Source organism: Faecalibacterium prausnitzii (assembly GCF_003287405.1).
Lineage (GTDB): Bacteria > Bacillota > Clostridia > Oscillospirales > Ruminococcaceae > Faecalibacterium > Faecalibacterium intestinale.
This window is the reverse complement of sequence record NZ_PRLD01000014.1, coordinates 1-56,876: the sequence shown is the minus strand read 5'-3', so window position 1 is coordinate 56,876 and position 56,876 is coordinate 1. Positions and strand designations below refer to the sequence as shown.

General features: G+C 58.2%; 51 protein-coding genes (1 of these 51 running past the window's edge). 27 read left to right on the top strand and 24 right to left on the bottom strand.

The features are described from left to right. Together C4N24_RS12510 and C4N24_RS12505 are read left to right on the top strand one after the other, a co-directional pair. Positions 1-2,806: the 3' portion of a type I restriction endonuclease subunit R gene (locus C4N24_RS12510; RefSeq protein WP_112091686.1), read on the top strand. The gene continues 302 nt to the left of window position 1, outside the view; only the last 2,806 of its 3,108 coding nucleotides appear in the window; the start codon falls outside the window, past its left edge; its stop codon occupies positions 2,804-2,806. Continuing rightward, positions 2,803-3,564: a M48 family metallopeptidase gene (locus C4N24_RS12505; RefSeq protein WP_112091685.1), complete on the top strand. Its 762-nt coding sequence runs from the start codon at positions 2,803-2,805 to the stop codon at positions 3,562-3,564. Before C4N24_RS12510 ends, C4N24_RS12505 begins: the two co-directional genes overlap by 4 nt. Before the next feature lie 368 nt (positions 3,565-3,932). On the opposite strand, the gene C4N24_RS12500 is transcribed toward C4N24_RS12505, so the two are convergent. Beyond that, positions 3,933-4,739, bottom strand: coding sequence for a hypothetical protein (locus tag C4N24_RS12500; RefSeq protein ID WP_112091684.1), 807 nt, complete (start codon positions 4,737-4,739; stop codon positions 3,933-3,935). 156 nt (positions 4,740-4,895) lie between these two features. On the opposite strand from C4N24_RS12500, the gene C4N24_RS12495 reads away from it, so the two are divergent. Both C4N24_RS12495 and C4N24_RS12490 read left to right on the top strand, forming a co-directional pair. Beyond that, positions 4,896-5,231 (top strand): hypothetical protein, encoded by a 336-nt coding sequence (locus C4N24_RS12495; protein WP_112091683.1) that lies wholly within the window; start codon positions 4,896-4,898, stop codon positions 5,229-5,231. Between the two features lie 150 nt (positions 5,232-5,381). Continuing rightward, positions 5,382-6,809, top strand: coding sequence for an ATP-binding protein (locus tag C4N24_RS12490; protein WP_112091682.1), 1,428 nt, complete (start codon positions 5,382-5,384; stop codon positions 6,807-6,809). A gap of 708 nt (positions 6,810-7,517) precedes the next feature. Here C4N24_RS12490 and C4N24_RS12485 read toward each other — a convergent pair. Then, positions 7,518-7,766 (bottom strand): DUF6061 family protein, encoded by a 249-nt coding sequence (locus C4N24_RS12485; RefSeq protein ID WP_112091681.1) that lies wholly within the window; start codon positions 7,764-7,766, stop codon positions 7,518-7,520. Between the two features lie 228 nt (positions 7,767-7,994). Between C4N24_RS12485 and C4N24_RS12480 the strand changes: the two genes are divergently transcribed. After that, entirely contained in the window at positions 7,995-8,675 is a 681-nt protein-coding gene (locus C4N24_RS12480; protein WP_112091680.1) for a TetR/AcrR family transcriptional regulator, read from the top strand. A gap of 28 nt (positions 8,676-8,703) precedes the next feature. Then, positions 8,704-10,152: a hypothetical protein gene (locus C4N24_RS12475; protein ID WP_112091679.1), complete on the top strand. Its 1,449-nt coding sequence runs from the start codon at positions 8,704-8,706 to the stop codon at positions 10,150-10,152. Between the two features lie 105 nt (positions 10,153-10,257). On the opposite strand, the gene C4N24_RS12470 is transcribed toward C4N24_RS12475, so the two are convergent. From C4N24_RS12470 to C4N24_RS12460, 3 genes are all read right to left on the bottom strand, one after another. Continuing rightward, entirely contained in the window at positions 10,258-10,860 is a 603-nt protein-coding gene (locus C4N24_RS12470; protein WP_112091678.1) for a GNAT family N-acetyltransferase, read from the bottom strand. Further along, on the bottom strand, positions 10,857-11,984 hold the full coding sequence (nagA, locus tag C4N24_RS12465) for an N-acetylglucosamine-6-phosphate deacetylase (RefSeq protein ID WP_112091677.1): 1,128 nt from the start codon (positions 11,982-11,984) through the stop codon (positions 10,857-10,859). The genes C4N24_RS12470 and nagA overlap by 4 nt, the downstream gene beginning before the upstream one ends. Before the next feature lie 253 nt (positions 11,985-12,237). Continuing rightward, on the bottom strand, positions 12,238-13,704 hold the full coding sequence (locus C4N24_RS12460) for a PTS transporter subunit EIIC (protein WP_112091676.1): 1,467 nt from the start codon (positions 13,702-13,704) through the stop codon (positions 12,238-12,240). A 348-nt stretch (positions 13,705-14,052) separates the two neighbouring features. On the opposite strand from C4N24_RS12460, the gene prmA reads away from it, so the two are divergent. Together prmA and C4N24_RS12450 are read left to right on the top strand one after the other, a co-directional pair. After that, positions 14,053-14,967, top strand: a complete 915-nt coding sequence (gene prmA, locus C4N24_RS12455) for a 50S ribosomal protein L11 methyltransferase (protein ID WP_112091675.1) — start codon at positions 14,053-14,055, stop codon at positions 14,965-14,967. Positions 14,968-14,998: 31 nt separating this feature from the next. Further along, entirely contained in the window at positions 14,999-15,742 is a 744-nt protein-coding gene (locus tag C4N24_RS12450) for an RsmE family RNA methyltransferase (RefSeq protein ID WP_055186282.1), read from the top strand. A gap of 253 nt (positions 15,743-15,995) precedes the next feature. On the opposite strand, the gene C4N24_RS12440 is transcribed toward C4N24_RS12450, so the two are convergent. Beyond that, positions 15,996-17,627, bottom strand: a complete 1,632-nt coding sequence (locus C4N24_RS12440; protein ID WP_112091674.1) for a phosphoenolpyruvate--protein phosphotransferase — start codon at positions 17,625-17,627, stop codon at positions 15,996-15,998. Continuing rightward, complete coding sequence (locus C4N24_RS12435) at positions 17,614-18,795, bottom strand: patatin-like phospholipase family protein (protein WP_112091673.1); 1,182 nt, start codon at positions 18,793-18,795, stop codon at positions 17,614-17,616. Before C4N24_RS12435 ends, C4N24_RS12440 begins: the two co-directional genes overlap by 14 nt. A gap of 180 nt (positions 18,796-18,975) precedes the next feature. On the opposite strand from C4N24_RS12435, the gene C4N24_RS12430 reads away from it, so the two are divergent. Together C4N24_RS12430 and C4N24_RS12425 are read left to right on the top strand one after the other, a co-directional pair. Then, on the top strand, positions 18,976-19,626 hold the full coding sequence (locus C4N24_RS12430) for an HAD family hydrolase (RefSeq protein ID WP_112091672.1): 651 nt from the start codon (positions 18,976-18,978) through the stop codon (positions 19,624-19,626). Positions 19,627-19,718: 92 nt separating this feature from the next. After that, entirely contained in the window at positions 19,719-20,741 is a 1,023-nt protein-coding gene (locus tag C4N24_RS12425) for a glycosyltransferase (RefSeq protein WP_112091671.1), read from the top strand. Positions 20,742-20,868: 127 nt separating this feature from the next. On the opposite strand, the gene C4N24_RS12420 is transcribed toward C4N24_RS12425, so the two are convergent. From C4N24_RS12420 to C4N24_RS12405, 4 genes are all read right to left on the bottom strand, one after another. After that, a complete protein-coding gene (locus tag C4N24_RS12420; protein WP_112091670.1) occupies positions 20,869-21,588 on the bottom strand; it encodes a LytR/AlgR family response regulator transcription factor in 720 nt (239 codons plus the stop codon). Between the two features lie 81 nt (positions 21,589-21,669). Then, positions 21,670-21,960 carry a helix-turn-helix domain-containing protein gene (locus C4N24_RS12415; RefSeq protein ID WP_112091669.1) on the bottom strand — a complete coding sequence of 97 codons (291 nt, stop codon included), beginning with the start codon at positions 21,958-21,960 and terminating at the stop codon, positions 21,670-21,672. Continuing rightward, on the bottom strand, positions 21,957-22,316 hold the full coding sequence (locus C4N24_RS12410; RefSeq protein ID WP_112091668.1) for a type II toxin-antitoxin system RelE/ParE family toxin: 360 nt from the start codon (positions 22,314-22,316) through the stop codon (positions 21,957-21,959). The genes C4N24_RS12415 and C4N24_RS12410 overlap by 4 nt, the downstream gene beginning before the upstream one ends. A gap of 185 nt (positions 22,317-22,501) precedes the next feature. Further along, complete coding sequence (locus C4N24_RS12405) at positions 22,502-24,301, bottom strand: aminopeptidase P family N-terminal domain-containing protein (RefSeq protein WP_112091667.1); 1,800 nt, start codon at positions 24,299-24,301, stop codon at positions 22,502-22,504. Between the two features lie 661 nt (positions 24,302-24,962). Here C4N24_RS12405 and C4N24_RS12400 point away from each other — a divergent pair. The 3 genes from C4N24_RS12400 to C4N24_RS12390 all read left to right on the top strand — a co-directional run bounded on the left by C4N24_RS12400 (position 24,963) and on the right by C4N24_RS12390 (position 27,708). After that, complete coding sequence (locus tag C4N24_RS12400) at positions 24,963-26,177, top strand: GTP-binding protein (protein ID WP_112091666.1); 1,215 nt, start codon at positions 24,963-24,965, stop codon at positions 26,175-26,177. 81 nt (positions 26,178-26,258) lie between these two features. Next, positions 26,259-27,221, top strand: coding sequence for a TIGR03943 family putative permease subunit (locus tag C4N24_RS12395; RefSeq protein ID WP_005921643.1), 963 nt, complete (start codon positions 26,259-26,261; stop codon positions 27,219-27,221). A gap of 28 nt (positions 27,222-27,249) precedes the next feature. After that, a complete protein-coding gene (locus C4N24_RS12390; RefSeq protein WP_112091665.1) occupies positions 27,250-27,708 on the top strand; it encodes a hypothetical protein in 459 nt (152 codons plus the stop codon). Between the two features lie 73 nt (positions 27,709-27,781). Here C4N24_RS12390 and C4N24_RS12385 read toward each other — a convergent pair whose 3' ends face one another. The 6 genes from C4N24_RS12385 to C4N24_RS12360 all read right to left on the bottom strand — a co-directional run bounded on the left by C4N24_RS12385 (position 27,782) and on the right by C4N24_RS12360 (position 33,602). Beyond that, positions 27,782-28,756, bottom strand: a complete 975-nt coding sequence (locus C4N24_RS12385) for a calcium/sodium antiporter (RefSeq protein WP_112091664.1) — start codon at positions 28,754-28,756, stop codon at positions 27,782-27,784. A 95-nt stretch (positions 28,757-28,851) separates the two neighbouring features. Next, positions 28,852-29,199: a 2-dehydro-3-deoxyphosphogluconate aldolase gene (locus C4N24_RS12380; RefSeq protein WP_112091663.1), complete on the bottom strand. Its 348-nt coding sequence runs from the start codon at positions 29,197-29,199 to the stop codon at positions 28,852-28,854. Between the two features lie 15 nt (positions 29,200-29,214). Then, the gene (locus C4N24_RS12375) at positions 29,215-30,495 is read right to left on the bottom strand and encodes an SLC13 family permease (protein WP_112091662.1); all 1,281 of its coding nucleotides are present in this window, start codon (positions 30,493-30,495) and stop codon (positions 29,215-29,217) included. Between the two features lie 366 nt (positions 30,496-30,861). Then, on the bottom strand, positions 30,862-32,745 hold the full coding sequence (locus tag C4N24_RS12370) for a heavy metal translocating P-type ATPase (RefSeq protein WP_112091661.1): 1,884 nt from the start codon (positions 32,743-32,745) through the stop codon (positions 30,862-30,864). A gap of 258 nt (positions 32,746-33,003) precedes the next feature. Further along, the gene (locus C4N24_RS12365; RefSeq protein ID WP_015537588.1) at positions 33,004-33,225 is read right to left on the bottom strand and encodes a cation transporter; all 222 of its coding nucleotides are present in this window, start codon (positions 33,223-33,225) and stop codon (positions 33,004-33,006) included. 41 nt (positions 33,226-33,266) lie between these two features. Then, a complete protein-coding gene (locus C4N24_RS12360; RefSeq protein WP_112091660.1) occupies positions 33,267-33,602 on the bottom strand; it encodes an ArsR/SmtB family transcription factor in 336 nt (111 codons plus the stop codon). A 482-nt stretch (positions 33,603-34,084) separates the two neighbouring features. Between C4N24_RS12360 and C4N24_RS12355 the strand changes: the two genes are divergently transcribed. Next, a complete protein-coding gene (locus C4N24_RS12355) occupies positions 34,085-34,474 on the top strand; it encodes a thioesterase family protein (RefSeq protein ID WP_005922594.1) in 390 nt (129 codons plus the stop codon). Here C4N24_RS12355 and C4N24_RS15405 read toward each other — a convergent pair. After that, the gene (locus C4N24_RS15405; RefSeq protein WP_154252423.1) at positions 34,471-34,626 is read right to left on the bottom strand and encodes a hypothetical protein; all 156 of its coding nucleotides are present in this window, start codon (positions 34,624-34,626) and stop codon (positions 34,471-34,473) included. The two genes, C4N24_RS12355 and C4N24_RS15405, sit on opposite strands and share 4 nt — an antisense overlap. A gap of 107 nt (positions 34,627-34,733) precedes the next feature. On the opposite strand from C4N24_RS15405, the gene C4N24_RS12350 reads away from it, so the two are divergent. Next, entirely contained in the window at positions 34,734-36,407 is a 1,674-nt protein-coding gene (locus tag C4N24_RS12350; protein ID WP_112091659.1) for a Na+/H+ antiporter NhaC family protein, read from the top strand. Between the two features lie 81 nt (positions 36,408-36,488). Further along, on the top strand, positions 36,489-36,944 hold the full coding sequence (locus C4N24_RS12345; protein ID WP_112091658.1) for a MarR family winged helix-turn-helix transcriptional regulator: 456 nt from the start codon (positions 36,489-36,491) through the stop codon (positions 36,942-36,944). 55 nt (positions 36,945-36,999) lie between these two features. Here C4N24_RS12345 and C4N24_RS12340 read toward each other — a convergent pair whose 3' ends face one another. From C4N24_RS12340 to C4N24_RS12325, 4 genes are all read right to left on the bottom strand, one after another. Beyond that, a complete protein-coding gene (locus tag C4N24_RS12340; protein ID WP_112091657.1) occupies positions 37,000-37,413 on the bottom strand; it encodes an EamA family transporter in 414 nt (137 codons plus the stop codon). 161 nt (positions 37,414-37,574) lie between these two features. Beyond that, positions 37,575-38,258, bottom strand: a complete 684-nt coding sequence (locus C4N24_RS12335; RefSeq protein WP_112091656.1) for a 5'-methylthioadenosine/adenosylhomocysteine nucleosidase — start codon at positions 38,256-38,258, stop codon at positions 37,575-37,577. Positions 38,259-38,526: 268 nt separating this feature from the next. Continuing rightward, the gene (gene ychF / locus C4N24_RS12330; protein ID WP_055186598.1) at positions 38,527-39,660 is read right to left on the bottom strand and encodes a redox-regulated ATPase YchF; all 1,134 of its coding nucleotides are present in this window, start codon (positions 39,658-39,660) and stop codon (positions 38,527-38,529) included. A gap of 48 nt (positions 39,661-39,708) precedes the next feature. Next, positions 39,709-40,644: a Fic family protein gene (locus C4N24_RS12325; protein WP_112091655.1), complete on the bottom strand. Its 936-nt coding sequence runs from the start codon at positions 40,642-40,644 to the stop codon at positions 39,709-39,711. 253 nt (positions 40,645-40,897) lie between these two features. On the opposite strand from C4N24_RS12325, the gene C4N24_RS12320 reads away from it, so the two are divergent. From C4N24_RS12320 to C4N24_RS12270, 11 genes are all read left to right on the top strand, one after another. Beyond that, a complete protein-coding gene (locus tag C4N24_RS12320; RefSeq protein ID WP_005921458.1) occupies positions 40,898-41,596 on the top strand; it encodes a response regulator transcription factor in 699 nt (232 codons plus the stop codon). Continuing rightward, complete coding sequence (locus tag C4N24_RS12315; RefSeq protein WP_112091654.1) at positions 41,596-43,125, top strand: sensor histidine kinase; 1,530 nt, start codon at positions 41,596-41,598, stop codon at positions 43,123-43,125. The genes C4N24_RS12320 and C4N24_RS12315 overlap by 1 nt, the downstream gene beginning before the upstream one ends. A gap of 484 nt (positions 43,126-43,609) precedes the next feature. Next, on the top strand, positions 43,610-44,260 hold the full coding sequence (rpe, locus tag C4N24_RS12310) for a ribulose-phosphate 3-epimerase (RefSeq protein WP_112091653.1): 651 nt from the start codon (positions 43,610-43,612) through the stop codon (positions 44,258-44,260). Between the two features lie 12 nt (positions 44,261-44,272). Further along, positions 44,273-45,292: an RnfABCDGE type electron transport complex subunit D gene (locus tag C4N24_RS12305; RefSeq protein WP_112091652.1), complete on the top strand. Its 1,020-nt coding sequence runs from the start codon at positions 44,273-44,275 to the stop codon at positions 45,290-45,292. Further along, positions 45,289-46,014, top strand: coding sequence for an Rnf-Nqr domain containing protein (locus C4N24_RS12300; protein WP_097783287.1), 726 nt, complete (start codon positions 45,289-45,291; stop codon positions 46,012-46,014). The genes C4N24_RS12305 and C4N24_RS12300 overlap by 4 nt, the downstream gene beginning before the upstream one ends. After that, complete coding sequence (locus C4N24_RS12295; protein ID WP_112091651.1) at positions 46,011-46,622, top strand: Rnf-Nqr domain containing protein; 612 nt, start codon at positions 46,011-46,013, stop codon at positions 46,620-46,622. Before C4N24_RS12300 ends, C4N24_RS12295 begins: the two co-directional genes overlap by 4 nt. Before the next feature lie 24 nt (positions 46,623-46,646). Beyond that, on the top strand, positions 46,647-47,753 hold the full coding sequence (locus C4N24_RS12290) for a putative glycoside hydrolase (protein WP_112091650.1): 1,107 nt from the start codon (positions 46,647-46,649) through the stop codon (positions 47,751-47,753). A 127-nt stretch (positions 47,754-47,880) separates the two neighbouring features. Beyond that, the gene (locus C4N24_RS12285; RefSeq protein WP_097783289.1) at positions 47,881-49,173 is read left to right on the top strand and encodes a DUF1015 domain-containing protein; all 1,293 of its coding nucleotides are present in this window, start codon (positions 47,881-47,883) and stop codon (positions 49,171-49,173) included. A 12-nt stretch (positions 49,174-49,185) separates the two neighbouring features. Then, a complete protein-coding gene (locus C4N24_RS12280) occupies positions 49,186-51,093 on the top strand; it encodes a DEAD/DEAH box helicase (protein ID WP_112091649.1) in 1,908 nt (635 codons plus the stop codon). Next, on the top strand, positions 51,090-51,938 hold the full coding sequence (locus tag C4N24_RS12275; RefSeq protein ID WP_112091648.1) for a putative RNA methyltransferase: 849 nt from the start codon (positions 51,090-51,092) through the stop codon (positions 51,936-51,938). Before C4N24_RS12280 ends, C4N24_RS12275 begins: the two co-directional genes overlap by 4 nt. 282 nt (positions 51,939-52,220) lie before the next feature. Then, on the top strand, positions 52,221-53,408 hold the full coding sequence (locus C4N24_RS12270; RefSeq protein ID WP_242983270.1) for a twin-arginine translocation signal domain-containing protein: 1,188 nt from the start codon (positions 52,221-52,223) through the stop codon (positions 53,406-53,408). 81 nt (positions 53,409-53,489) lie between these two features. Here the strand turns inward: C4N24_RS12270 and C4N24_RS12265 are convergent, their stop codons facing one another. After that, positions 53,490-54,845: an MATE family efflux transporter gene (locus C4N24_RS12265; protein ID WP_112091646.1), complete on the bottom strand. Its 1,356-nt coding sequence runs from the start codon at positions 54,843-54,845 to the stop codon at positions 53,490-53,492. A gap of 388 nt (positions 54,846-55,233) precedes the next feature. Continuing rightward, a complete protein-coding gene (locus tag C4N24_RS12255) occupies positions 55,234-56,673 on the bottom strand; it encodes an alanine/glycine:cation symporter family protein (protein WP_112091644.1) in 1,440 nt (479 codons plus the stop codon). Between the last annotated feature and the right edge of the window lie 203 nt (positions 56,674-56,876).

Sequence of the window (56,876 nt, the reverse complement as noted above, 5' to 3'; positions counted from 1 at the left end):
TATGCTGGGCACAAGCTATCCCGAAACTGTAGGCGAAGGAAGGCTGCTGAACTTCAACTTGAAGTACATTGACTGGGAGGACCCGACGCAGAACCTTTACCATGTCACGGAAGAATTTGCGGTGGAAAGCGCCGATGGACAGCATGATGCCCGCCCGGACATCGTGCTGTTTGTCAATGGAATTCCGTTTGCGGTGATTGAATGCAAGGCTCCGGATATCCCGGTGGAACAGGCCATTGAGCAAACCTGCCGTAACCAGCAGCCTCACTATATCCCCCAGCTTTTTGCGTTTGCGCAGATCGTAATGGCGACCAATAAAAACGAGGTGCGCTATGCGACAACGGGAACGCCGAAAAAATTTTGGAGCATCTGGAAAGAGCAGGATGCAGATTTCCTGAACCGGAAAATGGCTCAGCTGATCCCGGATCGGACACCAACGGTGCAGGATAAAGATATTGTTTCTCTGTTTACACCGGTCCGTTTGTTGGAACTGACAAAGTATTTCGTGCTGTTTGACTACAATGTGAAAAAGATCTGCCGATATCAGCAATATTTTGCGGTGAAGGAAATTCTGCATACAGTCAAACAGCGTGATGAAAAAGGAAACCGGTGCGGCGGTGTGATCTGGCATACACAGGGCAGCGGAAAAAGTCTGACCATGGTGATGGTGGCGAAATATTTGCTGCTGGAGCTGCAGGCAGACCATCCACGTGTAGTGATCGTCACCGACCGAAAAGAGCTGGATAAGCAAATCACAGCGACATTCGCGCACACGCGGCTTCGCCCTGCGCGTGCTACCAACGGGCGGCATCTGCTGGGATTGGTTACGGATGAGCGGGTGGACATCGTCACCAGCATCATCAACAAATTCAGCACTGCCGAACGGCTGGACGGTTGCAACAAATCTCGGGACATCTTTGTTCTTGTGGACGAAAGCCACCGCTCCAATTACGGCAAAATGTCACGTAAAATGCGGACGGTTTTTCCAAACGCCTGCTATATCGGTTTTACAGGAACGCCCTTGATGAAGAGCGAGAAGAACACCTTGAAAAAGTTTGGCGGACTGATTCACAAGTATACGATTCAGGACGGTGTGGCCGATGGTGCAATTGTTCCACTGATCTATGAAGGCCGCTTTGTGGAACAGAAAGTTGACGAAAAGAACATCGACCTATGGTTTCAGCAAACAACAAAACGTCTGACGGAATCACAGAGGGATGATCTCGCCCGGAAATGGAGCAGCATCCGACGACTGACCTCTACGGATGCACGCATCAAACGGATCGCTTTGGACATCAACGAGGACTTTTGCCGAACCTATAAAAATACAGGCTTCAAGGGAATGGTCGCCACCAATTACAAGCGGGATGCCGTTCGGTATCTGGAATGCTTTGAGCAATTTGGCGATCTGAACTGCGCTGTCGTGATCTCGGCTCCGGATCTGCGCGAAAGTGTGGATGATGCAGATGAAGGAGCAGACGACAAGGTAGTTGCCTACTGGAATCGGATGATGCAGCGCTATGGCAGTGCCGATGATTATGAAGAAGCAATCAAGGCACAGTATCATGCCGGAGAACTGGATCTTGTGATCGTGTGCAGCAAATGGCTTACCGGCTTTGATGAGCCGCTCTGCCAAGTGCTTTACTTGGACAAAGAACTTAAGGAGCACGGTTTGCTTCAGGCCATTGCCCGCACAAACCGCCTGTGCGAGGGAAAAAGCTATGGAATGATCGTGGATTACCGGGGCCTGATCAAAAAATTGGATGAGGCAATGGAGCTTTACAGTGGTGCTGGGCTGGAAAACTTTGATGGGCATGATCTGAAAGGCGTTGTGGTGGACGTGCTCTCTGCGATTGGAACGGTACGCAGCGATTATTCTGCACTGATGGAGTTGCTTTCGGCTGTTCCCGGTCTGACACTTGCCGGAACCGATGCAGAGGCGGTAGAGGTTTTCTTAGCGGATAGTTCGAAGCGGGAAGAGTTTTACAAACGGCTGTGTAACTTTGGTCGCTCCTTGAATCTTGTTCTGAATTCCGAAAAAACCTATGAGGCACTGGCAGTGGAAGAGCGGGAAAAATATATCAAAGCATTTGGCTTTTTCTCTGCGGTACGGCGCAGTGTGAAACCTCGTTATGGGGATTCAATCGACAATCGGGAATACGAACCTCTGATGCAAAACCTGCTGGACGTACACCTTTCAGTAGAGGGTCTGAAGCGAATCACCGAGCCGGTAGACATTCTGGACAGAGATGCGTTTGAAAAGGAATTAAACGAGTTGGGCTCACTGCGTGCCAAAGCTGATGCGATTCGCACACGGCTCGCCAAGAGTATCAATACGAAGTATCAGGAGAACCCAGCATACTATGAAAATTTTTCCAAGCGCATCAAGGAAGCGCTTGAGCTGTATAAAGCCCGGACGATAACGGAGGCAGAATATCTGGCCAAGATGCGGGATATTCTGGAGGATTACCGCACGGGAAAAAGCGCTATCGCATACCCGGATCGTATCCGAGCCAATGTCCATGCACAGGCGTTCTATGGTGTACTGACCGCGATTTTCTCCAATGAAAAATTGTCAGTGGAGCCTGATTTTGCCGCCGAGATGGCACTGGATATCACGACAATCATCGAAAAACATAGCCAGGTAGACTGGACCCACAATCTGACGATCCATGATCGAATCTCGCAGGATATTGATGATCTGTTTTACCGCTACCAAAAAGAAATGGGCCTGGTACTTTCTTTTGATGTGATTGACATGATTATTGAAAATGTTAAAACAGTTGCGTTGCGGAGGTTTGCATGATACAGATTTGTGCGGTTGAGACGGAGCATGGTTGTATCTGCTATCAGCTGGAACGAAAAAATGTACGCAATATCAACCTTCGGATTCGGACAGATGCCTCTGTTTATATTTCTGCTCCGAAAGATGTTCCGGAAAGCGTTGTTACGCAATTCGTGAAACGACACAGCCGTTACATTGCAGAGGCACAGCAGCATTTTCGGGAATTCCAACAGTATGCACCGCAGCCTCGACATTACATCAGTGGGGAAAGCTTTTCCGTTTTGGGGCGCAGTCTGCGTCTGCGGGTAGAGCAAGGAAAAAAAGACGATATACGTTCCGATGGCGTTTATCTCTATCTTACCGTAAAAGACACAGAAGATCAGGAACAAAAAAAGCGTCTTGTTGACCGTTATCTGAATAAGATGTGTCGCGAAATATTTCAGCAGACGGTGGATCAGCTTTATCCGATATTTCGGAAATATGATGTGCCATTTCCACGAATCCATATTCGATCGATGGATACTCGCTGGGGATCTTGTCTTCCACAGAAAGCTATCATTACATTGAACCGGCACTTGCTCGAAATGCCCGTCAGTTGCATTGAATATGTAGTATTGCACGAGTTTTGTCATTTTCTGTACCCAAACCACTCGAAGGATTTTTATGCTATACTGTCGACACTTATGCCAGATTGGCAGCAACGCAAAAAGCTGTTAGACAAAAATGCACAGTTTGAATGGAGTCAAAAATATGAAACGTTTTGTGGTGGTGAGAGCTGAAGGGTATATGACCAGCAGACCCGCAAGCAGTGTCTTCGTATATACAAAGACCATTTTGCGTTGCAAAATACTTGTTGGGAAATCCCAAACCCTTTCAAATCTGCACCGTCCCGACGCAGGCTGCGCGATGGAATCGCTGAATAGCACAAAGGCATGTTGGAGTCCAGATGTGAAAAAACGGCAAAGCAGATAAAATCCCCTTTACCGTCTCAAAAAATATTCTATTACGCTGTGATTGCGTTGGCGTTGACCTGCTTACAGCACTGACGATATTCGCTTCACCTTCAAGAACGGTCAAGAAATCAAGGTATAAAAGAACCGCCCCACCATCGGATTTACTCCGGTAGTAAGGCGGTTTTTCTGTGATATTATTCGGATCGCGTTGCTTTCAAAAATTCATCATAACTCTCCTGAAGTCTCTTATTTAAGTCGCCATAGAAATATTGTTGAATCTCTTTTTTATGGGTAGGAACATATTCATCCACCCAATTTTCCAAACACGCTGTCACATTCACTAAAAGCTCATTCAGATGCATATGGTAGGACCCTTCATGCGGCTGAGCTTCCTTTAGATAATTACTCTCCATCATCGCTCTCCAAGTATCGACAAATGTATCTGAATTGTCCATTTTTTTAGCCGCCATATTGATTGCCTTTATTTGGTCCTGTGCAATTCTGTACTGTCCCAATTCATAGCACATTTGATGGAATTCTAAAGGTACTTCATAAAACAAATTGCTTTCTAAAACATTAGACCAAAACCCAACTAAATCTCTTTTTATATCTTCCGGTAAATCTTCTATTAGCCTTCTGACCGATTTTTCAGATAACCCTGTTGCTTCACAGAATCTAATAACATCTGGATTTTCACTTTTAATTGAAGATAAGCCAAACAGGTAATCTGCTGAACATCCAAAAAAATCACAATACGCTTTGACATATCTACCCTGCAATTTATCTGTACCTTCTAAATTTAAGTGTTCCTGTATTCTGCGCGTCATACTTCCTATTATAGATATCTCGTCTTCAGATGCACTGTCTACAGGGACTATCTCCTCGGCATATAAAGCCTGCGCTAATTCTCTTGCCGTTGAAAGGTTTCGCTCCTCCATCAATTTCCACAATCTGTTATAGAAAATCTTTTCATTATCATGATTTATAGATTTGAATGCCATTATATCACCTCGTTAAAGACATATTTATCTTTTTTATGTTTACAAACGATTGAAACAGACGATTTTAAAGATTGATTCATCCGTCATCTAGTAGTATGATATAGCTACACCAAGGAACTGTCAATCCCAGACAAACATATATTTAGGAGGTTATCTATGAACAAACAAAATACTATGCAGCCACTCGGCGAAACGAAATCTCTTCAGAACATAGTCATCGATGAAGTCTGTCAAAAAATTTCTGATGCAGTAATCGATGCCGAAGCCACATCAGAAGAGAAATATATAACAAAACAAAAATTAATTGTGTCGGCCGATGACATGAACACCCAAGAACAGCTGGATGCTATGGACAGAAATTACGACCGCAGAAATCAGGAGCGTTGGCAAAACGTACTCTATTTTGCCGTAGTATCTTTTAGTGTAGTTGGAATAGCAATTGGTAGCCCTATTGCAATCAAAAACGTCCACAGACTTCTCTCAGCCGCATAAGTTAAACTGAAAAAGCCCGGAGTTTTCTACATTGTATGAATTTGATGTTGAAAATTCGACGTTTCGTCCTATTGACGGTTTTGTGCAGAGCAGCTATAATATAATTGAAATTATCATAATTCAAATTATATTAAGCGAGAGGTGCACGGTATGGACTTCATTGGCAGAACATCCGAACTGGCAACGCTGAATGCGGAGCTAGAGCACGGCAGCGGCTTTGTGGTGATTTACGGCAGGCGGCGTGTTGGAAAAACGACGCTGATCAAAGAGTTTATCAAAGATAAACGCGCGTTCTACTTTTTGGCAACCACAGAAAGTGAAGCCCAGAGCATGAAGCGGTTTGCCGGAGTGCTTTCCCGCACTACTAAGAACCCCATGCTCAGCAAGGTCACATTCACCGACTGGCTGGATTTATTCCAAGTGGTAGCAGATGACCACCCGGACGAGAAAAAGGTGCTTGTCATTGATGAATTTCCGTATCTGGTCAAGACGAACCCGGATTTCCCGTCCATCTTGCAAAACGCATGGGATGAAGTGCTGAAAGACCATAACGTGATGCTGGTTCTCTGCGGTTCCCTCATCAGCATGATGAAAAAACACGCACTTGCCTACGACAGTCCGCTCTATGGCCGTAGAACGGCACAGATTCGGCTTATGCCGCTGCAATTTACGGATGTGTATGCGGCGCAGAACCTGTCGTTTGAGCAGGCTGTGGAGCAGTATGCCATCACGGGCGGCGTACCGAAATATATGGAGTTTTTCCAGACGGACGAGCCGCTGGTGGAGCAGATTCGGCGTGTGGTACTGTCGAAAAATGGCTTTTTGTATGAAGAACCGGATTTCTTGCTCAACGAGGAAGTGCAGACGCCTATCAACTATTTCTCCGTGCTAAAAGCGATTTCGGACGGCAACCACAAGCTGAGCAAGATCGGTATGACGATGGAGCAGGACACGTCAGCTATTACGCCGTACCTGAAAACACTGATCGACCTTGGTTTTGTTATCAAGAACGTTCCCATCACCGAAAAGAATCCAGAGCGTTCCCGGAAAAGCCTGTACTATGTTTCGGACAACTTCATCCGCTTCTGGTTCCGCTATGTGTACCCGTTCAAGGGAGAGTTGGAACTGGACAACCAACAGATCGTGCTGGACGAGATGGGCAAAGACTTCAAGCAAAAATTTGTGGCTTTCGCTTATGAGAGCATCTGCCGGAATATCTTTGCGGAACTGTGCCGAAAGGGGCAGATCGAATTTGCGCCCTCACGCATTGGCTCTTACTGGCGAAATGATAATGAGGGCGATACGGAGATCGACGTTGCTGCGGTGGATAATCAGCATAAGCGGCTGTTCCTCGGTGAGTGCAAGTACCATGCGAAACCTGTGGATGTGGCGGTCTACTCTGCTTTGCAGGAAAAGGGGCAGTCCAAAGAACTTACAACGGCGTTTAAGGGCTACGAAATTGTGTACGGGCTGTTCTCCAAGAGCGGCTTTACAGATCGACTGGTGGAGATGGCTGCAGAGAATCCGAACTTGATTTTGATTCAGGAAGACACTGTTTATGAGAACAATATAATTTGAATTATCATAATTAGGATTATATTGTTTGGATATGTCCTGCGTACTATGTTTAGCGAGCAAGCATATCCCGTGGAGTGCGGGAACTCGCTATATTTTTGTAAAAAGTATCGACATTGACGAAGAAAGTATCGCTTTCGATATATTGCGTTCCCCAAAAGTATCGACTTTCGATTGAGCATATTATCGTGTATCGCGTTTTTTCCTTGCAATGCCACATCAACGGTGTATAATACTTTTAGAGGATAGCGGCGTTGACCAGCTATCGGTGGCATTGAAGCAATAGACTGGTTCGGCATCAGCCTGTTGTAGAGCCAAACCGTGGGTTTAGCGAAAACCACAAGCCGAATAGATTTACCTGAATCGAATGAAAACGCAAAATGTCCGCTCACCAGGGGGCCTTAGCTCCATAGGTGGGCGGATATTTTTTGCTATTCGGCGGCGAACTGGATAGCAGCAATATAAAAGGGACACCTACTACACCGTGGTGCTGTCCAATGTCCCTTGCGACTGATTTTATTGTTGTCCGCCAACCTCAGGCTCCTATGCCCTGCATCGCTTTCGGGTTTTATCGCTGCCCGCCAGCCTCAAGCCCTTACGTCTTGCATCAGATCGGATTTTAGGTGTCAGCCACACCAGCGGAGTGACGTCCGCTCTCCTGTTTATAGTATATTCGATTGGTACTCAAATGGCAATGGCCTTTCGAAGTAATCAATCTTCCAGCTTGCCGTGGTCGCATCCCAGCGAGAGATAGTGCTCCATCTCTCCTCCCAGCACAAGCTGTGCGTACTCCAGCGGCCTGTTGCACAGCAGCCAGTCCAGCTCTGCCCGCTGTGCGGGGGTGCTGCCGTACTCGTCCTCCACGGCGATGCAGTCGATGGCAAGAGTGGTGCTATCCTCGAACCGGGCTTCCACCCGGTTGGTGTCCATATTGAAGCGGCAGGAAAGCAGTTTGTTCATGGTGAACCTCATTTCTATATCAAACGGTGTCTGTTCGGATGTCCTAAACCCTGCCATAAAACCGGTGGTTGATTTGTCCATTGGGCTTTGTTTTGCCCGGATGCGCACCCGCAGAAAGCTCTCCCTCGTCAACCTGCCCAAAATACGCCCTGAAAAGTTTACTTGACGTGATTTTAAAATCAATATATAATTGGGTTAGAAACCAATTATGGAAAAGGATGATTTCCAATGGCGCGCAGATACGACAGCAAAGAAGCAAAACGGCGGATACTGACCGCCTGTGTCCGGCTTTTTCTGGAAAAAGGCTACACGAACACCAAGGTTGCAGAAATTTTAAAGGAAGCAGATGTTTCTGCCGGGTCGTTCCAGAATATTTTCCGCACCAAGGACGGTGTGCTGACCGAGCTGATCGGCATGATGTTCAGCAGGCAGTTCGGCGCGGTAAGGCCGCTGGCGGCAAACGCCCCCTCGCCGGTGTACCTCTACGCGGTGGAAACGGCTTTGCAGCTGGCGATGACCGAGCTGAGCGAGAATCTGCGGGATATCTATGTGGAAGCGTACACCTTCCCCGCCACGGCGGAGATCATTCACCGCAGCACCACGGCCGAGCTGCAGGCGGCGTTCAGCGCGTATCTGCCCGGGTGCGCCGAGTGCGATTTCTACGAGATGGAGCTGGGCACGGCTGGCATGATGCGCGGCTACATGGCACGGCGGTGCGACCCCTACTTTACGCTGGAGCGCAAAATACGGCGGTTCCTGAGCATGAGCCTGAGTGCGCTGCAGGTCCCCGCGCAGGAGCGCGAGCAGGTCATCGCTTTTGTGGCGGAGATCGATATGCTTGCCCAGGCGCGGAAGGTGGTAGATGCCGTGCTTGCATCGCTGTCCGTGCAGTTTGATCTGAAAGGATAACAAGGTTTGATGACAAGGAGGGAGCAACATGAAAAAATGGCTGATCCGGTGTTTGACGGTGCTGGCAATGGTGTGCCTGATACCGGGGATCGTGTTAAAAGCGGCGGCAGAAACAGTCCCGGTGTACTGCGCCTTCTGTGGGATTAGGGAAGAACGTGAGGTTCGCAGATACGAAAAATATGATTCGGCCTATCATAAGGTTTGTGTAGATGCATGCCAGAACTGCCACAAGGATGGCAATGTTACGCATTTACAGGTACATACCGGCGGTACCCAAGGTCCCACCTGCACCGAGGGCAAAATCTGTGAAGATTGCGGCGCGGAATACGACATCCCCGGTCACGCATGGGGCGAGTGGAATCCTAACGGCGACGGCACGCACACCCGCATATGCACGAACCCCAACTGCGACGCAAAAGAAGAGAACGTACCCTGCGGCGGCGACCCCAACGCGACCTGCATCACGAAGGGAAAGTGCACCACTTGCAAAGGGCAGTACGACGGCGGTCACGACTTGGTGCATCACGAAGCGAAAGCCGCCACCTGTACGGAGATCGGCTGGAAGGCTTACGACACCTGCTCCCGCTCCGGCTGCAACTATACCACTTATCGAGAAATCCCCGCACTGAAACATGATTTTGTGTACCACCAAGCAAAACCCGCCACCTGTAAGGAAATCGGCTGGGATGCTTACAAAACCTGTTCCCGCTGCGACTATAACACCTATGCAGAGGTGCCCGCACTGAACCATGATTTGGTGCCTCACGAAGCGAAAGCCGCCACCTGTACGAAACCCGGCTGGAACGCTTACGACACCTGCTCCCGCTGCGACCATACCACCTATGCGGAGCTGCCCGCACTGAATCATGATTATCAGGCTGTTACCGTAGACCCCACCTGTGAAACAGACGGCTATACTGTTTTTACCTGCTCCCGCTGCAAAGACAGCTACACCGCAGACCCGACCGATAAGCTGGGACACCAGTTCGGTGCATGGTCCCCGAACGGAACCGGCGCTCAGAGCGCCGATTGTCTGCGGCAGGGCTGCGCGCACACCGGCAGCACTGATTGCCGGAAGTTTACTTTCCGCACTGCGGAAGGCGAAACGCTGACCTTCTGCCCCGTGTGCGGGCAGGCAGAAAACGCCGCGCAGCTGGAAAAGATCGAAGCCGCAACGGCGTGGACTATCAGCGGCAGTCTTTCTGCGGAGGATGTGACCGCACGGACGAACGGGGAATACCTGAGTGTGGCATTTGAGACTGCCGGCAGTCTGACGCAGCCCACCGGTCTGGTAAGGCTTGCGCTGCCCGCCGGACTGCTGGAAGGCAAAACGCTTGTGCGCATTGCCCCGGACGGCACGCAGACGGAGATGCCTTTTGAAGCAAAGAACGGCAAACTCATCTTTACGCTGGATTTTGCAAACAGCGGGCTTCCCGTAATGCTCTTCCGCCTGCTCCCCCAGACCGCCGCCCTCTGAGCGCTTTTACAGCGCACAAACGATAAACCGCAAAATGCCCGCCCACCTGTGGGAAACCACGGTGGGCGGGCATTCTTTTATGTTATGGTTATGTGCGTTTTGCCCTCAGCCGCACACGCTGCCATCCGGGGCAAAGAACTGCACGTGCTTTTGCCACTGGGTAGGGCTGATGGTGCGGCGGTAGCAGTCGGTCAGGGCTTCCACTGCAGTCTCCGGGGCAAGGGGCGCGCAGCCCGGGCAGTCCAGCACCAGAATGCGGAACCACGCGTCAAAAAGATGCTCGGTGTAGTGGGTGTCCCACGCGCCGCAGCGGGCGTAAAAGCCCAGCCGCCGCACTGCCATGGCTGCGTCCTCGGCCTTTTCCGGCATTTCGGCTTCAATTAAAATGGCCTCGGCGGTGTCCTCGTGGGCGGGCAGCTGCGCCAGCAGCTGCGCCCCAATGCCGTGGGCGCGGTAGGCGGGCACTACGGCAAAATAATCCAGCTGGCTCATCCGGCAGCCCTCGGGACGCACCATCAGCAGATAGGCGGCAAGGGTGTCCCCGTCAAACACGCCCCATGTGTGGGCAGTGCCATCCGCTTCGCTGTTCAGGATCATGCTCAGGGGCTTCAGCTCCCCGGCAGGAAAGTCCCGGCGCATCTCGTTCAGATACACATCGGTCAGCTCCGGGCCGGTGAGCAGCCGCCAGATAAACGCAGGCTCTCTCATACGATCCGGTTTCCTTTCTGGATGACAGCCTTGATGTTCAGCTCCTTGTCCGCAAGGATCACGTTGCCGTAGCGTCCGGCGGCAAGGCTGCCGTAGTCGTTGTCCACGCCAATGCTCTTGGCGGGGTTCTCGCTGGCGGCGCGGACGGCGCTTTCCAGCGGCACGTTCATCTCCAGCACGGCGCGCTTCATGCAGTCGTACAGACAGGTGTTGCTGCCCGCAATGGTGTCCGGGTGCTCGGTCAGGGTGGCGCGGGGCCCCTTGACCGTGATGGCCTGTCCGCCCAGACTGTATTGACCGTCCGGCAGGCCGCAGGACATAGCGCTGTCTGCAATCAGGCAGACGCGGTCGTCCCCGAAGGTGTTGAAGGTGAACCGCACCACGGCGGGGTGGATGTGCACGTTATCGGTGATGAGCTCCACCTCGGCATCGTGCTCCATGGCCGCAATGATGGGACCGGGCGCACGGTGGGTGATGCCGGGCATGGCATTGTACAAGTGGGTCATGTGGGTGGCACCGGCTTCAAAGGCCTTGACGGCGGTGTCGTAGTCGGTGCAGGTGTGGGCGATGGAGATGCGCACCTCGTTATGGCACTCCTTGATAAAGTCCAGATTGCCCGGCTCTTCGGGTGCAACGTCCACCAGCTTGATCAGACCGTTTGCACGCTTCTGCAAACGGCGGAACATGGCGGCGTCTGCGCCCTGCACATACTCCGGGTTCTGTGCGCCCACCTTTTTGGGGCTGATGAAGGGGCCTTCCATGTTGATGCCCACAAGGTCGGCACCCTTGCCGTTTTTATGGGCGGCAGCGGCGTCCATTACCTTGTTCAGGATCTCCTCGGGGTAGGTCATGGTGGCGGGGCAGATGGCCAGCACGCCCTTGCTGGCCTCAAAATCCGCCAGCGTCTGGATGGCCTCCTCGGTGCCATCGCAGAAATCCTTGCCCATTGCCCCGTGGAAGTGGATATCCACAAGGCCCGGCAGGGCGTACAGCCCCTCGGCGTCCAGCACCTCTTCGCCCTCTTCCGGGGCGGCAAAGGGCACGATACGGCCATCGCGGATGATGATGGTGCCGCGCTCAAAGGTGTGGCGCGGGGTATAGACCAGTGCATTCTGAAGGATCATACAAAACACCTCGTTCTTTCCTTGAAGCCGTTTTCATAAGCATTGCACCCCGCTTACGAAAACAGCTTCTTGCTTTTCACCCAGTATAGCACGCCGGGTGTTTTTTCAAAAGTCCTTTTGTGTGAACATTGTACCGCTGTGCAAAAAGAGCGAGCCGCCGGGAGGGGGCGCTGTGCACCCCGCCCCCGGCGGCCCGGTTCATACTGCAAAATCAACCAGACTTTTGCAGTTCATTCTTTTCAGAAGTGCAGGATCACAGCATCTTCTTCAGCTCGTCGTACACGAACTGCACCTTGGTGCCGATGATGACCTGGCAAGCGTTCTTGCTGGGACGGATAACACCGGCAGCACCGGCAGCCTTGACAGCCTTCTCGTCGACCTTGGCGTTATCCTTCACCTCAAAACGCAGACGGGTTGCGCAGTAACCAACGTCCTTCACGTTCTCCTTGCCGCCGACAGCAGCCAGAACAGCAGAAGCGACTTCGGTGTAGTTGTTGTTAGCCAGAACGACCTTCTTCTCAGCTTCCTCGTCGTCATCCTCACGGCCGGGGGTCTTCAGGTCGAACTTGGTGATGGCGAAGTAGAACACGAAGTAGAACACCAGGAATGCTGCAATGCCCAGAGGAATGATCATCCAGGTCTTAGCAGCTGCGGGCAGGGATGCAGAGAAGATCAGGTCGGTAGCACCTGCGGAGAAGCAGAAGCCAGCACGGAAACCGGTGTAGTAGGTGATGATGGTGAAGATGCCGTACAGAGCGGAGTACACAACGTACAGCGGGAAGCACAGGAACATGAAGCCGAACTCGAAGGGCTCGGTAACGCCGCAGACGAATGCGCAGATTGCAGCGGACAGAACCAGACCAATAGCGGCCTTCTTGTTCTTAGCGGTCTTGACCATAGCCAGAGCAGCGCCCATGATACCGAACATCATGCAGGGGAAGAAGCCGGACATATACATACCAAGGCTCCAGCCCACATCAGCGGAAGTCTCGCCAGCCCAGAAGTGGCTCAGGTCGCCCAAACCGATGGTATCGAACCAGAACACGTTGTTCAGAGCGTGGTGCAGGCCGGTGGGGATGAGCAGACGGTTCAGGAAGGCGTAGATGCCGGCGCCGATGCCGTCCATGCCGGCGATGCCCTTGCCCAGAGCGACCAGTGCGTCGAAGATGACGGGCCAGACGAACAGCAGAACAACGGACACCAGAATGGAGATCAGACCGGTAGCGATCGCAACGAAGCGCTTGCCGGAGAAGAATGCCAGCCAGTCAGGCAGCTGGGTATTCTTGAACTTGTTGTAGCAGGCAGCACCCACAACAGCGGCCAGAATGCCGATGAAGGAGTTGCCGGCGACCTTCTGGAAGGCAATGTAGGTAGCGGTGCCCTCTTCCAGGGTGCGCACCATGCCGACCACGCCGGGGCTCAGCAGCTGCTGCATCATCAGGTAGCTGACCAGACCGGCCAGACCTGCGGTACCGTCGTTGTCAGCCAGGCCGACAGCGGCACCAATGGCAAACAGCCATGCCATGTTATCGATCAGAGCGCCGCCTGCCTTGACCAGCAGGAAGCCGACGGTGTAAGCTGCACCGGAGGTTGCAGCACCGGGAACGCCCATAACGCCCGGAGCGAGGGCATAACCAAGACCCATCAGGATGCCGCAGATCGGCAGCACAGCGACGGGAAGCATCAGAGCTTTGCCCAGTTTCTGGAGATACTTCATCATAAGACACATTCCTCCTTAAAGAATGTTTGTGTTTACAGACAGTCTCTGGTTGCAGGCTGTCCACAGTTCCGTAACAGAATAGTAACATATTTTTGCAAAAAAAGAAAGTGGTTTTTTCTTTTTTCTATTAAAATGCACCAAAAGTCCTTGTTTAACGGTACGCTTGTCAGTATTTTTTGTTTTTTCTGCACGCGTTCTGATTTAAGTGCTGAAAAATCTTTTCTTTTTATGTCTATTTTGTCCAAATGCTTGCATCCCAGCGCAGAATCGGGTACTATACAGATAAAAGAACTTTTTTCCATCTGCCCCGCCGGGCGGCATGGATACAACGTAAAAGGAGAATGCCTTATGGAATGGACCGATATCCGCCTGACTGTGGCCAAGGCTGATGCCGAAAACGCCGAAGCCGTTGCTACCCTGATCGCCGAGGGCGGCATCTACATCGAGGATTACAGCGACATCGAGCAGCAGGTGGCCGAGATCGCCCACGTGGATCTGATCGAGCAGGAGCTGCTGGACAAGCCCCGGGATACCGTGATCATCCATCTGTATCTGGAGCCGGGCGCTTCTCAGGTGGAAACGCTGGCGCTTATCGCCGCCCGCATGGAAGCCGCCGGCATCCCCTACACCGTGGAGACCGAGGGCGTGGAGCAGGAGGACTGGCAGAACGGCTGGCGCAAATACTACCACCCCATGGAGATCGGCAGCCGTCTGGCTGTGGTGCCCTCGTGGCAGCAGTACGACACCGACCGGGTCAAGCTGATCCTTGACCCCGGCCTTGCCTTCGGCACCGGCGGTCACGAGACCACCAGCCTTTGCCTTGAAGCGCTGGACGAGCAGGTGCGCGGCGGCGAGCGGGTGCTGGATATCGGCACCGGCAGCGGCATCCTTGCCATTGCCGCCCTCAAGCTGGGCGCTGCCAGCGCCGAGGGCGTGGACATCGACCCTGTGGCGGTGCGCACCGCCGGGGAGAACGCTGCGCTGAACGGCGTGCAGGATAAGCTCACCGTGCTGGTGGGCGACCTGTCCGATAAAGCCAGCGGCACTTATGACATCATCACCGCCAACATCGTGGCAAACGCCATCCTCAGCCTTGCACCCGCCGTGCCCGGCCTGATGGCGGAGGGTGCCACCTTTATTGCCAGCGGCATCATCGACAGCCGCAAGGACGAGGTGATCGCCGGGCTGGAAAAGGCTGGGCTTGCCATTGTGGAAGTGAAGGAAAAGCGCGGCTGGGAGTGCATCGTCTGCAAAAAGGCCTGATATCCATACATTATGAGAAGGAGCGCACAGTATGCCGCACCGCTACTTTACCACCGAGATTTCTGACGGCACCGCCACCCTGCGGGGTGCGGATGCCCATCACCTTGCCCGGGTGATGCGGGCAAAGCCGGGGGATACCGTCATCCTCTGCGACGGCAACGCCGTAGAGTACACCGCCACCATCACCGGCTTTGGGGAGGACAGGGTGGATTTTGCCGTAGAGCCGGGCTACCCCAGCGCCGCCGAGCCCACCGTGGAGGTGACGTTGCTGGCGGGCTACCCCAAGCAGGACAAGCTGGAACAGATCATCAAACACGGGGTAGAGCTGGGCGCTGCCCACATCGTGCCTTTCTTCAGCCGCTACTGCGTGGCCGCCCCCAAAAAAGAGGAGCAGAAGAACGAGCGCTACAACCGCATTGCGCTGGAAGCCGCCAAGCAGTGCGGCCGGGGCGTTCTGCCGGACGTAGCCCTGCCGCTGCCGAACTTTGGGGCGGTGTGCCGCAGCTTTGACCAGTACGATCTGGTGCTGTTCTGCTACGAGTGCGGCGGCGCACCCCTACGCCAGCTGCTGGCCGAAGCAAAGCCCGCCGACGGGCAGAAGCTGCGCCTTGCCATCGTTACCGGCGCAGAGGGCGGCTTTGCCGCCGAGGAAGCCGAAATGGCTGCCAAGGCCGGGGCAAAAACGGTGGGCCTTGGCCCCCGCATCCTCCGCTGCGAGACCGCCCCGCTGGCGGTGCTCTCCGCCGTCATGACCCTGACGGGGAATCTGGAGTAATTGCTGCACGCGGTCAGCGTCCTCGCCCTCTCCGTCACCTACGGTGACACCTCTCCCAAGGGGAGAGGCCTTGGCAAAGAGGTGAAGTTTGCGTGGACTGCCAAAGGCTCTCCCTTTGGGAGAGCTGGCGCGTTAGCGCCTGAGAGGGCGAGCCCGCTAAAGTTAAAAACACAACGCCAAAGAGACTGCTGCACAAAGGTTTGTGCAACAGCCTCTTATTATTTTGCATTATATTACGCTTTGTAAAGCGCCCTCAGTCCTTTTCCCCTGCGTCCGGGTGGGCATCGGTGTCCAGCAGGGCTTGCTTTACCTTGAGCAGGTTCTGGGGGCTTACCGAGAAGCTGCGCAGACCAAGGTGCAGGTACTGCGCCGTGTTGGCGGGGTTGCCCACGGCAAGGCCGCAGATGGTCACCGGGACGTGGTGCGCACCCGCGGCATCCATCACCATGGTGATCAGCTTTTTCATGGCAGGGCTGGCGGGGCGGTAGTAGTGCTCTGCGCTGGCAAGCTCCCGGTCGGCGGCGTGGGTGTACTGGGTCAGGTCGTTGGTGCCGATGACCAGAAAATCGCAGCCGTGGGCTATAAAGTCCTCCACGGTCAGGCAGGCGGCGGGGATGCTCAGCATCACGCCGAACTGGGTATTCTCGTTAAAGGGCACGCCCCGCTCCCGCAGGCTCTGGCGGCAGTGCTCCACAATGCTCATGGCGGCGTCCCAGTCCTCCACCTCGGTCACCATGGGGAACATCACCCGCAGCGGGCCGCGCGCGGCTGCGCGCAGCAAAGCGCAGATCTGGGTCTGGAACTGCTGGGGCTGGCGCAGGCTGTTGCGGATGCCGCGCAGACCGAGTTTGGAGGACTGCGGCCCCTGATTGGCATCCGCCACGGTGCGGTCGGAGCCAAAGTCGAAGGTGCGCACGGTCACCGGACAGCCGTTTGCGGCTGCCAGACAGGAGCAGTAGAAGAAATACTGCTCCTGCTCGTCCAGAATGCGCCCGGGCAGCATCATGTAGCCGCTGCGCAGCAGCCCAACGCCCTTGGCACCAGACTGCATGGCGGTGTCGATATCCTCCGGGCCAAAGCAGTTGGCCAGCAGCTCAAAGGGTTCGCCGTCCCGCGTTTCGTCCGGCAGGCTGTGCAGCTGCTTCATCTCCGCGTCCTCGCGTTGGAGCTGGCAGATGCTGGCTTCTGCCTGCTGGCGGGCGACGGCATCCGGGTCGAGGATGCAGTTGCCGTTGGTTGCGTCCAGAATGACGGTGCGGCCGTCGCAGTCGTCCAGAAAATCCTTGCCCACCTGCACGATACCCGGGATGTTCATTGCCCGGGCAATGATGGCGGCATGGCTCTGGCCGCTGCCCTCTGCGGTGATGACGCCCAGGATCATGCCGGAGGGCACGCTGAACAGGTCGGTGGGCATCAGCCGGTCGGCGGCAAGGATCACCGGATGATCCAGCGCCAGCCACACCCGGGGGCGGTTGGTCAGGATGTTGATCACCCGGCGGGTGGCGTCCAGAATATCCACGCTGCGCAGCTGCATATAGGGGTTATCCTTCATGTTGGCAAGCTGGTCGGCGTAGCGCTGCCCCACCTGATGCATCGCCGCCGAAGCGCTGATGCCCGCATTGATGCAAAAACGCACCTCGTTCATCATGCCCTCATCGTCCAGCATCATGCTCTGGAACAAAAAGATGGCCTGCTCGGTGGGGGCGGCGCGCTCCGCCATGGAGTCCAGCTCATTCTGCGCCGTGTGCACGGCGTTTGCCAGCAGCCGCAGCTCCCGCTCCGGGTTGAAAGGCCCGTGGCTGAAGGTCTCCACATGATGTTCCAGCCGGCTCACCTGTCCCAGCACCAACCCGGGGGATGCGGATACGCCTTTATAAACCTTCATCTTCTGTCACCTCCGGCAAAGCCGATGCGGTCAAAGTGCGCCACACCAGCGCCTGTAAGAATGTATTGGGCAGCAACGCGGCCAGCGCTGCCTGCCCGGCGGTGCTGCTGCCCGTAAACAGCGGGGCAAAGCTTTCCATGCGGTCTTTGTCGCACGCCGCCAGAAACGCCTGGGCCAGCGTCCGGGTGGTATAAAAATGGGTGGGGTCCACCCCGGCATCCTCGGCGGCGGCTTCCAGCGGGGCAAGCTGGGCGTCCTTCATCCGTGCCAGCAGCAAAGCGGCATCTGCGGTCAGGGTGACGGGGTACTTCTCCCGCACCTCCTTCTGCACCGCGTCAAAGGCGGCACGGAAGGCTTCGGCATCGGCGCTGCTGTCCGCACCGCTGTCCACCGCGTAGGCACAGCCCCGGATGCGGCCAAAGGCGCGCAGGGTGTCGTAATAACCCAGCTCCATGTTGCGCTTGGCGGTGTCGGGGTCGAAGTGGAGGATATCGCCCAGTTCCCAGTAGCTGCGGATCATGGTGGTGGGCAGGCCGGTCAGGTTGGGGCGGGTGATGCCCACGCCCTCAAGGTCCACACAGACCAGCTCCTCTGCACCCATGGTCTTGGCAAGGCCGGTGGGCATATTATCGCTGTACCCGCCGTCCAGAAACTTTACCCCGTCGATCTGCCGCGCCCGCAGGGCGGGGAAGCAGGCCGCCGAAGCCATCAGGTAGTCCCGCACCTGCCCGGCGGGGATATCCTCCAGCGTCAGTTCCCGGGGGCGCAGCCCGCGCTGCTCCACCGTCACGATGCCGAACCGGATAGGCGCTGCCCGCAGCGCGTCCTCGTCCAGCACCCGCTCCACGATCTCCTCCAGCGGGGTCACGTCCATGCCGCCTTCCTTTACCACCCGGCGCAGAAACTGGTGCAGGGCGGAAAGGTCGGCGTTTTCCTCCGGCAGCTCCATCACATCCCGGCTGCGGATGGTCAGCCACATATCCCGGGCAGTCTCGTAACGGTCCAGCACGAACATGGCACCGTTCAGCCCGCCCACGCTGGTGCCGGTGATGATCTGCGGGTGCCAGTCCAGCTCCATCAAAGCCCGCCAGACGCCCACCTGATAGCTGCCGCGCGCGCCGCCGCCTGCCAGCACCAGCGCCTTTTGCGTGGGATCTCTGCGTTCCATATCAAACCCTCCCGTGCACGTTCCCGGTATTTTCTAAAATTGTCATAATTATACCATACTTTCAGGTAAAATTCTCCCGATTTTTCGGAGATCATGCCTTTTTCCTGTGAAAGTTTCGTGCTATACTAGCCAGAGACGTGTATCACTGCGGCCCGGAGGGGCGCACAACAGGAGGAAAGTATGCACTGCAAACAATGGATCTTTGATATGGACGGCACCCTGACCGACAGCATGGTGGTAGTATGGGAGGGTGCCCCGGAGGCGCTGCTGGCGCGCTTTGGCCGCACCCCGAAGGCAGACCTGCACGAGACCTTGCTGACCATGGGCATGGAGGACGGCGCACAGTACCTCATCCGGGAATATGCGCTGCCGCTGGACAGGAACGGCTATCTGGACGTAATGCGCGAGGTGATCGCCCAGCTGTACGAGAAGGTGGAACTGAAGCCCGGCGTGCGGGACACCCTTGCCCGGCTGCGGGCCGAGGGCGCGCGGATGTGCATTTGCTCCAACACATGGAGCAGCCAGTGCCGCGCCGTGCTGACCCGCCTTGGCATCGACGAATACTTTGATTTTTACATCGAAGCACGGGGCGCGATGAGCAAGAGCAGCCCCGCCCCCTTTATGGAGGCGCTGCACCGCCTTGGCGGCACAAGCCCTGCCGGGTGCGCCGTGTGCGAGGACGCCATTTACGCCGCCCAGACTGCCCACGATGCCGGCTTCTATCTGGTAGGCATTCAGGACACCACCAGCGCTGCCGATGCCCCCGCCCTGCGCCGGGTATGCGACCAGTTCCTGCCGGACTGGACCGCGCTGGACTGGGCGCAGGTGTAATATTTCCCAGCGCAGCGCTCTTGTAATCCGGGCGGCGCAGGAGTATGATAATAATAATACTCAAATCCTGTCGTGAAAAAGGAGGCCCTGTCATGACGAATCCGCTCGTCAGCATCATCGTGCCCGTGTACAACGCCCAGAAGGGGCTTTCCCGCTGTCTGGAAAGCATCTGCAGCCAGACCTATCAGGAGCTGGAGATCATCGTGTTGAATGATGGCTCTACGGACGACAGCCTTGCCATCTGCGAGCAGTTCCGGGCAAAGGATCCCCGTCTCGTGGTGGTGGATAAGGAGAACGAGGGCGTTTCCCGCACGCGGAACGCCGGGCTTGCCCTTGCGCAGGGCGACTATATCCAGTTTGCGGATAGCGATGATGTTCTGGACCCCGATTACACCCAGAACCTTGTGCAGGCCGCCTTGCAGCACAGCGCGGATCTAGTGATCGCCCCGTACTGGATGGTGATCCCCTCCAACTCCAGCAAGACCGGGCACGCGCTGGAAACATTGCAGGAATCGCTGGGCATCGAGCCGGAAGCGCCCAAGACCGAGGTGCACAAGTACGGCTTTCTGCCGCAGGGCGTTTACAGCCGGGAGGACTACGCCCGCCGCCTGATGCAGCAGCCCGCCTCCTTTTACTACGGCGTGCTGTGGAACAAACTCTACCGCCGGGAGATCATCGCGGAAAACCAGCTTGGCTTTGCGCCCGATGTCCATTGGGCAGAGGATCTGCTCTTCAACATGGGGTATCTCGAACACGCGGAGGTGTTCGTTTCCATCCCCGATGCCGGGTATCACTATATCCAGAACCCCAAAAGCATCTGCCACACCCAGATCGACCTGCGCGGGATCGTGGAGAACAAAACGCAGGTCTTTCAGCTGTTCAAGGAGGTGTACACCCGCCTTGGACTGTACGAGGAGCTGCAGCCCCAGATCTACAAATTCCTGTTCGCCTTTTCGGAAAGCGGTGTGCCCTCGGACAGCCTGCAGGGCGCTTTGCTGGATGCCGTGTCCCGCCTGAACGATGCTTCCGTCCAGCCCGAGCCCTCCCGCAAAAAGCCCCGGCGAAAGCCCAAAAAGCACGCCCGCCGCAAAAAGCCCCGGGATAAGACAGAATAAGCCATTTACAGCCGGGACGCTTTGAACCCGCAAATGCCGTTTGCCTTTACGGCCTTTCCCGTGAAAAGGCAATTATATCGTCAAGCAAAAAAGCCGCCGCACAAACGCTGTGCAGCGGCTTTTGCTTTTATCCCAACCGGGCGCAGAAGGCTTCCCGGACGGCGGTTTCCCGTCCGCGGGGGATGGGAATGCGTGCCCCGCTGCGCATCCGTACCTCGCCGGGGGAAAGCAGCTGCACTGCTTCCAGATTGACCACATAGGAGCGGTGCGGCTGCACAAAGCGTCCGTCTGCCAATAGCGGCTGCGCCACGGCGGAAAAGGGCACCCGCAGCGAGAGGGAAGCCACATCCTCTCCGGTGGTCAGGTGGAAGTGCACGATATGGTGGGTGCACTCCAGATATTCAAGCTCGGCATAGGCCAGCGCCCGCACGCCGTCTGCGGTGGTCACGGTAAGTGTGGGGCCGTATTCCGGCTCCACCGCCCGCTTGAGCAGGGCAGAGACCTCCGTCTGGTGCACCGGCTGCAGCAGATACTGCATGGCGTCCACCCGGTAGGCGCTGTATGCGTGGGCCGGGGTGCGCGCCACAAAGGCCAGCGGAGCGCGGCGGCCCCGGCGGCGCAGCTCTGCCGCCGCCGCAAGCCCTTCGGGCCGGGCTACCGCCGCAAGCTCAATGAGGTACAGCTCGTACCGCAGCCCGGCGGCATCCTGCTGCAAAAGCGCATCCGGGCTTTGCAGCTGCTCCACGATGCAGGCGTCCTCCCGCCGGGCGAAGAACTCCATGCACTGGTGCTCCAGCCGGCTGCGCAGCGCCCCGTCCGGACTGCATATCGCAATGTGAAAGATCATGGTTTGGTTTCCTTTGCAGGGTAGACGATCTACCGCAATTTTCAAAAACAATGTCTGTCAAAACGGAAACGTGTCCGCAGCTCAGTGGGCGCTTGTGACAGGCTTGAACTCAACCTGAAGGATCATTCCCATGCCTGCCGCCAGACGCTGCAAGGTCTTGATGGAAGGGTTGCCGCCGCCTGTTTCGAATTTGCTGATGTCGGATTGAGAGATGCCGGTTTTTTCTGCCAGCTGCTGCTGCGTCATGCCGGTGCGTTTGCGTGCATCGATCATGGCCTGAACCAGTGCGCGTTCCGGCTGCAAAGCGTCCCATTCAGCCTTGAACTCCGGGTCCTCAAGCTGTTCATCAAGGAATTTTCTAAAATCACTCATGAGAGACTCTCCTTTCGCTCTATGTATTCCGCACGGTATTTTTTCGCGGTCGCTATCTCAGCGCGGGGTGTTTTCTGGGTTTTCTTTGTGAATCCGTTTGTAAGGACGATTTTCTTTCCTACAAAAAAGAAGTACAGCACGCGCGTGATGTCCGACCCCTGCTTTGCCCGGAGCTCAAAGATCCCGTCCTCAAGATGCTTTGAATAGGGCTCTCTGGGCTGGGGACCGTTTTCTTCCAGCAGGTCGAGTTCCACCAAAAGCTTTGCCCGCATCTTTTTGTCAAGGGAGAGCAAAAACTCTTTTACTGGGCAATCGCCATTCTCCCTTATGAAGAAGTCAACATCATATCCCCGCATTTTTACATCCTCACACCGAATCTTTCTATCTATATTTTATCGGATAAAACCGATAATGTCAAGGAACGTTTTGCCGTAAAGAGATATTTTACAAAAAAACGGTCTGAACCCTGTGCCATATAGGATTCAGACCGTTCGGATTTTTTATAGCAGTTTACACTTCAACGCACAAGCGGCAGCTGCTTTCAGCAGCCGATGGCGGCGCACTTCTCGGCCAGCCATGCGCGCTCGTCCTCGGTCAGGCGGGGTGCCAGCTGCTCGAACACCTTGCGGTGGTAGTCGTTCAGCCAAGCGATCTGCTCCTTGTCCAGCACGCCGGGCACGATGGGAGAGGTAGCAATGGGCACAAAGGTGATAGGACGGAAGGCAAGGAAGGTGCCGTACTGGTTGTCGGCCTTGTGGTAGCACTCGATCTCGTTCTCGATGCGGATGCCCACCTCGCCGGCTTCGTACACGCCGGGCTCGTCGGTGACGATCATGCCCGGGCGCATCAGGGTGGTGTTGCGGCCGTTCAAAGCGTGGGGGCCCTCATGGACGTTGCCCACAAAGCTGACGCTGTGGCCGGTGCCGCAGCGGTAGTTGATGAGGTGACGCCACAGCGGCTCGCGGGCGATGGTGTCCAGCATATGGCAGTCGCAGTAATCCAGCCAGACGGCCTTGGCGATGTCGATGTGGCACTGCAGCGTCCAAGTATAGAACAGCCGCTCGTCCTCGGTCAGCTCGCCCAGCGGGTAAGTGCGGGTGATGTCGGTGGTGCCGTCCATGTAGGTAGCACCGCTGTCCACCAGCAAAAAGCCCTTGCGCTGCAAGACGGCGTGATCCTCCGGGGTGGCGTGGTAGTGCATCATGGCTGCGTTGCCGCCGTAGGCTGCAATGGTACCAAAGCTTTCCACAAGGAACTTGTCATCCGCGCTGCGGTACTTGTGCAAGATCTCGTCCACGGTCAGCTCGGTCAGCTGTTCGCCGGAAGCCAGACGGTTCTCCAGCTCGATCTGGAACCGCACCATGGCCACGGCGTCCCGCAGATGGGACTCGCGCAGGTGCGCCAGCTCCACCTCGTTCTTCACGCCCTTCATGGCAAGCAGGGGGTCGGCGGCGTCCTTCACGGTCAGGGCGGGGTTGTTTTCCAACACCTGATACACGGCGTAGTTCACAGTAGCGCTCTCGGCCAGCACAGTCTGCGGCTCGGTCTCGGCGGCCATCACGTCCAGAATGCTGTCGTAGTCGGCCAGCGTCACGCCGTTGGCTTCCAGCTCTGCCTTTGCCTCCGGGGTGACCCGTGCCTGATTGATGAACAGCACGGCACGGCTGGGGGTAACATAGCAGTAGGCCATGGCGTAGGGGGTGCACTCGATATCCATGGCGCGCAGGTTCAAAAGCCAAGCCAGATTATCCAGCTTGCCAACCAGCTGGGCGGTGCAGCCCTGCTCCTTCAGCTTTGCGCGCAGCTGCTCCAGCTTTTCTGCCGGGGAGAAGCCTGCGTACTCCTTGGGTAAGATCCATGCCGGGGTAGCCGGGCGGGCAGGGCGTCCCTCCACCCACAGCTCGTCCTCCAGGAACAGGGTCTTGATGCTGCCGTGCTTGGGCTCCAGCTCTTTTTTCAGGTTGTTGACCAGCGCACAGTTGGCGGTCAGACCGCACAGACCCAGCGTGCCGCCCTCGGGCAGCACCTTGCCGCAGTATTCCTCGGCGGTGGGCACGCCCGGCTCGCCCATGCGCATCAGCTGGATCTCGGTGCCGGCGATCTCTTTCTCTGCCTGCACAAAGTACCGGCCGTCTGCCCAGACGGCGCTCTCGGTCATAGTGACCACAAAGTTGGAGTTCTCACCGTGGAAGCCGGAAAAGTAGGTCAGGGAGGTGTAGTGGTCGGGCAGATACTCGCTGGAATGCGGGTCGCCCACCGGGATCAGATAGACGTCCACGCCGTTTGCCTTCATAGCGGCACGCAGCGCGGCCAGACGCTCGGGAACTGTGTTCATACTCATAACAAAAGCCCTCTTTCTGTCATTTGCCGGAAAAACGTCCGGCGGCGATGGTTTGCTGCTGCTATTGTATCATTCTGCGGGGAAGAATGCAATGCGGGGACGATTTGGAATGCGCTCTGCGGGCAGCATCCTCGCCCTCTCAGTCACCTTCGGTGACAGCTCTCCCAAAGGGAGAGCCCTTGGCATGGCGGTATAGTTTCCGGTTGAACTGCAAAGTGTGCGGTTTCGCCAGAGTCTCTCCCTTTGGGAGAGGTGGCATTGCGTCAGCAATGACGGAGAGGGCGAGCCCGCTGCCGGGAGAGAGCACCCCTTCCGTCTGCTCCCGCTGGTCGCAGCCACCTTCCCCAAGGGGACGGCTTCAGCGGTGACGGTAAACTTCCCGGCATAGCGCAAAGGCGTCCCCTTGAGGGCTGACTTCCCCCGGCCGGGGGAAGATGTCGCGTAGCGACAAAAGGGGGAATCTGGCACGGCAAAGCCGTGCCTGAGGGGGTAAAACGCCGTCAATTTGCAAAAAAAGTTACAATTTTTTCTTGAAAAAGGCCGGTTTCCCATTGACAGCCTTGTTATAATAGAGGTGTAGTATTTTTATGGGTCAGCACTCTGCGGCCCTTTGCGCTAACAATTGCGAATATTGCGATAAAAAGAAAGAGGCATTTGGAACATGACTAAAATCGATATCTTCTCCGGCTTCCTTGGCGCCGGCAAAACCACCCTGATCAAAAAACTGATCACCGAAGCCTTTGCAGGCCAGCAGGTGGTGCTGATCGAGAACGAGTTCGGCGAGATCGGCATTGACGGCGGTTTCCTGAAGGAAAGCGGCATCCAGATCAACGAGCTGAACGCCGGCTGCATCTGCTGCTCTCTGGTGGGCGATTTCCGCACCGCTCTGCAGCAGGTGGTGGAGCAGTACCACCCCGACCGCATCGTCATCGAGCCGTCCGGCGTTGGCAAGCTGAGTGATGTGACCCGCGCCGTGGAGGGCGTGGCCGAGCATCTGGACGTGCAGCTGAACAGCTTTGTCACCGTGGCCGATGTGAACAAGGTCAAGATGTATATGAAGAACTTCGGCGAGTTCTACGATGACCAGATCAGCCATGCAAGCTGCATCCTGCTCAGCCGCACCCAGACCGCCAGCGAGGAAAAGATCGCCGCTGCCGTGGCAATGCTGCGCGAAAAGAACCCCACCGCCACCATCGTGACCACCGCATGGGATCACCTGACCGGTGAGCAGATCTTGAAAGCCATGTCCACCAAGGACGACTTCAAGGCCGAGCTGATCGCCATGGCTGCCAAGGCCAACGAGGAGCACGCCCACGAGGACGAGGAAGAAGAGCACGAGCATCACCATCATCACGACCATGAGAACGGTGTGTGCAGCTGCGGCCATCATCATGACCATGACGACGATGACGACGATGAGGATGAGCATCATCACCACGACCACGACGAGCACGATCATGATGACCATTGCTGCTGCGGTCACCACCACGATCATGATGAAGATGATGACGAGCACGAGCATGAGCATCATCACCATGATCATGACGAGCATGACCATGATGACCACTGCTGCTGCGGTCATCATCATCACGACCACCACGCCGATGAAGTGTTCACCAGCTGGGGCGTGGAGACTGCCCGCAAGTTCACCAAGGCTGAAGTGGAGCACGCCCTCACCGAGCTGGATACCGGCAATTACGGCATGATCCTGCGCAGCAAGGGCATCGTGGACGGCGGCGCAGACGGCTGGCTGGAGTTCGACTATGTGCCCGGCGAGTGGGAAGTGCGCAGCCGCAGCGCAGACGTGGGCGGCAAGCTGGTGGTCATCGGCTCCAAGCTGAACGAGACCGCCATCGCCCAGCTGTTCGGCTGCTGACCCCATCAGTCAATGCCTGACGGCATTGCCAGCTCCCCCAAGGGGGGCGCCTATCATTGATAAAAGGAGCAACCATTTATTATGGCAAAAGAGATCCCGGTCTACCTGTTTGTGGGCTTTCTGGAAAGCGGCAAGACCAAGTTTATTCAGGAGACCTTTGAAGACCCCAATTTCGACTCCGGCGACAAGACCCTGCTGCTGATCTGCGAGGAGGGCGAAGAGGAGTACAACGAGAAGAAGTTCGCCTTTCCCGGCGTGACCGTGAAGGTGCTGGAGGATAAGTCCGAGCTGAATCCCCAGAACCTTGCAAAGCTGGGCAAGGAAGCAGACGCAGGCCGCGTGGTCATCGAGTACAACGGAATGTGGCTGCTGCAGGATTTAGCGGATGCCCTGCCCGAGAACTGGCTGGTGTACCAGTGCATCGCCACCGCCGACGGCACCACCGCCCTGACCTACGCCCGCGACAACTCCATGCGCAGCCTGATGCTGGACAAGATCGCCCGCAGCGAGCTGATCGTGTTCAACCGCGCCGAAGCCGTGAACAACGATGACGCCCGGCAGGAGCTGCACAAGCTGGTGCGGCAGGCCTCCCGCAAGTGCGATATCGCCTACGAGTTCAAGGACGGCAGCGTAGCCTACGATGATATCCCCGACCCGCTGCCCTTTGATATCAACGCCGACCCCATCGACATCCCGGATGACGATTTCGGCATCTGGTACATGGATTGTCAGGACGAGCCCCAGAAGTACACCGGCAAGACGGTGCGTTTTCTGGCACAGGTCTGCCAGACCAACCGCGCCGGCAAAAACAGCTTTGTGCCCGGCCGCTTTGCCATGACCTGCTGCGTGCAGGACATCCAGTTTGTGGGCTTCCCCTGCAGCTACGATGGCTACAAGGCGCTGGAGCAGCGCGCATGGGTGCGGGTGACCGCCAAGGTGGGGTACAAGTTCCACAACATCTACCGGGGCAAGGGCCCGGTGCTGACCGCCGTGTCGGTGGAGCCCGCCGAAAAGCCCCTGGAAGAGGTCGTAACGTTCTCTTAACGTTTCTTTATAACAAGGAGGTTCTGGTATGAAAACTCTGTTCCGTATTCTTGGCACGGCTGCTGCCGTGGCCGTCACCGGCGCTGCCATCGTGGTGCTGGACAAGATCCTGAACCAGAAAGACCCGCTCCATGTGGAGGAGGTCGAGTTCCCGGAGGAAGCCGAAAAGACCGCCGAGGAGGCCGAAAAGACCGCCGAAGCCTACGCGGAAGCTGAAGCCAAGGAAGAGGCGAAGGCTGCCGATGCCGCCGCAGAAGCTGCCGAGGAAGCCGCACCGGAAGCACCCGCCCCTGCTGAGAACGCACCCCAGACCCAGCCGGAGACCGCCAAAGAGCGCCCGGTGTACGACCCCGAAGCTCCGAACGCCAACCCCGTGGAGGCCGGCCCCGCCGTTGCCCCCAGGGACGAGAACGGCAAGATCGACGCCACCAAGATCGCCGATGCCAACGATTTCGGCGACTGGGAGGAACAGGGCTGCAAGGGCTGAAAACCAGAGAACCACAAAAAGGCTGCTGCACGAAAGTGCAGCAGCCTTTTTTCAGGAAGTATCTCCGGGAATGTCACATGGTAAACTGGATGGCGCAGAAGGCGGCGTAGATGCACAGCAGGATAATGCCCTGCGCACGGGACAGCTTGCCGCGCTTCAGTGCGGGAAGGGTCATGATCGCCATGACAGCCAGCATGACCGGGATCTCCAGCACAAGGCTGGAATTGATGCCGAACAAAGTAGAGCTCTGCGGCACGGTGAAGGGTGCCAGCGTGACGGACACGCCGCTGACCAGCACCAGATTGAACACGTTTGCGCCCACGATGTTGCCAAGGGACAGATCGCTGCAGCCCTTGACCAGCGAGGTGATGGCAGTGACCAGCTCCGGCAGGGAGGTGCCAAGCGCCACAAAGGTCAGCGCAATGACCGACTCCGGCACGCCCAGTGCCTGTGCGATGAGGGTGCCGTTATCCACCAGCAGGTTTGCGCCCAGTGCGATCAGCACAGCGCCCAGCACCAGCAGCACCAGTGTTTTGGCAAGGGACATCTCTTCCCCGGCATTTTCGGCCTCGGCCTCCGCTTCGGCGGCGGCAGGGGCTTTTTTCATCTGCAATACGTTTGCCACCATGTAAGCCACGAACATGGCCAGCATCACAAAGCCCAGCGGGCGGGTGAACTCGCCCATGGCGTAGGCAGCCACGCAGTAGATGGCGGCTGCGGCAAAGAAGAAGGCTACCGGCACCCGCAGGGTCTTGGGGTCTACCTTGCCCGGACGGACGGCGATGGTGATGGCGGCAATCAGGGCAGAGTTGCAGATGACCGAGCCGATGGCGTTGCCGTAGGCGATCTCACCATGGCCGGAGACAGCGGACATGGTGGATACCATGACCTCCGGCAGGGTGGTGCCGATGGACACCACCGTTGCACCGATGAGCAGCTCCGGCAGGTGGAACCGCCGTGCCAGTGCCGAAGCACCGTCCACGAACCAGTCGCCGCCCTTGATCAGGAACAGCAGACCGACGATAAATAACAATACAGGAACCAGCATAATTTTTCTCCTCTGAATTTTCGCGGGGCATGAACCTGCAGAACCGGGAACGGATCGCTCCATCCCCGGTTCTGCACAAGATCGGTCAGTTGGCGTTATTTCTGCATGATGTGGATGGCAAAGCCGCCGTACTCGCCGTCAAGATATACGTTCTTGATACGGCCGTCCTCAAAATAGGCAGCAGTCTCCATGCGGAAGCTAAAGCCATTTTCCTCCAGCTCCTCCATCGCAGCCTTCAGGTCGGGGGTGCGCATTGCGATGTGGCCGTTCTTGCCCAGAAATGGGCTCTTCATGCACTCGAAATAGTTGCCGGCAAACTCGGACTTCTGTCCGTGGCGGGGCTCTAAGTTGAACAGCTTGCACAGCAGCAGCGCCAGCTGCTCGGCCTCGCCTGCGTTGTCGGTGTTGATGCCGACGTGCTCCAGCTCAAACGTGTTTTTCATTTGGTGTTTCTCCTGTTACTTCATGGGGAAGATCAGCACAGCGCCCACCGTCAGCGCCAGCAGACGGATGAAATACTGCGGAATGGTGAACTTCCAGAACTCGGTGATCTTGTAGTCACCGGCGCCCATGATCATGGCGGGCATACCGTCAATGGGCAGGAAGTGTCCGCACCAGCCGGAGACCACGATAGCGGCAGCGGCTGCGGTGGGGTCCAGACCCAGATTGACGCAGGTGGCAATGGCCATGGGAGCAAAGACGTACACGGTGCCGATGGTGGAACCGGTCAGGGTTGCCAGCAGGCTGGTCAGGATGCAGAAAGCGAAGATCAGCACGAAGGGGTTGACGTTGGTGCCCAGCATCTTGGCAACGGTCTCGCCCACCAGACTGGTCAGGCCGGTGTTGCCCAGAGCATCGGCGATGCCGATGACGCCTGCGGACATCAGGATGATGGGTGCGCTGATGGAGTTGCGGATCTCGTTGAAGTCCATAACGCCGGAGATCAGGATGACGCCCACGGCCAGACCGGTGATGGCGTAGCCTGCGTCACCGATCTTGCTCTGCAGGATCATGCCCACAACGGCGAGCACAAAGCTGAAGTAGGTGATGAGCTCCTGATTCTTGGTCAGGGCAACCTTCTGCTCACCGGCGTGGAGAGCCTCTTCCTTGGCCTCGGCAATGGGGTGGTCAGGCATGATCTTGTAAGCCAGGATGCACCACACCAGGAAGCCGATGGACAGGCACAGGTTGACCAGAGAGAACTTGACCAGATTGACGTTTGCCGCAACGCCTGCGCTTTGCAGAACGGCGATGACGATGCCGTACTGCAGAGCGGTGTTGAAGGGCAGCAGGGGATGGTTTGCTGCAAAGCCCGCAGGCATCAGCACCTTGGACGGGGGCAGCTGCTTGGAGTAGGGCAGAGTGGACAGCAGGCCGATGACCAGCACATAGTAGGCGGTGGAACCGGTGCCGAACAGGCTGCAGCCCAGCATAACAATGAGGATCAGCAGGACGTATGCCTTAAAGCCGCCCTTGCTGGCCATGTTGAACATGGTCTGCTTGAACTTGACGATGAAGCTGGTCTTCTGCAGAGCCGCGATGATGGCCATGAAGGATGCCAGCATGACGATGGTGGGGTTTGCGAAGCCGCCGAAGGCGGTCTTGATGTCGGTGACGCCGAACACCACCAGCAGCAGCAGTGCCAGCAGCGGGGGTGCACCGAAGGGCAGTTTATCCACCATGATCAGGATGATCATGAGGACAGTCACTGCCAGAGCAATGATCATGGGAAGTGTCATAGAACGTGTCCTCCTTTTTTGTGTCCGCAGTACCTGTTGCGCAAGAGCCCGACCCTTTGCACAATTCTGCTGCGGCTTTCTTGATTAAAAGTATATAGTTTTCCGCTGTGCGTCACAATCATTTTTTGGTTTGTTGCGTTCTTTTTTGAAACATATTCAGAGTTTGTTCAATTTTCTTGTCGCAATATGTTACTTCTTGAAACACATTGCGGTTAGTTTTGGCTGATTCGTCGCTTTTTGAAACGGACAGCAGAAAGATCCCCCGCTGCACGGCTGCTTCTGTTAAAAAAAGAGGTCCAGAAAAGTCCGCAGACCTTCCTGAACCTCAAAAAATATTCTTTTTGCTGAAGATGCAATCCCTGCCAATTACTTTCCGGCAAGGTCTTTGGTATATAGGGCGCGGGTAGCGTTGAGCACGGCAATGACCATCACGCCCACGTCCGCAAAGATGGCTGCCCACATTCCGGCAATGCCCAGTGCACCCAGCAGCAGGCACAGCGCCTTGATGCCCAGTGCGAACACGATGTTCTGGTGCACGATGCGCAGGGTGCGGCGGGCAATGCGCATGGCAAGCGCGATCTTGGCGGGGTCGTCATCCATCAGCACCACGTCTGCGGCTTCGATGGCGGCGTCCGAACCCAGCGCACCCATGGCGATGCCCACGTCTGCGCGGGACAGCACCGGCGCATCGTTGATGCCGTCACCCACAAAGGCAAGGTTCTCCTTGGGCTGCTTTGCGGCAAGCAGCTTTTCGATCTGGTCTACCTTGTCGCCGGGCAAAAGACCGGCGTGGTACTCGTCCAGACCCAGCTGCTGCGCCACCGCCTGCGCCACCGGCTGTGCATCGCCAGTCAGCATGACCGTCTTGCGCACGCCGGAAGCCTTCAAAGCGCAGATGGCATCGGCGCTGTGGGGCTTTACCACGTCCGCAATCAGCAGATAGCCCGCATAGCTGCCCTCTACGGCAACGTGCACGATGGTGCCCACGCCCTCTACGGCGGGCACGGTGATGCCCAGCTTTTCCATCAGGCGGGCGTTACCGGCGGCAACGGTCTTGCCATCTACCTTCGCGGTCACGCCATGACCGCCCAGTTCCTGCACGTCTGTGACCCGGGCGGCGTCGATGGGCTTGCCATAGGCAGCCTTGATGCTCAGAGAGATGGGGTGCTTGGACCAGCTTTCCGCCAGCGCGGCGGCTTCCACCAGTGCAGCGTCGGTCACGCCCTCGGCGGGGTGGATGCCAGTGACCTTAAATGCACCCTGCGTCAGGGTGCCGGTCTTATCGAACACCACAACGCCGGTGCTTGCCAGCTCTTCCAGATAGGTAGAGCCCTTGATGAGGATGCCGCAGGAGGAAGCGCCGCCGATGCCGCCGAAGAAGCTCAGCGGGATGGAGATGACCAGCGCACAGGGGCAGCTGATGACAAGGAAGGTCAAAGCGCGGTAGACCCAATCGCCAAAGCGGGCGGGCTGTCCCATAAGCAGCAGCACCACCGGCGGCAGGAAAGCCAGCGCCAGTGCGCCGTAGCAGACGGCGGGGGTGTACACCCGGGCAAAGCGGGTGATAAAGTTTTCCGCCCGGGCCTTTTTCATGCTGGAATTTTCCACAAGGTCGAGAATTTTAGAGACGGTGGATTCGCCAAATTCCTTGGTGGTGCGCACTTTCAGCAGGCCGGTCATGTTCACGCAGCCGCTGATGACCTCGTCCCCGGCGTTCACGTCACGGGGCAGGCTTTCGCCGGTCAGGGCGGCAGTGTTCAGGGCGGAACTGCCCTCCACGATGACGCCGTCAATGGGCACCCGCTCGCCGGGCTGCACCACGATGACGGTGCCCACCTCGACATCATCCGGGTCTACCTGTTCCAGCTTGCCGTCCTCGTCCTCAATATTGGCGTAGTCCGGGCGGATATCCATCAGGCTGGCAATGCTCTGGCGGCTCTTGCCCACCGCCACGCTCTGGAACAGCTCACCGATCTGGTAGAAGATGATAACGGCGCAGCCCTCCACATAATCGCCCAGCGCAAACGCGCCCACGGTGGCAACTGCCATCAGGAAGCACTCGTCAAAGGGCTGGCGGTTCTTGATGCCCTTCAGCGCCTTGCGCAGCACATCCCAGCCCACCACAAGGTAGGGGATGCAGTAGAGCGCCAGCTCCACCGGCATGGGCAGGGCGGGCAAAAGCTTGAGCACGATCACCAGCGCCACAGCGATCAGGATGCGCTCAAGGGTCTTTTTTTGTTTCTTGTTCATAAGCAACGCTCCTCGTTTTGGGGTGCATCGGGTGAAAAACGGGTGGTTTTCCACAAGTTTTTCAGCGAAAAATGGGTATTCCACAGTTTTACCCGCGTTTTCCACACAGTTTTCCTGTAAAAAAGCGCTTTTCCACGCTTCTTTTTCTCTTTTTTCGCAAAGCGTGTTGAAAACCCGGTGGAAATTGTTGAAAAGTGGCGGATTTTTCCACAGAAAAACTCCCCCAGTCCGTACCGACCGGGAGAGCTTTGCCGCACATCAGATATCAAAGATCTCGCAGTCGTCCTCTACCTTCTTGCAGGCAGACAGCACGTTCTCCATGGTGGCGTGGGGGTCGGCACCCTCGGCGAACTCCACCTTCATCTTCTGGGTCATAAAGCTGACGGTAGCCTTTTCCACACCAGCTACGGTGTTGGCGGCATCCTCCATCTTCTGGGCGCAGTTGGCGCAGTCCACTTCGATCTTGTAGGTCTTTTTCATAATAAGTACCAGCCTTTCTTTTTGTGCGGGCGTGTGCCCGGTCATTCTTCGATATGGTCCATCCCCATGGAGAGGATGCTGCGCACATGGTCATCGTCCAGTGCGTAGAAAACAGTTTTGCCTTCCCGCCGGAAGCGCACAAGCTTGGAGTCCTTGAGCACCCGCAGCTGGTGGCTGACGGCAGACTGGCTCAGCTGCACGGCGTCCGCGATATCCTGCACGCAAAGTTCGCTGTCATGTAAGGCATACAAAATTTTGATGCGGGTGGAATCGCCGAACACGCGGAACAGATCTGCCAGCTCGTACAGCACCTCGTCATCCGGCATCTCCACCGGCTGCTTTTCCTTTTCCGGTGCGGCTTGTTCTAGACCGGTCATGCTGTCCTCCCCCTTCGTTTCGATACATGAGCATCTGTTCATGTGTTCATGATAACACGCAGACAGCCCCCTGTCAAGCAAAATCCGCAAAGTTTTTTACATTGCCGCAAAATTGCTGAAAATCGCCGTAAAACGCAAAAAAGATGCAAATTTAATTTGCAAATGGGGTGCGGGTTTACCCCCTCAGTCGCCTGCGGCGACAGCTCCCCCAAGGGGGCGCCTGAACTCCCTCAGTCAAAGCCTGACGGCTTTGCCAGCTCCCTCTGGGAGGGAGCCTTTGGCATGGCGGGAAGGTTGCCGGCATAGCGCAAAGGCGTCCCCTTGGGGGAGCTGGCGAACGTAGTGAGCCTGAGGGGGTATAAAGCCCCCTGAAAAATTATGCAAAAAATAGTGCATTCCGGCGCGTTTTGTGATATCTTATAAAGGTGTGTAACCACAAATAACACAACTGCGTTTAAAGGACGCATAAGGAGGAACTGTATATGAAGTTGGAAACCGGGATCTGCGGCGAGCAGAGCGTGCGCGTGAGCGCAGAGAATACCGCAAAGACCATGGGCAGCGGCACACTGGACGTGTTTGCCACCCCCGCACTGGTGGCACTGGCCGAAAAGACCTGTTGGCAGAGCGTTGCCCCTGCACTGGAAGCAGGCAGCGGCACGGTGGGCACCAAGCTGGAGCTGGAGCACACCGCACCCACCCCTGTGGGCATGACCGTGACCTGCCACAGCGAGCTGGTGGCCGTAGAGGGCCGCAAGCTGACCTTCAAGGTGACGCTTGCGGATGAGAAAGGCCCTGTGGGCGGCGGCACCCATGAGCGCTTTATCATCTTTGAGGAAAAGTTTGCCGCTAAGGCCGAGGCCAAAAAGGGCTAAGGATCGTCCGGTTCTGTTTCGTCCAGCCGCAACGGCGGCAAGTCTGCGGCCAGCAGCTGCTGCTCGGCGCGGGTCTGCGCGTCCTGCAAAAGCTGCACAGCCTGCACACTGGCGCGGAACAGCTCAAAGTACATGGCCTTGTAATCCGGCACGGTGCACACCCCCTTTGCGTTTCTGTGGGTAGTCTGCCCCGCAGCCTGCGCCCCGATACGCCGGACGAACCCCGCAGACAATGATTGACACCTGATATGAGGAGCTTATGAAAAACAAAAACTTATCCTGGGTGGGGGCGCTGTTCGTCTTTGCCCTGCTGCTGTGGTGCACGGCGGTGACCCCCGGCAAGGTGGCCGACCCCGCCACCTACACCTGTGCGGTGTACAGCACCTTCTTTTCCCTGCTGCCGCCGGTCATTGCCATCGTGCTGGCGCTGAACACCAAGGAGGTGTACACCTCGCTGCTGGTGGGCATTGCTTCCGGTGCGCTGCTGTATGCCAACGGCAACCTTGAGCTGGCGCTGAACACCCTGTTCTTCAACGAGGACGGCGGCATGATCACCAAGCTGTCGGACTCCGGCAACGTGGGCATTCTGGCCTTTCTGGTGATGCTGGGCATTCTGGTGGCGCTGATGAATAAGGCGGGCGGCTCGGCAGCCTTCGGCCGCTGGGCGTCCACCCACATCCACAGCCGGGCGGGCGCACAGTTTGCCACCCTGCTGCTGGGCGTGATGATCTTTGTGGACGACTACTTCAACTGCCTGACCGTGGGCTCGGTGATGCGCCCGGTGACCGACCGGCAGAAGGTGTCCCGCGCAAAGCTGGCTTACCTGATCGATTCCACCGCCGCGCCCATCTGCATTATTGCGCCGGTGTCCAGCTGGGCGGCTGCGGTCACTTCCAGCGTCCCGGCGGGTTCCGGCATCAACGGCTTCACCATGTTCCTGCGCACCATTCCTTATAACTATTACGCCGTCATGACCGTTGTGATGAGCCTGTTCCTCATCTTTACCGGGGCGGAGTTCGGCCCCATGAAGCTGAACGAGGACAACGCCAAAAACGGCGACCTGTTTACCACCGCCGACCGTCCCTACGGCGACGATGTGGACGATGGGAATGATACCAACGGCCATGTCATCGACCTGATCGCACCGGTGCTGGTGCTGATCGCGGCCTGCATCTTCGGCATGGTGTACACCGGCGGCTTCTTTGAGGGCGTGGACTTCATCACCGCTTTTGCGGACTGCAACGCTTCGGCGGGTCTGGTGCTGGGCAGCAGCATCGCCCTGCTGTTCACCTTTGTATTTTACCGGGTGCGCGGCGTGATGACCTTTCAGGACTTTGCCGCCTGCATCCCCGAGGGCTTCAAGGCCATGGTCAGCCCCATGCTGATTTTGTCCCTTGCATGGACGCTGTCCGGCATGACCGGCCTGCTGGGCGCAAAGTATTATGTGGCAAATCTGCTGGGCAGCTCTGCGGCGGCTTTGCAGTATCTGCTGCCGTTCATCATCTTCCTTGTGGCGGTGTTCCTTGCCTTTGCCACCGGCACTTCCTGGGGCACCTTCTCCATCCTGATCCCCATCGTCTGTCAGGCCTTCCCGGACGGCGAGATGCTGGTGGTGTCCATTGCCGCCTGCCTGTCCGGCGCGGTGTGCGGCGACCACTGCTCTCCCATCTCGGATACCACCATCATGGCTTCGGCAGGCGCACATTGCAGCCATGTGAACCATGTTTCCACCCAGCTGCCCTACGCCATTACGGCGGCAGCCTGCTCGGCGGTGTGCTACATCATCACCGGCCTTGCACAGGCGGTGCTGGGCAGCCGCGCAAGCCTTGTCACCTCGCTGGTGTTGCTGGTGGTTGCCATCGTGCTGGAACTGGCGGTGCTCGGCGTCATCCGCGCCCGCACCCGGGCAAAAACTTCCGGGGATGCTGTGTAAAAATTCCGCTATGCAGCGGGGCATTTTCGTGGTATACTAGCCGTATAGCAAGAAAACTAAAGCATCGGAGGCGCATGACCCATGCTGGAAAAAGCTTTTCAGGACGTCTACACCAAATTCAAGCTGCATTTTTATCAGAACGTGTTCCAGCGTTTTGCCACCCGTGAGGCTACCCTGACCACGGTGGAGTCCTTCTGCATGGAGGGCATCATGGCGATGGGCGAGCCCACCATTGCGGAGTTTTCCCGCATGATGCAGATCTCCACCCCCAATGCGGCGTATAAGATCGGCAGTCTGGTGAAAAAGGGCTATGTGGAAAAGATCCAGTCCACCACCGACCGGCGGGAGTACCATCTGCGCCCCACCCAGAAGTATATCGACTACTACAACATCAGCTACTCGTATCTGCACACCGTAGTGGAGCGTGCCCGGCAGCGCTTTACCCCCGCGGAATGCGCTAAGCTGGAACAGATGCTTACCATCGTGAGCACCGAGCTGATGCCGGAACTGGACATCCTGAAAAAAGGCGAGGAATAAAAACGATAAAACGGCTGCTGCACAAGAACGTGCAGCAGCCGTTTTGCATATCTCGTTACAGCACCATAAACAGCGTACCGGCGGTGATGAGGGCGCAGCCGATGAGACTTTTGGCGGTGAAGGGCTCGTGCAGCACCACAAAAGCCAGCGCAAGGGTGATGACCACGCTCAGCTTATCAATGGGCACTACCTTGGACGCTGCACCCACCTGCAAGGCGTGGTAGTAGCACAGCCAGCTTGCGCCGGTGGCAAGGCCGGACAGCACCAGAAACAGCCAGCTGCGGCGGGAGATATCCGCAATGCCGGTCTGGGTGCCGGTGAGGAACACCATGCCCCAGCTCATCAGCAGCACCACCGCCGTGCGGATGGCGGTGGCAAGGGTGGAGTTGACCCCCTCGATGCCGATCTTCGCCAGAATCGAGGTAAGGGCAGCGAACACCGCAGACCCCAGCGCGTAAACGAACCACATGGCAAACACCTCCTTTTTGCCCCAGTATACGCCTTTGTGCGGCGGAATACAAGGCTGCTGACCCGTTCGCAAAAAAAGGAGCCCTGAAACGCCCGCAGGCGTTTTTTCAGGACTCCCCAAATGCAAGCTTGTTTTTGCCGTGCGCGGCAGATCCGCCGCTTTTACAGCTTTTCCACCATCGCTGCCACGATCTTGGTGGCGGTGGCGACATACTCCCCGATGCTGAACTTCTTCACCACCAGTACCTCGTGGCCGTCCTCATCGGCGTTGTCGCTCATGGCGCGCAGGATGACGCAGGGCACATCGTTCTTGGCGGCGATCTGGCTTACCGCAGCGCCTTCCATCTCCACGCAGTCCGGGGCGCACTTGGCTTCAATGGCGGCTTTCGTCTCGCTGTCGCCCACAAACAGGTCGCCGGTGGCAATCTTGCCCACCAGTGCCTTTACCCCGGCTTCGGCGCAGGCAGCTTCGGCGGCGGCGATCAGTTCCGGGTCGCCGGTGTACTCCTTCAAAAAGGGCGGGTTCTGACAGATCATATCCAGCTGGGCGTCATGGTACAGCACCGTTTTGCCGATGACCACATCGCCGATGCCGATCTTGCTGGTCATGTTGCCCGCAATACCGGAGAAGATGATCTTCTCTGCGCCGAACTTGGTGATGAGCACCTGCGTGGTGGCGGCGGCGTTGGCCTTGCCCATACCGGCGCAGCACACCACCACCTGCTTGCCGGCCAGCGTACCCTTGTGGTACTCCACGCCGCCGTAGGGCTCAACGGTGACATTTTCCAGCTTTGCACACAGCTGGTCTACTTCATCGGGCATAGCGCCCATAATACCAAAGATCATGGTGGACTCCTTTTATGGTAGGATTGCTTTCTTATAGCGACCTCGCCCTCTCAGCCAAAGCCTGTTGGCTTTGCCAGCTCCCCCAAAGGGGGAGCCCTTGGCAGTCCACGCTGACTTCATCTCTTTGCCAAGGCCTCTCCCTTTGAGGAAAGACTTCCCCCGCGCCGGGGGAAGATGTCGCGTAGCGACAAAAGGGGGAGTGTGGATTTGCGAAGCAAAGACGGAGAGGGCGAGCCCGGCAGAGTTTTACAGGGCTGCTATTCAGATATCAGACATTAAACAGGAACTCGATGACATCGCCATCGTGCACAACGTACTCTTTGCCCTCGGTGCGCTGCAGGCCCTTGGCCTTGACGGCGGCGTAGTCGAAGTTGTTGGCTTCCAGATCGTTGTAGCCGATGACGCTGGCGCGGATGAAGCCGCGCTCGAAGTCGCTGTGGATCTTACCGGCAGCCTGCGGAGCCTTGGTGCCCTTGCGGATGGTCCATGCGCGGCACTCCTTCTTGCCATCGGTCAGGAAGGAGATCAGGCCCAGCAGGTCGTAGCTGGCGGTGATGAGGTTGTCCAGACCGCTGGCTTCGATGCCCATCTCAGCCAGAAACGCCTTCTTTTCCTCGGGGCTGTAATCCGCGATATCCTCCTCGGTCTTGGCGCAGATGGGGATGTAGCGGGCGTCCTCCTCCTTGGCGCGGGCAGCCACCAGCGGGACGTACTTGTTGTTCTCGATGCCCTCCATCAGATCGTCCTCGCCCACGTTGCAGGCGTACAGCACCGGCTTTGCGCTCAGCAGACCCATCTCGTGCAGCACGGTCTGCTGCTCGGTGTCGGCAGGGTCGAAATCAAAGCTGCGGGCGGGCTTGCCGGTGCTCAGATGGTCGGCAAGCTGCTGCAGCCAAGCAGCTTCGGCGGCAGCGCCCTTGTTGTTGCCGCTCTTGGCAGCCTTTGCCATGCGGCCGGCGCGGTTTTGCACCACCTCAAGGTCGGAGAGGATCAGCTCGTAGTCGATGGCGTCAATATCGGCAATGGGGTCCACGGCCTCGGCCTTGGTCACGTCCTCCACCACATGGATGATGTTGTCATCGTCAAAGCAGCGCACCACGTGCACGATGGCGTCGCACTCGCGGATATGGCCAAGGAACTTGTTGCCAAGGCCGGCACCCTGACTTGCGCCCTTCACCAGACCCGCAATGTCCACGAACTCCACGATGGCGGGGGTCTTTTTGTTGGTCTGCCAGATCTCAGCCAGCTTGTCCAGCCGCTTGTCCGGCACCGCCACGATGCCGGAGTTCGGCTCGATGGTGCAGAAGGGATAGTTTGCAGCTTCAGCATTTTTGGTGGAGGTGATGGCGTTGAACAGAGTGGACTTGCCCACGTTGGGCAGGCCGACGATACCTAACTTCATATAAAATACGCTCCTTACACGTTTTTTGGCATAACGATACATCTACCATTATACGCGATGAACCCCGCCAGCGCAAGGGGGAGGGGCTATCTTAAAGTAAGGAATCCTGAAATAATCCATGACGGCTTTGAACTGATCCTGCGCGGTCAGGCAGGTGTCCAGTAGATACCCGCGTTCGGTTTTCCACTCGTGCAGACCCCGATAGTAGAACATTTTGAGGTCATCCGTGATAATAAACGGCACGATGTTGTTCCGCAGGCACTCCTTGAAGAGCAGAAGCCGCCCGACACGGCCATTTCCATCCTGAAACGGATGGATGGATTCAAAGGCATAGTGAAATTCCAGCAGGTCTTCCAGCGACTTGGCAGAATTTTGATTGTACGCAGATAAAAGCTCTTTCATCTGTGGGGCAACCAGTTCTGGCGCAGTGGTGCTTCTGCCGCCGACCTCGTTCGGGAGCTTTTTATATTCACCGACAGCAAACCAGTCTTTGCGGGAATCGCTGGTGCCGCTTTTCAGGGTAAGGTGCAGCTTTTTAATAAACGCTTCGCTGATGGGTTTCTTTGCATCCCGGATGACAAGGTCAATGCACTTGAAGTGATTGGCCGTTTCGACCACATCATCCACATTGACAATACCATTCTCCATGCCGATGGTATTGGTCTCGTAGATATACCGTGTCTGGTCATGGGTCAGGCGGCTGCCCTCAATATGGTTGGAGTTATAGGTCAGGTCGATCTGGATTTTGTGGTAGATGCCGCCCTTGACCTGCCCGGTCATCTCGTTCTGCAAAATATCCAGCAGGGTACGGGGTGTTTCCGGCTTTTTGTTGGTGCGCGCCGGGCGCTTGGCATCCTGCGGAATGTTCCAAGTCTTGCCGGTAAGCACTGCGCCCGGAATCTTGCCGGTAGCACAGTAGTTGCGGACAGTTCGTTCTGAAATATTCCATAATTTTGCCGTATCAGCGACAGAATGGTACTTCATGATAACACCTCCCAGTAAAACGATTATACCATTTTATCGGCAAGAAATCAAATTTCAGAGGTTCCATTGTGAATGCTTTTTGCCGATAGCGCGGCTGCGTAAGGTGTACCCTAGGCAGAAATGTGAAAAAAACTACACTTCCTTCTTTATTTTGTCATAACTGTTCCGTATAATAGAAGGGTAAGAGACTGTCAAAACGCCCGGAAGGGCTGCAAATACTACAAAAACCTGCATAAAAGGGGAGGAAACACTTATGGCAAACGAAAAGATCCTTGTGGTGGACGACGACGCCAACATCTGCGAGCTGCTGCGGCTGTACCTGACCAAGGAGGGCTATCAGGTCACTGTGGCCAACGATGGCGAAGAGGGACTGGAAAAGTTCAACGCCGTCAAGCCGGACATGGTGCTGCTGGACGTGATGATGCCCCGCATGGACGGCCTTGAGGTCTGCCGCCGCATCCGCAAGGCGGGCAACACCCCGGTGATGATGCTTACCGCCAAGGGCGAGACCTTCGACAAGGTACTGGGCTTGGAGCTGGGCGCAGACGATTACATGGTAAAGCCCTTTGACGCAAAAGAGGTGGTGGCGCGCATCAAGGCGGTGCTGCGCCGCTGCCAGACTACCTCCGCTGCCGCCGAGAGCACCGAGGGTGTCATTGAGTTCGACAACCTGCGGCTGGATATGAACAGCTACGAGCTGCGGGTCAAGGGCAAGGTGGTGGAAGCTCCCCCCAAGGAGCTGGAGCTGCTCAACTGTCTGGCATCCCACCCCAACCGCGTGTACACCCGCGACCAGCTGCTGGACGAGGTGTGGGGCTTTGAGTATTACGGCGACAGCCGCACCATTGATGTCCACGTCAAGCGCCTGCGCGAAAAGCTGGCCGGGGCTTCTGATAAGTGGGAGCTGAAAACCGTCTGGGGCGTGGGCTATAAGTTCGAGGTGCGTCAGTAATGCGTAAAAGTATCTCCACAGCCTTTTTCTCCATGGTGTCCACCCTGATGGTGCTGGGCATCGTGCTGATGGGCTGCTCGGAGTGGGTGCTGTTCAAGAATTATTTTGCGAAGGATCGATACGAAACACTGGATCAGGTGGTAAACGTTGCCAAGCGCACCGCAGAATATCTGGTAAACAGCGAGACCATGCCGCAGGGCGCAGAGCTGGACGCTTTGAACACCAAGCTGGAGATCATCGGCGAGAGCGCCGAGGCGTATCTGTTTTTCACCGACCGGCAGGGCAATGTGCTCATTGCCTCCGACCCGGAAAAGCTTACCACCGACACCGTGCCGCTGGATATCTGCCAGCGCGCCAACGCAGTGGCTGACCCGGACGCCCGGCACTACCACGCTTTCGGCGATTTGGGCGGTGCCCTGACCGAAAAAAGCTATATCGCGGCGGTGGAGACCATCGACGACCAGAGCCTGTTCAGCGGCTGGCTGTTTTTGTGCTCCTCCGGCGCGCAGCTCACCGACTTCAAGCAGCAGTTCTGGTCGAACTTCCTCATGTCTGCCTGCGTGATGCTGCTGTGCGCCAGCGTGCTGACCCGCCTGTTGATGCGTCAGCTCACCGACCCGCTGCAAAAAGTCACCGATGCCGCCCAGCGCTTTGGCGGCGGCGACCTCTCCGTCCGCGTGGAGGGCGTGGAGGGCGATGGCGAGGTGGCAGACCTTGCCCGCACCTTCAACCAGATGGCAGAGAACATCCAGTCCAACGATAACTCCCGGGGACAGTTCATGGGCAACATCGCCCACGAGCTGCGCACCCCCATGACCACCATCAAGGGCTTTGTGGACGGCATTCTGGACGGCACCATCCCGCCCGAGATGCAGAACCACTATCTGCAGCTGGTCAGCGAGGAGACCGGGCGTCTGGCGCGGCTCATCCAGAATATGCTGGATCTCTCCAAGCTGGAAAGCGGGGAGTATCAGGTAAACGCCCGGATGTTCAATATCTGGGAGACCCTGACCGGCGTGGCGCTGGCGGCAGAGCAGCGCATCAATGACGGCATGATCGAGCTGGAAGGCCTGACCATGGACGAAAAGGTGCTGGTCTACGCCGACCCTGACCTGATCCATCAGGTGGCGTATAACCTGCTGGACAACGCCATCAAGTTCACCCCGGCGGGCGGCACCATCCGCTTCAGCGTAGAAAAGCTTGGCCCCGAAGCCGAGATCTCCATCTGGAACTCCGGGCAGGGCATCAGCCCGGAGGCGCTGCCCTATGTGTTTGAGCGGTTCTATAAGGAGGACCGCTCCCGCGGTCTGCACGCCCGCGGCTCCGGCCTTGGGCTGAACATCTGCAAGGTGCTGGTCAATCTGGCCGGCGGGCAGATCCGCGTGGAGAGCCAGCAGGGCGAGTGGTGTCGCTTTGTGTTCACCCTGCCCACCTGTTCCCCCAACCCCGGCGGCATGAAGCGCCTGCCGGACGCCGCCGGTCAGCCCGGCGCGGTGGAAGACCCCGCCAGCATGAAGCCGGTAGAATAAGACCTGCAGCCAGACTGCCCCGCCCGGGCGGTCTGGCTGCTTTGGCGCTTGGGGGGGCGACGCTGGTGACCGGTCAGCGGGCTCGCCCTCTCAGTCAAGCCCTGTCGGGCTTGCCAGCTCTCCCAAAGGGAGAGCCTCTGGCGAAACCGTAAGCTTTATATTCTGACCGGAAACCTTGCGATGCTGAAACCTTCTGGTGCGGTAAACTTCACGGCTTGACCGAAAACCTTGCCGCTATGCCAAGGGCTCTCCCTTTGGGAGAGCTGTCACCGAAGGTGACTGAGAGGGCGAGCCCGCCGGATGGACTTTTTGCGCTATTTACGACTTTTCAGTGAAAAAAACGGCTGCGGGTTTGATTTTTTGGCCGTTTTCATGTAAACTAAAGAGTAACCATGCCCGTGTGTTTTCCGGGCGGGAAAACCCCGCAAAATGCACAACGCGTGGGATAAAAACTGCTAAAAATAACGGAGCGTAATGAAATATTATGGCCATCGTAAGTCCTTCGATTCTTTCTGCTGATTTTGGCAAGCTGGGTGCAGACTGCCGCATGGTGCTGGATGCCGGCGCACAGATGCTGCACTACGACGTGATGGACGGGCATTTTGTGCCCAACATCAGCTTTGGCGTGCCGGTGCTCAAAAGCCTGCACAAGGCGCTGCCGGATGCCTTTTACGACGTGCATCTGATGATCAGCCACCCGCTGCAATACGCCGAGCCTTTCATCAAGGCCGGTGCGACCCTGTATAACTTCCATCTGGAGTGCGAGGATGATATTCAGGCCACCATTGATGCAGTGCGTGCGCTGGGCTGCAAGGTGGGTCTGACCATCAAGCCCGGCACCCCGGCCCAGGCGCTGGCACCGTGGCTGGATCAGCTGGATCTGGTGCTGGTGATGAGCGTGGAGCCCGGCTTCGGCGGGCAGAAGTTCATGCCCTCGGCGCTGGACAAGCTCCGCTGGCTCAAGGCGGAGCGGGAAGCACGCGGCCTTTCCTACCTGCTGGAGGTGGACGGCGGCGTGGATGCCGCCACCGCACCCCTGTGCGTGGAAGCCGGCGCCGACGTGCTGGTGGCGGGCAGTGCCGTGTTCGGCGCTGCCGACCCCGCTGCGGCTGTGGGCGCACTGGCCAGCCTGTAAGGAGGGCTGTATATGGATGAAGCTTTGATCCAAGAGCAGGAGCGGCAGCTGCAAAAGACCGGCCGGTACTACCAGCACGTTTTCTGGCTGTGTGTGCCGCTGCTGTGCATGGCCTGCTATTTCTACGGCGCGCGTCCGCTGCTGCTGTGCGGCATCGCCCTGCTTACCGGCAACCTGTGCGACCGTCTGGTGGCGCTGCTGCGCCATCGGGTGTACACCAATAAAGATCTCTCCAACGAGAGCTTCAGTCTCATCATCGCCCTGCTCATGCCCGCCACCGTGGACATCTATGTGCTGGTGGTGGCAGTGCTGGCGGGCGTGCTCATCGGCAAGGAGGTCTTTGGCGGCTACGGCAGCTACCCCTTCAACCCCGCTGCCGTGGGCTACGCCGTGGCGGCGGTATCGTGGCCGGAGCAGGTAGTGCGCTACCCGCAGCCCTATACCCCGCTGCCCCTGTGGAACGCCTCCGCCGTGCCGGTGAGCAGCACCATCGAGGATACCCTGCGCAGCGGCGGCATCCTGAACCTGAACTCCCTTGCCATCGCGCTGGGCGAGTTTGCCGCCCCCATGGGCACCGGCGCGGCGCTGGTCATTCTGGCCTGCGGCCTTGTGCTGTGGACCCAGAAGGACGTGCATATCGCCGCATCCGTAAGCTTTCTGGTCACCTGCGGGCTCATCGCTTTCTTCTTCCCGCGGCAGGTAGGTCTGGCAGACAGCACCCTCTTCAGCAGCCTGATGCCCCGCCTGCAGGGCGTCCGGGACGAGCTGCACACGGGTGCAATGCTGTTCTGCGCGGTGTTCCTGCTCAACGAGCCATACACCTGTGCGCATCACCGGCTTGGGCGCATCCTGTACGGCGCACTGGTGGGTGCTGCCACCATGGGCTTCCGCTATTTCGGCGTGTACGAGACCGGCGTCTGCTTTGCACTGCTGGCCGTCAACAGTGTGTCCGCGCTCATCGACCGCACCGAGGAGCGGCTGTACCGTCTGCTGCACCGTCTGCCGTCCGAACGAAAGGAGGCTGCGGAATGAAAAAGCGTACTGCGGAACTGATCTTGCAAGATCCCGAAAAGTTTGCCCATCATGACCGCGTGTTCCTGAATAACCCGGTGGTCATGCAGGGCATGGGTCTGGCACCGCTGGTGGTCGTGGCTACCACCGGTCAGAACAGCCTGATGCTGGCGGCGGCGGTGGCGCTGCTGCTGGTGCCCTCCCGCGTGCTGGCCTGCCTGCTCAGCCGCCTTGTGCCCCTGCGGGACGAGGAACCCTCGCCCGCACAGCTGCAGAAAAAACTGCTGCCCCGCGCTATACTGTACGCAGCCAGCGCCGCTGTGGTGTATCTGGCGGCGTATCCCATCCTGAACCTTGTGTTCGGCACCGGTCTTTTGAACCTTGGCATCTACCTGCCCATGCTGGTAGTGGAGCCGCTTCTGACCTACCGCTTCGGCCGCGTGCAGGAGACGGTGCACAAGGCGGTTTCCAAGGGCGTGCGCATCACCGTGGGCTACGCGCTGCTGCTGCTCGTGATCGGCATGGTGCGCGAGTGGCTCAGCCTTGGCACCGTGTTCGGTGCCCCGGTGGGGCGCTGGGCGCTGCTGCCGCTGGCTAAGATGCCGGCGGGCGGCTTTATCGTGCTGGGCATCCTGTGCGCCATCTGGCGCGCTGCTGCTGCAAAGCGCAGGGAATTTCTGAAAAAGGAAGCGCAGGATACCCTGACCGTGCACTACCAGAAGGAGGTGGACCGCGAACCGTGAAGGAAGTTGTAAGCAGCTCGGCAGTGTTTTTCAGCTATGCACTGCTGGCTATTTTTGCACAGAACGCTGTCTTTACCCGTGCATTGGGCGTGTCCCGCATGGTGCAGCTGGTGGGGGACGACCGCACCAGCAGCGCGTTGTTCGGCATGATGCTGTGCATCACGCAGGTGCTGGTAGCACCCGTGGCTTTCATTGCCGGCGGATTCATCGCCCCGCTGGATAACCGCGCCCAGCTGCGCCCGCTGGTGTATATCGCCAGCATCGCCGTGGTGTGCTTGGCAGAGCATCTGGTGCTGTGGCTGCTGCGCAGCCTGCCCCGCCGCGCCCAGCTGCTGCGCATCGTGCCGCTGGCCGCGCTGAACAGCGGCGTACTGGGCACGGTGCTGGTGGAGCGCACCCAGAGCTTTACCCTTGGCCAGAGCCTTGGCTTTGGCCTTGGCAGCGGCCTTGGCTATGTGCTGGCGGTGCTGCTGGTTACCGAAGCGCGCCACCGCCTGCGCAGCAAAGCCATCCCCAAGGCATTCCGCGGCCTGCCCATCACGCTGGTGTATATCGGCGTGCTGGCGCTGGCGATCTATGGCTTTACCGGACATTCCGTTATCCTGTAATGCAGACAGGGAGGAAAGGATACCATGGCTAAGAATAAACGTCAGAAGGTCAAGCATTATAACCGCAGCTTTTACAGCCGGGAAACGCGCGTAAAGCGCGGCATCGGCATTGTTGTGCTGGTGGCGGCAGTGCTGGCAGCCGCATGGTTTGCCGCACCCCATGTGCTGGATTGGGCCACCCACACATGGTATACCGTGGTCAAGGATCGGGACTTGGAAGCCGAAAGCGCTTCCCGCGCCGAAGCAGCAGCTTCCTCTGCAGCGGCAAGCAGCGCCGCCGCTTCGCAGGCAGCGTCTGAGCCGGAGCCGGAGAAGGAAAAGCCGCTGGACGGCAAGGCCATCACCGGCGGCAGCTGGGCAGAGCTGGACGTGACAGCCCTGACCGATGAAGCCGCCATCCGCGCCGCTGCCCGGCAGCTGAAGCAGCAGGGCGCAGACTATGCCCTTGTCACCCTGAAGGACGCCGCTGGCACGGTGTACTACGCTTCCGGGGTGGCAAATGCCGCCCAAAGCATCACCGAAAGCCCGGTGGATGCGGCAAGCATCGCCGCCATCCTGCGGGAAGAAGGCATTATCCCGGCGGCGCAGCTTGCCGCCTTTACCGACCCGGTGTCGGTGTACACCGACCGCAGCATGGGCGTGCACTACGACGGCAACAGCCTCTGGCTGGACAACGTCAGCGCAGCCAAGGGCGGCAAGGCGTGGATGAACCCCTTTGCCGCAAGCGCGGTGCAGTATGTCGGCGACCTCATTGAAGAGGTGCAGGGCATGGGCTACGAGCAGGTGGTGCTTACCGGGGTGCAGTTCCCCAATATCATCACCCGCAAGCAGGACTTCGGCGCTTCCGGCGGCAAGAGCCGGGAGGGACGCGCCGCCCAGCTTACCGCCGATATCGCTGCGTGGCAGACCCGCTTTGCAGGCAGCGTGACCCTGTGGGTCAGCTACCCGGACGCACTGTGCACCGCTGCCACCGATGCCCTTGGCACCACCGGCACGTCCCTTGGCATGGAAAATCTGCTGGTCACCAGCAGTACCGCACTGGATGCGGACAGCCGCGCTGCGCTGGAGCAGGCCGCTGCCGACGCCGGTGTGCAGCATCTTGTAGTGCACGACACCGCAGCGTTCCGCTGAGAAGCGGCTTTTATCGCAAGTCAAAAATTAGCGCAACATTCAAACAGCATATTTGCGATATGCAATTCAACGTTGTTGCTGTTGCATTAAAAAAGTTGAATTGCAATAAAGAGGGGAGGAAACGACTATGAAACCGACTACCTGTTTTGCACCTGCACACATCCTGCTGCCTTCGGAGCAGGTGCCGCTGGAGCAGTGGGGCTGCATTGCCTGTGACCAGTTTACCAGTGACCGCAGCTACTGGCAGCGGGCAGAAAAGACCGCTGCGGGTGCGCCCAGCACCCTGAACCTGATCCTGCCGGAGGTGTATCTGGAGGACGGAGACGCTGACGCGCGGGTGGAAAAGATCCACGCCACCATGCAGGATTACGCCCAGAACGTGCTCACCCGGGCGGTGGACGGCTTTATCTATGTGGAGCGCACCGAGCAGAGCGGCCGGGTACGGCAGGGGCTTGTAGGGCGTGTGGACCTAGAGGCTTACAGCTACCGCCGTGGCGAAAAATGCACCGTGCGTCCCAGCGAGTGCACCGTGGAAAGCCGCATCCCGCCCCGCATGAAGGTGCGCACCGGCGCTGCGCTGGAAACGCCCCACATCATGATGCTGGCGGATGACCCGGACTGCACCCTCATCGAGCCAATTGCCGCCCACAAGGACAGCCTGCCCAAGGTGTACGAGGGCGAGCTGATGCTGGGCGGCGGTCATGTGGCCGGCTGGGCGGTGGAGGACCCCGCCCTCATCGCACAGATCGAAAACGCGCTGACCGTGCTGGGCAGTCAGGAAGAATTTGACAAGAAATACCCCGATGCCACCCGCCGCGACCCGCTGACGCTGGCAGTGGGCGACGGCAACCACTCGCTGGCTACCGCAAAAGCCTGCTGGGAGGAGCTGAAAAAGACCCTGACCCCGGAGCAGGCAGAGAACCACCCTGCCCGCTGGTGTCTGGCAGAGGTGTGCAACGTGCACTCCCCGGCTATCGAGATCGAGCCCATCCACCGGGTACTGTTCAACGTGGACTGCGCCACCGTGCTGCTGAGCCTCATTACATGGAGCGACGCCAACATGGCAGGCTGCTGCTTTGGCGGCAGCAAAAAGCAGCCCTTTACGCTGGCGGGCCCCCACATGGCTAATGTGCTCAGCTTTGAGGACCCCACCGAGCCGCTGACCGTGGGCACCATCGACGATTTTATTTCGGACTATATCGAGCGCCACCCGGAAGCAAAGGTGGACTATGTGCATGACGAACCGGCTGTGCGCGCTTTGTGCAAGCAGGGCGCGGTGGCGTTTTTGATGCCGCCCTTCGCCAAGAGCGACCTGTTCCGCGGCGTTGTGATGGGCGGCGTGCTGCCCCGCAAGACCTTCAGCATGGGACACGCGGAGGAAAAGCGCTATTACATCGAGTGCCGGAAGATCACAGAATAAAATAGGAGAACCATGACATTTAAAGAACTGAATCTGTCCGCCCCGCTGCTGCGTTCTGTGCAGGAAGCGGGCTACGAGACCCCCTCGCCCATTCAGGCAGCGGCCATCCCGCCGGTGCTGGCAGGCCGGGATCTGATGGGCTGCGCCCAGACCGGCACCGGCAAGACGGCGGCTTTTGCGCTGCCCATGCTGGACCGGCTCACCGCCAATGCGCCCCGCCGCAAGGGCGCTGTCCGCGCCCTGATTTTGACCCCCACCCGGGAGCTGGCCTTGCAGATCGGCGAAAGCTTTGAAGCCTACGGCAAGTACCTGAAACTGCGCAGTACCGTCATCTTTGGCGGCGTGGGACAGGCACCGCAGGTGGAAGCACTGAAAAAGGGCGTGGACATCCTCATCGCCTGTCCGGGACGGCTGAACGACCTGATCGGACAGGGCTTTATCGACCTGTCCGCTTTGGAGATCTTTGTGCTGGACGAGGCCGACCGGATGCTGGACATGGGCTTTGTCCATGACGTGAAAAAGGTCATTGCAAAGCTGCCCGCCCAGCGCCAGAACCTGATGTTCAGCGCCACCATGCCCGCCGAGATCGAGCAGCTGGCCGCCGGTATCCTGCACGAGCCTGCCTTTGTCAAGGTGGACCCGGTGTCCAGCACCGTCGACCGCATCCAGCAGAGCCTTTACTATGTGGAAAAGGGCAACAAAAAGCTTTTGCTGCCGTGGCTCATCAAAAATTTGCAGCCGCCGGTGGTCAACGCACTGGTGTTCAGCCGCACCAAGCACGGCGCGGATAAGATCGCAAAGGATCTGACAAAGCAGGGCATCCCCGCCGCCGCCATCCACGGCAACAAGAGCCAGACCGCCCGCGTGACCGCGCTGGAGGACTTCAAGTCCGGCAAGACCCGGGTGCTGGTGGCGACCGATATCGCCGCACGCGGCATTGATATCAGCGAGCTTTCCCATGTGTTCAACTACGACCTGCCCGAGGTGCCGGAGACCTATGTGCACCGCATCGGGCGCACCGCCCGCGCCGGTGCAGACGGCACCGCCGTCAGCTTCTGCGCCCCGGAGGAGCAGGAGTATCTGGCAGGCATCGAAAAGCTGAACCGCCGCAAGATCCCGGTGGTATCCGGCCATCCGTGGGACGGCGTGCCCGCCCCGGTGCGCCCGGTGCTGCCCGTGCGCGGCAAAAAGCCCCGCCCCGAAGCAGAAAAACCGGCCGAAGCACCGAAAAAACAGGCCGAAACTGCGCCCGCAAAAGCTGCAAAGGCAGCTGCGCCCGCGCCGAAGCAGGAACCGAAGGCTGCAAAGAACGCGGTGCCTGCAAAACCGAAAAAAGAGGAAACATTGATGCAAGACAGCAACGCAAAGCGCGGGATCCGCAACGACCGCCGCGCCAACAACCGGGGCGCAAACGCCCCCAAGGAGACGGCAGCGCCCCGCACCCGCCGCGAGAATGCCGCCCCCGCCCGGGGCAGCAACGCCCAGCCCAAGTTTGACCCCCATTTTGTCAGCGCCCCGGAGGCCACCCCGCTGCGCCCGGCACGCAAGATCCCTGCCGCCCCGGCAGCACCCGCCATCCGCAGCGCACAGGAGCCCCAGAATAACCAGAACGCAAACCGCAGCGGCAGCCGCCGCAACGACCGCAGCGACCGGGGTGAACAGCGCAATGCCCGCCCCGCAGCCCAGAGCAACAACGCCCGTCCTGCCCGCAATGAGCGCGGCAGCGCCGGCAATCAGAACCGCGCCCCCAAGGCCGAGCCTGCCCGCCGCGGCCGCAATGCCGCCGCCCGGGACGAGGACCCGGGGCTGATGCTCATCAGCCGCCGCCCGCCCCAGCAGAAGTACACCAGTTTTGAGGAGTATATGGACGCCCACGGCGGTGCTACCGCACCCATTGAGGATCACAGCGAAGAAGTATGAGCCGGAACGAAGCCTTTGCCCCGTGGCAGTGCCCCCTGTGCGGCGGTGCGCTGCAAGGGGAGAATGACCTGAAATGTGAAAAAGGCCACTGCTTTGACCGTGCCCGGGAGGGCTACTGGCATCTTTTGCCGGTGCAGAGTATGCGCACCAAAGCCCCCGGGGACAGCAAGGAGATGGTAGCCGCCCGCCGCGCCTTCCTGAACGCCGGATACTACGGCATCTTTGGGCAGGCGCTGGGGGAACTGTGCCTTGCCCACGGCGTGCCCGCCGCGAAGGACGCCCCGCTGCATCTGCTGGATGCAGGCTGCGGCGAGGGCTGGTACGACCGCTGCATCGCGCAGCAGTTCGCGGCGGCAGAAAAGCCGCTGCAGCTGGCCGGGTTCGATATCGCAAAGCCCGCCGTGCGGCTGGCTGCAAAGGCGCTGCCCACTGCACAGTATGCGGTGGCGTCCAGCTTCAGCCAGCCGGTACGCACCGGCTGGGCAGATGTGCTGCTGAACTGCTTTTCGCCCTTTGCACAGGAGGAGTTCAGCCGGGTGCTGCGCCCGGGCGGGCGCATGATCTACGTTGTGCCGGGGGCAGAGCATCTGTACCAGATGAAGGCCGTGCTCTACGAAAAGCCCTACAAGAACCCGGTGCAGCAGGTGGAGTACCCGGGCTTCCGCGCCATCGACGAGCGGGAGGTGCAGGGCACCATCACCGTGCCCGCCGCCCAGCTGGAAGCCCTGTTCGCCATGACCCCCTACTACTGGAAAACGCCCCGCGATGGTGCCGCCCGCCTTGCGGCTCTGCCGCAGCTCACCACCACCATCGCCTTCCGCTTTCTGGTGTTTGAAAAGCTGTAATAAGATACAAAAAGGACTGCCGTGCAGATGTACGGCAATCCTTTTTTGTGCCCGTCCAACGCCTGTCGATTTTCACAAGAACTGGCATACTAATATATCAATTTTGCTCAAAAGCGATGAAATCTATTTACAATCCATCTGATTTGTGATACGCTTTGCACAGATTCCGACGGCGCGATACTGTCGAAATGTCCGTTGGACCCGGCAGCAGGGCGTTTGCTGTACAGCTTCGGGCGGCTTTGTTCTGCACAAATGAGCCGTCTGCATTTAAAAGGAGAAATGATGATGAACAGAAGAGACTTTATGAAGCTTTCCGCCGCTTCTGCCGTGACCATGGGCGCAGTGGCTGGCATGGCGCCCGCATCCTTTGCTGAGAACGCTGGCGTGCACACCGATGCTGAGGTGCAGGCCATGGTGGCAGAGGAACTCCGTCTCTCCCGCGAGGTGGCCTTTTATCCGGCTGCTTTCCGGGGCGATTTTGACAAGTTCTATGTGTTGTTCCACAAGCTGTCCCGCGCTCAGTACGAGAAGGTGGATGGTGCAGCTGCGCCCGGCATCAATGCTTCTCACTACGATATGTGTGTTGCTCTGACCAATGCCCGCAAGGCGCTGCGCCAGATCAAGGACCCCAAGAGCACCGTTTGGGAAATTTGGGGAGATCAGATGGCCGTGGAATCTCCGCTGCCCACCAACTGGGAAAATTGCTACGATAACGAGGGCTTCCGTCCCTTCCTGAACCCGTACCTGCTGCGAGATCAGGGCAAGGTGAAGGGCAACGTGATCATTATTGCAGGCGGCGGCAGCACCCACCGCAACAACGTGGTGGAGGGCTATCCTGTGGCCGAGTTCTTCAACAAGAACGGCTACAACGCCTTTGTGCTGCAGCGCCGCGTCAACCCTTATGCCGCTGTGGATCAGCGGCTGGATCTGGCACGCGCTATCCGCTACATCCGCCACAACGCCTCTGAAAAACACATCGGCAAGACCGATATCATGATCGCTGTGGGCTTCTCTGCTGGCGGCATGAATGTGATGCAGGTGGTGGCCGACCAGTTCGGCACTACGAATACCCCGGATAAGGTCTACCCCAGCTACGTCTGCGATGCTGTGGACTATGAGAGCGCTGACCTGAATGTGGCGATCCCCATCTACGGACTGTTCGTCACCGGTCTGGACTTCACGAAGAACCCCAACCTGCCCCCGGTCTTTGGTGTTGTGGGGCAGAAGGACGGCCTGAGCGCTATGATGTTGCCCTCTCTGCCGGAGTGCGCGAATACCTTCAAGGATTTCAGCTTCTATCTGGCACCCGATGCGCCCCACGGTGTGGGCTTGGGCACTGGCACCAAGGGCTATGTGGATTACTACACCCAGATCGCCCAGTGGCCGGATATGGCGGTGAACTTTATCGAGAGCCGTCTGGGTCTGGTGGAAAAGAAGATCGACATGGACTCCGTGGGCTTTGCATGGTAAGCTGTCCTGACAGAAGTTCCTGAAAAAACAATGACCCGCCGCACCTCCTTCAGTGCGGCGGGTCGTTGTTTATAAAAATGGTTATGTATGGTACTCCATCCATTTGCCCTTCCATGCATACAGGATCATGAGCAATGCGCCCAGACCCCAGCTGACGGGGTAGAGGATGAACACGCCCTCGATGCCGGAGAAGAAGGGCAGCAGAAACTGGATCCACACCACCCGGAACAGGCACAGCGAGACCAGCAGCACCACCATGGGCGGGATGCTGGCACCCGTGCCGCGCACGGCACCGGCAAGGCCGTGCAGGATGCTGAGCAGGAAGTAGAACGGGCAGAACCACCGCATGGCCAGCTTGCCGTAGGTGACCACGGCCTCGTCGGCGGTGAACAGGTGCAGGATGGCATCCTGTCCGGCCAGCAGGGCAGCGCCTGTGCAAAGGGTGTAGATGACCCCGATGGCAAGGGTGACCCACACCGAGCGCTTTACCCGGTCCAGACGCCCCGCGCCGTAGTTCTGCCCCACAAAGGTGGTGGCGGCCATGCTGATGCTGCTGACCGGCAGAATGTTGAAACCATCGATCTTCATGTAGGCTGCAAAGCCCGCCATGGCGGCGGCACCGTAGCTGTTCACGCTGGCCTGCACCAGCACGTTGGAAAAGGAGATGACCATGTTCTGGATGCCGGTAGGCAGACCCACCCGGATAATGCGGCCTGCCATTTTGCGATGCAGCCGGATGGCGGAAAGCTCCACCCGGCAGGCGTCCTCGCTTTTCATCAGAAAGCGCAGGCTCAGCACGCAGGACACCAGCTGGCTCAGGTCTGTGGCGATGGCAGCGCCTGCCACTCCCATCCGCAGCCCCACGATGAACACAAGGTCCAGCACGATGTTGGTCACCGACGCCCATGCCAGATATACCAGCGAGCGCCGGGAGTTGCCGGCGGCGTTCAGGATGCCGGCGGTCATGTTATACACCACGCTGAACAGCACCCCGCCAAAGTAGATGCGGATATAGGTCACAGCGTCTGCCAGCACCTCGGCGGGGGTGTTCATGGCCACCAGCAAAGCGCGCCCGCAGGCAACGCCGCCCACGGTCAGCAAAAGCCCCATGACCACCGCAATGGCAAGGGAGGTGTGCACCGCCTCGCGGGTCTCCTTGTGGTCGCCTGCGCCCAGATACTGCGACACCACCACGCCCGCACCCACGGCAAGTCCCTGACTGAAGCCGATGAGCAGATAGATGGGCGAACCACTGGAGCCCACGGCGGCAAGGGCATTGCTGCCCACAAAATTGCCCACAATGATACTGTCGGCGGTATTATACATCTGCTGCAGCAGGTTGCCGAAGATCAGCGGCAGGGCAAACAGCAGCAGGCTTTTTACAATGCTGCCCTCGGTCATAAGGGTAGCGGTATTCCGTGTTTTTACGGCGGCCATGGGGTTCCTCCTCTCAGCGCAAAAAATCGCTTGTACCCCCTAGCATAGCACAAACCCCGCCTTGGGACAAGGGGCATCTCCCCCGAAAGCGTCCTCGCCCTCTCAGGCGCTAACGCGCCAGCTCTCCCAAAGGGAGAGCCTCTGGCGAAACCGGTCACTTGGCACTTAAGCCGGAAACTTTACCGCCATGCCAAGGCCTCTCCCTTTGGGAGAGGTGGCATCGCGCAGCGATGACGGAGAGGGCGAGGACGCTAACCGCGGCGCGACTGCTTCCGGTTACGACCCCACTTGTGAAAAAGGGGTTCTGAAAAGCCCGCAGGCTTTTCAGAACCCACAAATTAAAAATCTTTTTTCCGCTGATGATGCGCAGAGCAACGCGGAGCGCATTCTAAATCGTCTCGCCCGCCGACAACAGCGGCGGCGCGGGGCTGCCGTGCAGCTTACGGGCAAGGTAGTTTTGGGTAATGCGCACCACCGTGCCGGACAGCGCAATTACGCCGATGAGGTTCGGCAGCATCATCAGGCCGTTGAAGGTGTCGGAAAGCGTCCACGCAAGGTCCAGCCGCATCACTGCGCCCATCGGCATCAGCGCTACGAACAGCACCCGGTAGCCTGCCCCTGCCCCCGCACCAAAAAGATACTCCACAGCCTTGCAGCCGTAGCAGCTCCAGCCAAGGGTGGTGGAATAGGCGAACAGCAGAATGCACACCGCAATGAGCTTTGACCCCAGCGTGCCGAACACGGCGTCAAAGGCCAGCCCCACCAGCGCACTGCCCGCCGCCCCGGCGGCGATGCGCCCGGTGTCCAGATCCACAAAGCCGGAGGTCAGCACCACCAGCGCCGTCAGGGTGCACACCACCATGGTGTCCGCAAACACCTCAAAAATGCCCCACATCCCCTGTTGCACCGGTTCTTTTACGTTGGAAGCCGCGTGCACCATCACCGAGGAGCCAAGCCCCGCCTCGTTGGAAAAAGCACCCCGCTTGAAGCCCCATGTGACCGCCCGGGACAGCCCGTAGCCTACGATGCCCCCACCGGCGGCGCGCAGCCCGAACGCACCCTTTACGATAGCGGCAAGCGCCGCCGGGACGGCGGTGATGTGCACCCCCACCACGGTGAGCGCACCCACGATGTACAGCAGCGCCATGGCGGGGACAAGCCTTTCCGCTACAGCAGCCACCCGCTTGAGCCCGCCCAGCAAAATCACCGCCGATACTGCCGCCAGCACTGCGCCGGTGACGGCTTCCGGTACACCGAAAGCCGCCCGCAGATTGCCCGCGATGGAATTGAGCTGGCTCAGGTTGCCGATGCCAAAGCTTGCCAGCGCACAGAACGCGGCAAACAGCACCGCCAGCACCCGCCCCGGCTTGCCGCCAAGGCCGTCCCGCAGGTAGTACATCGGCCCGCCGCGCCAGCCGCCCGCCGGGTCTTTGCGGCGGTAGTAGATACCCAGCACGTTCTCGGCGTAGCTGGTCATCATGCCCAGCAGCGCCATGACCCACATCCAGAACACCGCCCCCGCCCCGCCGGAAAGTATGGCGGTAGACACTCCCACAAGGTTGCCGGTGCCGATGGTGGACGCCAGCGCGGTGCACAGGCTCTGGAACTGGCTGATGGCCTGTTCCTCGCGGGCGGTATGGGCGGTGACGCTCTGGTCGGTCAGGATAGCGCCGAGGGTATGCCGCATCCAGTAGCCCCACCGCCGCAGCTGGAAGCCCCCGGTGCGCACCGTCAGCAGCAGCCCTGTGCCGAAGAGCAGCCCCAGCCCCACCGGCCCCCACACGATGCCGTTCACGACCTCGATTCCCCGCATGAACCGCTCTGGCATCCTGTGGCCCTCCTTTGATGGTGAAAATTACTGTTAGACGGTGGATGTTCTCTTTTGACACCAAAAGAGAACCAGAAAAGAAACGCCTAGCGCTCCGCGGGGAAAGTAACTGCTTGCCGCAAGCGTGCAAAGACGCTCCGCTGGGCCAGAGGCAGGGAGGGGTGTTCCGACTCCCCCCTCCCTACCTCTGGACTCCACCCACC

Bases quoted from the DNA above. Each gene is read 5' to 3' on its own strand.
- C4N24_RS12505 (WP_112091685.1), top strand. From the start codon at position 2,803: ATGATACAGATTTGTGCGGTTGAGACGGAGCATGGTTGTATCTGCTAT.
- C4N24_RS12500 (WP_112091684.1), bottom strand. From the start codon at position 4,739: ATGGCATTCAAATCTATAAATCATGATAATGAAAAGATTTTCTATAAC.
- C4N24_RS12495 (WP_112091683.1), top strand. From the start codon at position 4,896: ATGAACAAACAAAATACTATGCAGCCACTCGGCGAAACGAAATCTCTT.
- C4N24_RS12490 (WP_112091682.1), top strand. From the start codon at position 5,382: ATGGACTTCATTGGCAGAACATCCGAACTGGCAACGCTGAATGCGGAG.
- C4N24_RS12485 (WP_112091681.1), bottom strand. From the start codon at position 7,766: ATGAACAAACTGCTTTCCTGCCGCTTCAATATGGACACCAACCGGGTG.
- C4N24_RS12480 (WP_112091680.1), top strand. From the start codon at position 7,995: ATGGCGCGCAGATACGACAGCAAAGAAGCAAAACGGCGGATACTGACC.
- C4N24_RS12475 (WP_112091679.1), top strand. From the start codon at position 8,704: ATGAAAAAATGGCTGATCCGGTGTTTGACGGTGCTGGCAATGGTGTGC.
- C4N24_RS12470 (WP_112091678.1), bottom strand. From the start codon at position 10,860: ATGAGAGAGCCTGCGTTTATCTGGCGGCTGCTCACCGGCCCGGAGCTG.
- nagA (WP_112091677.1), bottom strand. From the start codon at position 11,984: ATGATCCTTCAGAATGCACTGGTCTATACCCCGCGCCACACCTTTGAG.
- C4N24_RS12460 (WP_112091676.1), bottom strand. From the start codon at position 13,704: ATGATGAAGTATCTCCAGAAACTGGGCAAAGCTCTGATGCTTCCCGTC.
- prmA (WP_112091675.1), top strand. From the start codon at position 14,053: ATGGAATGGACCGATATCCGCCTGACTGTGGCCAAGGCTGATGCCGAA.
- C4N24_RS12450 (WP_055186282.1), top strand. From the start codon at position 14,999: ATGCCGCACCGCTACTTTACCACCGAGATTTCTGACGGCACCGCCACC.
- C4N24_RS12440 (WP_112091674.1), bottom strand. From the start codon at position 17,627: ATGAAGGTTTATAAAGGCGTATCCGCATCCCCCGGGTTGGTGCTGGGA.
- C4N24_RS12435 (WP_112091673.1), bottom strand. From the start codon at position 18,795: ATGGAACGCAGAGATCCCACGCAAAAGGCGCTGGTGCTGGCAGGCGGC.
- C4N24_RS12430 (WP_112091672.1), top strand. From the start codon at position 18,976: ATGCACTGCAAACAATGGATCTTTGATATGGACGGCACCCTGACCGAC.
- C4N24_RS12425 (WP_112091671.1), top strand. From the start codon at position 19,719: ATGACGAATCCGCTCGTCAGCATCATCGTGCCCGTGTACAACGCCCAG.
- C4N24_RS12420 (WP_112091670.1), bottom strand. From the start codon at position 21,588: ATGATCTTTCACATTGCGATATGCAGTCCGGACGGGGCGCTGCGCAGC.
- C4N24_RS12415 (WP_112091669.1), bottom strand. From the start codon at position 21,960: ATGAGTGATTTTAGAAAATTCCTTGATGAACAGCTTGAGGACCCGGAG.
- C4N24_RS12410 (WP_112091668.1), bottom strand. From the start codon at position 22,316: ATGCGGGGATATGATGTTGACTTCTTCATAAGGGAGAATGGCGATTGC.
- C4N24_RS12405 (WP_112091667.1), bottom strand. From the start codon at position 24,301: ATGAGTATGAACACAGTTCCCGAGCGTCTGGCCGCGCTGCGTGCCGCT.
- C4N24_RS12400 (WP_112091666.1), top strand. From the start codon at position 24,963: ATGACTAAAATCGATATCTTCTCCGGCTTCCTTGGCGCCGGCAAAACC.
- C4N24_RS12395 (WP_005921643.1), top strand. From the start codon at position 26,259: ATGGCAAAAGAGATCCCGGTCTACCTGTTTGTGGGCTTTCTGGAAAGC.
- C4N24_RS12390 (WP_112091665.1), top strand. From the start codon at position 27,250: ATGAAAACTCTGTTCCGTATTCTTGGCACGGCTGCTGCCGTGGCCGTC.
- C4N24_RS12385 (WP_112091664.1), bottom strand. From the start codon at position 28,756: ATGCTGGTTCCTGTATTGTTATTTATCGTCGGTCTGCTGTTCCTGATC.
- C4N24_RS12380 (WP_112091663.1), bottom strand. From the start codon at position 29,199: ATGAAAAACACGTTTGAGCTGGAGCACGTCGGCATCAACACCGACAAC.
- C4N24_RS12375 (WP_112091662.1), bottom strand. From the start codon at position 30,495: ATGACACTTCCCATGATCATTGCTCTGGCAGTGACTGTCCTCATGATC.
- C4N24_RS12370 (WP_112091661.1), bottom strand. From the start codon at position 32,745: ATGAACAAGAAACAAAAAAAGACCCTTGAGCGCATCCTGATCGCTGTG.
- C4N24_RS12365 (WP_015537588.1), bottom strand. From the start codon at position 33,225: ATGAAAAAGACCTACAAGATCGAAGTGGACTGCGCCAACTGCGCCCAG.
- C4N24_RS12360 (WP_112091660.1), bottom strand. From the start codon at position 33,602: ATGACCGGTCTAGAACAAGCCGCACCGGAAAAGGAAAAGCAGCCGGTG.
- C4N24_RS12355 (WP_005922594.1), top strand. From the start codon at position 34,085: ATGAAGTTGGAAACCGGGATCTGCGGCGAGCAGAGCGTGCGCGTGAGC.
- C4N24_RS12350 (WP_112091659.1), top strand. From the start codon at position 34,734: ATGAAAAACAAAAACTTATCCTGGGTGGGGGCGCTGTTCGTCTTTGCC.
- C4N24_RS12345 (WP_112091658.1), top strand. From the start codon at position 36,489: ATGCTGGAAAAAGCTTTTCAGGACGTCTACACCAAATTCAAGCTGCAT.
- C4N24_RS12340 (WP_112091657.1), bottom strand. From the start codon at position 37,413: ATGTGGTTCGTTTACGCGCTGGGGTCTGCGGTGTTCGCTGCCCTTACC.
- C4N24_RS12335 (WP_112091656.1), bottom strand. From the start codon at position 38,258: ATGATCTTTGGTATTATGGGCGCTATGCCCGATGAAGTAGACCAGCTG.
- ychF (WP_055186598.1), bottom strand. From the start codon at position 39,660: ATGAAGTTAGGTATCGTCGGCCTGCCCAACGTGGGCAAGTCCACTCTG.
- C4N24_RS12325 (WP_112091655.1), bottom strand. From the start codon at position 40,644: ATGAAGTACCATTCTGTCGCTGATACGGCAAAATTATGGAATATTTCA.
- C4N24_RS12320 (WP_005921458.1), top strand. From the start codon at position 40,898: ATGGCAAACGAAAAGATCCTTGTGGTGGACGACGACGCCAACATCTGC.
- C4N24_RS12315 (WP_112091654.1), top strand. From the start codon at position 41,596: ATGCGTAAAAGTATCTCCACAGCCTTTTTCTCCATGGTGTCCACCCTG.
- rpe (WP_112091653.1), top strand. From the start codon at position 43,610: ATGGCCATCGTAAGTCCTTCGATTCTTTCTGCTGATTTTGGCAAGCTG.
- C4N24_RS12305 (WP_112091652.1), top strand. From the start codon at position 44,273: ATGGATGAAGCTTTGATCCAAGAGCAGGAGCGGCAGCTGCAAAAGACC.
- C4N24_RS12300 (WP_097783287.1), top strand. From the start codon at position 45,289: ATGAAAAAGCGTACTGCGGAACTGATCTTGCAAGATCCCGAAAAGTTT.
- C4N24_RS12290 (WP_112091650.1), top strand. From the start codon at position 46,647: ATGGCTAAGAATAAACGTCAGAAGGTCAAGCATTATAACCGCAGCTTT.
- C4N24_RS12285 (WP_097783289.1), top strand. From the start codon at position 47,881: ATGAAACCGACTACCTGTTTTGCACCTGCACACATCCTGCTGCCTTCG.
- C4N24_RS12280 (WP_112091649.1), top strand. From the start codon at position 49,186: ATGACATTTAAAGAACTGAATCTGTCCGCCCCGCTGCTGCGTTCTGTG.
- C4N24_RS12275 (WP_112091648.1), top strand. From the start codon at position 51,090: ATGAGCCGGAACGAAGCCTTTGCCCCGTGGCAGTGCCCCCTGTGCGGC.
- C4N24_RS12270 (WP_242983270.1), top strand. From the start codon at position 52,221: ATGATGAACAGAAGAGACTTTATGAAGCTTTCCGCCGCTTCTGCCGTG.
- C4N24_RS12265 (WP_112091646.1), bottom strand. From the start codon at position 54,845: ATGGCCGCCGTAAAAACACGGAATACCGCTACCCTTATGACCGAGGGC.
- C4N24_RS12255 (WP_112091644.1), bottom strand. From the start codon at position 56,673: ATGCCAGAGCGGTTCATGCGGGGAATCGAGGTCGTGAACGGCATCGTG.